The sequence below is a fragment of the Pseudomonas sp. GW821-FHT09C10 genome (assembly GCF_059418085.1).
Genome location: NZ_JBWKPE010000011.1, coordinates 57,672 through 114,637, shown reverse-complemented (window position 1 = coordinate 114,637; position 56,966 = coordinate 57,672). Strand labels below are relative to the sequence as shown.

General features: G+C 62.0%; 52 protein-coding genes, 1 pseudogene and 1 riboswitch (1 of these 54 only partly in view). Of the genes and pseudogenes, 13 read left to right on the top strand and 40 right to left on the bottom strand.

Annotated features, from left to right (window positions below):
* Window positions 1-164 precede the first annotated feature (164 nt).
* The 9 genes from hflC to AC07OT_RS20730 all read right to left on the bottom strand — a co-directional run bounded on the left by hflC (window position 165) and on the right by AC07OT_RS20730 (window position 9,611).
* On the bottom strand, window positions 165-1,031 hold the full coding sequence (gene hflC / locus AC07OT_RS20770) for a protease modulator HflC (RefSeq protein ID WP_010213607.1): 867 nt from the start codon (window positions 1,029-1,031) through the stop codon (window positions 165-167).
* Window positions 1,031-2,206, bottom strand: a complete 1,176-nt coding sequence (gene hflK, locus AC07OT_RS20765; RefSeq protein WP_495108937.1) for an FtsH protease activity modulator HflK — start codon at window positions 2,204-2,206, stop codon at window positions 1,031-1,033. The genes hflC and hflK overlap by 1 nt, the downstream gene beginning before the upstream one ends.
* 96 nt (window positions 2,207-2,302) lie before the next feature.
* Entirely contained in the window at window positions 2,303-3,604 is a 1,302-nt protein-coding gene (hflX, locus tag AC07OT_RS20760) for a ribosome rescue GTPase HflX (RefSeq protein ID WP_027604899.1), read from the bottom strand.
* A gap of 12 nt (window positions 3,605-3,616) precedes the next feature.
* A complete protein-coding gene (gene hfq, locus AC07OT_RS20755; protein WP_003171355.1) occupies window positions 3,617-3,877 on the bottom strand; it encodes an RNA chaperone Hfq in 261 nt (86 codons plus the stop codon).
* Between the two features lie 94 nt (window positions 3,878-3,971).
* Entirely contained in the window at window positions 3,972-4,943 is a 972-nt protein-coding gene (gene miaA / locus AC07OT_RS20750; protein ID WP_108573628.1) for a tRNA (adenosine(37)-N6)-dimethylallyltransferase MiaA, read from the bottom strand.
* On the bottom strand, window positions 4,943-6,856 hold the full coding sequence (gene mutL / locus AC07OT_RS20745; protein ID WP_495108936.1) for a DNA mismatch repair endonuclease MutL: 1,914 nt from the start codon (window positions 6,854-6,856) through the stop codon (window positions 4,943-4,945). Before mutL ends, miaA begins: the two co-directional genes overlap by 1 nt.
* On the bottom strand, window positions 6,856-8,277 hold the full coding sequence (locus AC07OT_RS20740) for an N-acetylmuramoyl-L-alanine amidase (RefSeq protein ID WP_092489328.1): 1,422 nt from the start codon (window positions 8,275-8,277) through the stop codon (window positions 6,856-6,858). Before AC07OT_RS20740 ends, mutL begins: the two co-directional genes overlap by 1 nt.
* Before the next feature lie 15 nt (window positions 8,278-8,292).
* Window positions 8,293-8,763, bottom strand: a complete 471-nt coding sequence (tsaE, locus tag AC07OT_RS20735; RefSeq protein WP_141156599.1) for a tRNA (adenosine(37)-N6)-threonylcarbamoyltransferase complex ATPase subunit type 1 TsaE — start codon at window positions 8,761-8,763, stop codon at window positions 8,293-8,295.
* Window positions 8,751-9,611, bottom strand: a complete 861-nt coding sequence (locus tag AC07OT_RS20730) for an NAD(P)H-hydrate dehydratase (RefSeq protein WP_495108935.1) — start codon at window positions 9,609-9,611, stop codon at window positions 8,751-8,753. The genes tsaE and AC07OT_RS20730 overlap by 13 nt, the downstream gene beginning before the upstream one ends.
* Window positions 9,612-9,674: 63 nt before the next feature.
* Between AC07OT_RS20730 and queG the strand changes: the two genes are divergently transcribed.
* A complete protein-coding gene (queG, locus tag AC07OT_RS20725) occupies window positions 9,675-10,739 on the top strand; it encodes a tRNA epoxyqueuosine(34) reductase QueG (protein ID WP_495108934.1) in 1,065 nt (354 codons plus the stop codon).
* On the opposite strand, the gene AC07OT_RS20720 is transcribed toward queG, so the two are convergent.
* Both AC07OT_RS20720 and orn read right to left on the bottom strand, forming a co-directional pair.
* On the bottom strand, window positions 10,736-11,350 hold the full coding sequence (locus tag AC07OT_RS20720) for a trimeric intracellular cation channel family protein (RefSeq protein ID WP_065940870.1): 615 nt from the start codon (window positions 11,348-11,350) through the stop codon (window positions 10,736-10,738). The two genes, queG and AC07OT_RS20720, sit on opposite strands and share 4 nt — an antisense overlap.
* Window positions 11,351-11,525: 175 nt before the next feature.
* The gene (gene orn / locus AC07OT_RS20715; RefSeq protein WP_010213620.1) at window positions 11,526-12,068 is read right to left on the bottom strand and encodes an oligoribonuclease; all 543 of its coding nucleotides are present in this window, start codon (window positions 12,066-12,068) and stop codon (window positions 11,526-11,528) included.
* A gap of 108 nt (window positions 12,069-12,176) precedes the next feature.
* Between orn and rsgA the strand changes: the two genes are divergently transcribed.
* Entirely contained in the window at window positions 12,177-13,208 is a 1,032-nt protein-coding gene (gene rsgA, locus AC07OT_RS20710) for a small ribosomal subunit biogenesis GTPase RsgA (protein ID WP_017734951.1), read from the top strand.
* 49 nt (window positions 13,209-13,257) lie between these two features.
* On the opposite strand, the gene motB is transcribed toward rsgA, so the two are convergent.
* Together motB and motA are read right to left on the bottom strand one after the other, a co-directional pair.
* On the bottom strand, window positions 13,258-14,280 hold the full coding sequence (gene motB, locus AC07OT_RS20705) for a flagellar motor protein MotB (RefSeq protein WP_115486403.1): 1,023 nt from the start codon (window positions 14,278-14,280) through the stop codon (window positions 13,258-13,260).
* 3 nt (window positions 14,281-14,283) lie between these two features.
* The gene (gene motA / locus AC07OT_RS20700; protein ID WP_003171338.1) at window positions 14,284-15,135 is read right to left on the bottom strand and encodes a flagellar motor stator protein MotA; all 852 of its coding nucleotides are present in this window, start codon (window positions 15,133-15,135) and stop codon (window positions 14,284-14,286) included.
* A gap of 167 nt (window positions 15,136-15,302) precedes the next feature.
* Here motA and AC07OT_RS20695 point away from each other — a divergent pair, with 167 nt between their 5' ends.
* The 3 genes from AC07OT_RS20695 to asd are packed head-to-tail and all read left to right on the top strand — an operon-like array spanning window position 15,303 to window position 18,589.
* Window positions 15,303-16,838: an HDOD domain-containing protein gene (locus tag AC07OT_RS20695; RefSeq protein ID WP_141156597.1), complete on the top strand. Its 1,536-nt coding sequence runs from the start codon at window positions 15,303-15,305 to the stop codon at window positions 16,836-16,838.
* Window positions 16,839-16,896: 58 nt separating this feature from the next.
* Window positions 16,897-17,712 carry a rhodanese-like domain-containing protein gene (locus AC07OT_RS20690; protein WP_495108933.1) on the top strand — a complete coding sequence of 272 codons (816 nt, stop codon included), beginning with the start codon at window positions 16,897-16,899 and terminating at the stop codon, window positions 17,710-17,712.
* Window positions 17,713-17,728: 16 nt separating this feature from the next.
* On the top strand, window positions 17,729-18,589 hold the full coding sequence (gene asd, locus AC07OT_RS20685) for an archaetidylserine decarboxylase (RefSeq protein WP_003171334.1): 861 nt from the start codon (window positions 17,729-17,731) through the stop codon (window positions 18,587-18,589).
* A 49-nt stretch (window positions 18,590-18,638) separates the two neighbouring features.
* Here the strand turns inward: asd and serB are convergent, their stop codons facing one another.
* Complete coding sequence (gene serB / locus AC07OT_RS20680) at window positions 18,639-19,853, bottom strand: phosphoserine phosphatase SerB (RefSeq protein WP_027604912.1); 1,215 nt, start codon at window positions 19,851-19,853, stop codon at window positions 18,639-18,641.
* 133 nt (window positions 19,854-19,986) lie between these two features.
* Here serB and AC07OT_RS20675 point away from each other — a divergent pair, with 133 nt between their 5' ends.
* Window positions 19,987-21,519, top strand: coding sequence for an AhpA/YtjB family protein (locus tag AC07OT_RS20675; protein WP_115486407.1), 1,533 nt, complete (start codon window positions 19,987-19,989; stop codon window positions 21,517-21,519).
* 169 nt (window positions 21,520-21,688) lie between these two features.
* Here the strand turns inward: AC07OT_RS20675 and AC07OT_RS20670 are convergent, their stop codons facing one another.
* The 8 genes from AC07OT_RS20670 to AC07OT_RS20635 all read right to left on the bottom strand — a co-directional run bounded on the left by AC07OT_RS20670 (window position 21,689) and on the right by AC07OT_RS20635 (window position 30,483).
* Window positions 21,689-22,399, bottom strand: coding sequence for a PqiC family protein (locus tag AC07OT_RS20670; protein ID WP_027604914.1), 711 nt, complete (start codon window positions 22,397-22,399; stop codon window positions 21,689-21,691).
* Window positions 22,400-22,572: 173 nt separating this feature from the next.
* Window positions 22,573-24,837, bottom strand: a complete 2,265-nt coding sequence (gene parC, locus AC07OT_RS20665; protein WP_495108932.1) for a DNA topoisomerase IV subunit A — start codon at window positions 24,835-24,837, stop codon at window positions 22,573-22,575.
* Between the two features lie 73 nt (window positions 24,838-24,910).
* Window positions 24,911-25,906 carry an esterase-like activity of phytase family protein gene (locus tag AC07OT_RS20660; protein ID WP_495108931.1) on the bottom strand — a complete coding sequence of 332 codons (996 nt, stop codon included), beginning with the start codon at window positions 25,904-25,906 and terminating at the stop codon, window positions 24,911-24,913.
* Entirely contained in the window at window positions 25,906-27,810 is a 1,905-nt protein-coding gene (gene parE / locus AC07OT_RS20655) for a DNA topoisomerase IV subunit B (protein WP_027604917.1), read from the bottom strand. Before parE ends, AC07OT_RS20660 begins: the two co-directional genes overlap by 1 nt.
* Before the next feature lie 44 nt (window positions 27,811-27,854).
* The gene (locus AC07OT_RS20650) at window positions 27,855-28,463 is read right to left on the bottom strand and encodes a YqiA/YcfP family alpha/beta fold hydrolase (RefSeq protein WP_092359380.1); all 609 of its coding nucleotides are present in this window, start codon (window positions 28,461-28,463) and stop codon (window positions 27,855-27,857) included.
* Between the two features lie 49 nt (window positions 28,464-28,512).
* A complete protein-coding gene (cpdA, locus tag AC07OT_RS20645; protein WP_495108930.1) occupies window positions 28,513-29,328 on the bottom strand; it encodes a 3',5'-cyclic-AMP phosphodiesterase in 816 nt (271 codons plus the stop codon).
* A gap of 97 nt (window positions 29,329-29,425) precedes the next feature.
* Window positions 29,426-29,875, bottom strand: a complete 450-nt coding sequence (locus tag AC07OT_RS20640; protein WP_017526444.1) for a DUF1249 domain-containing protein — start codon at window positions 29,873-29,875, stop codon at window positions 29,426-29,428.
* Entirely contained in the window at window positions 29,866-30,483 is a 618-nt protein-coding gene (locus tag AC07OT_RS20635; protein ID WP_495101335.1) for an NUDIX domain-containing protein, read from the bottom strand. The genes AC07OT_RS20640 and AC07OT_RS20635 overlap by 10 nt, the downstream gene beginning before the upstream one ends.
* A gap of 193 nt (window positions 30,484-30,676) precedes the next feature.
* Here AC07OT_RS20635 and AC07OT_RS20630 point away from each other — a divergent pair, with 193 nt between their 5' ends.
* Window positions 30,677-31,423: an RsiV family protein gene (locus tag AC07OT_RS20630; protein WP_027604921.1), complete on the top strand. Its 747-nt coding sequence runs from the start codon at window positions 30,677-30,679 to the stop codon at window positions 31,421-31,423.
* Here the strand turns inward: AC07OT_RS20630 and cytX are convergent.
* Complete coding sequence (gene cytX, locus AC07OT_RS20625) at window positions 31,392-32,681, bottom strand: putative hydroxymethylpyrimidine transporter CytX (protein ID WP_495108929.1); 1,290 nt, start codon at window positions 32,679-32,681, stop codon at window positions 31,392-31,394. The two genes, AC07OT_RS20630 and cytX, sit on opposite strands and share 32 nt — an antisense overlap.
* Window positions 32,682-32,838: 157 nt before the next feature.
* Window positions 32,839-34,743 (bottom strand): phosphomethylpyrimidine synthase ThiC, encoded by a 1,905-nt coding sequence (gene thiC / locus AC07OT_RS20620; protein ID WP_065925644.1) that lies wholly within the window; start codon window positions 34,741-34,743, stop codon window positions 32,839-32,841.
* Window positions 34,744-34,892: 149 nt separating this feature from the next.
* A riboswitch (TPP riboswitch) is annotated at window positions 34,893-34,998 on the bottom strand.
* 196 nt (window positions 34,999-35,194) lie between these two features.
* Here thiC and AC07OT_RS20615 point away from each other — a divergent pair.
* Window positions 35,195-36,634 (top strand): TolC family outer membrane protein, encoded by a 1,440-nt coding sequence (locus AC07OT_RS20615; protein WP_495101336.1) that lies wholly within the window; start codon window positions 35,195-35,197, stop codon window positions 36,632-36,634.
* A gap of 27 nt (window positions 36,635-36,661) precedes the next feature.
* Here the strand turns inward: AC07OT_RS20615 and waaA are convergent, their stop codons facing one another.
* The gene (gene waaA / locus AC07OT_RS20610; RefSeq protein ID WP_495108928.1) at window positions 36,662-37,939 is read right to left on the bottom strand and encodes a lipid IV(A) 3-deoxy-D-manno-octulosonic acid transferase; all 1,278 of its coding nucleotides are present in this window, start codon (window positions 37,937-37,939) and stop codon (window positions 36,662-36,664) included.
* Between the two features lie 23 nt (window positions 37,940-37,962).
* Complete coding sequence (locus tag AC07OT_RS20605) at window positions 37,963-38,853, bottom strand: LysR family transcriptional regulator (protein WP_495108927.1); 891 nt, start codon at window positions 38,851-38,853, stop codon at window positions 37,963-37,965.
* A 102-nt stretch (window positions 38,854-38,955) separates the two neighbouring features.
* On the opposite strand from AC07OT_RS20605, the gene AC07OT_RS20600 reads away from it, so the two are divergent.
* The 4 genes from AC07OT_RS20600 to AC07OT_RS20585 all read left to right on the top strand — a co-directional run bounded on the left by AC07OT_RS20600 (window position 38,956) and on the right by AC07OT_RS20585 (window position 42,405).
* A complete protein-coding gene (locus tag AC07OT_RS20600; protein WP_027604927.1) occupies window positions 38,956-39,291 on the top strand; it encodes a DMT family transporter in 336 nt (111 codons plus the stop codon).
* Window positions 39,292-39,410: 119 nt separating this feature from the next.
* The gene (locus tag AC07OT_RS20595) at window positions 39,411-40,586 is read left to right on the top strand and encodes an NAD(P)/FAD-dependent oxidoreductase (protein ID WP_495108926.1); all 1,176 of its coding nucleotides are present in this window, start codon (window positions 39,411-39,413) and stop codon (window positions 40,584-40,586) included.
* Window positions 40,583-41,395 (top strand): aldo/keto reductase, encoded by an 813-nt coding sequence (locus AC07OT_RS20590; RefSeq protein WP_495108925.1) that lies wholly within the window; start codon window positions 40,583-40,585, stop codon window positions 41,393-41,395. The genes AC07OT_RS20595 and AC07OT_RS20590 overlap by 4 nt, the downstream gene beginning before the upstream one ends.
* 41 nt (window positions 41,396-41,436) lie before the next feature.
* Entirely contained in the window at window positions 41,437-42,405 is a 969-nt protein-coding gene (locus AC07OT_RS20585; protein ID WP_065940854.1) for a metal ABC transporter ATPase, read from the top strand.
* 14 nt (window positions 42,406-42,419) lie between these two features.
* Here AC07OT_RS20585 and AC07OT_RS20580 read toward each other — a convergent pair.
* From AC07OT_RS20580 to AC07OT_RS20550, 7 genes and pseudogenes are all read right to left on the bottom strand, one after another.
* Window positions 42,420-42,509 (bottom strand): annotated as a pseudogene (locus tag AC07OT_RS20580) (outer membrane lipoprotein carrier protein LolA); the annotation flags it as partial.
* A 22-nt stretch (window positions 42,510-42,531) separates the two neighbouring features.
* Window positions 42,532-43,467 carry an NAD-dependent epimerase/dehydratase family protein gene (locus AC07OT_RS20575; protein ID WP_495108924.1) on the bottom strand — a complete coding sequence of 312 codons (936 nt, stop codon included), beginning with the start codon at window positions 43,465-43,467 and terminating at the stop codon, window positions 42,532-42,534.
* The gene (hldE, locus tag AC07OT_RS20570) at window positions 43,460-44,884 is read right to left on the bottom strand and encodes a bifunctional D-glycero-beta-D-manno-heptose-7-phosphate kinase/D-glycero-beta-D-manno-heptose 1-phosphate adenylyltransferase HldE (protein WP_065925651.1); all 1,425 of its coding nucleotides are present in this window, start codon (window positions 44,882-44,884) and stop codon (window positions 43,460-43,462) included. Before hldE ends, AC07OT_RS20575 begins: the two co-directional genes overlap by 8 nt.
* A gap of 103 nt (window positions 44,885-44,987) precedes the next feature.
* On the bottom strand, window positions 44,988-45,596 hold the full coding sequence (gene cysC, locus AC07OT_RS20565) for an adenylyl-sulfate kinase (RefSeq protein WP_141156587.1): 609 nt from the start codon (window positions 45,594-45,596) through the stop codon (window positions 44,988-44,990).
* Window positions 45,589-46,293 carry a sulfotransferase family 2 domain-containing protein gene (locus AC07OT_RS20560; protein ID WP_495108923.1) on the bottom strand — a complete coding sequence of 235 codons (705 nt, stop codon included), beginning with the start codon at window positions 46,291-46,293 and terminating at the stop codon, window positions 45,589-45,591. Before AC07OT_RS20560 ends, cysC begins: the two co-directional genes overlap by 8 nt.
* A 153-nt stretch (window positions 46,294-46,446) precedes the next feature.
* Window positions 46,447-48,255 (bottom strand): lipid A export permease/ATP-binding protein MsbA, encoded by a 1,809-nt coding sequence (msbA, locus tag AC07OT_RS20555; protein WP_065940849.1) that lies wholly within the window; start codon window positions 48,253-48,255, stop codon window positions 46,447-46,449.
* Between the two features lie 9 nt (window positions 48,256-48,264).
* Complete coding sequence (locus AC07OT_RS20550; RefSeq protein ID WP_495108922.1) at window positions 48,265-49,443, bottom strand: O-antigen ligase family protein; 1,179 nt, start codon at window positions 49,441-49,443, stop codon at window positions 48,265-48,267.
* A 148-nt stretch (window positions 49,444-49,591) separates the two neighbouring features.
* On the opposite strand from AC07OT_RS20550, the gene AC07OT_RS20545 reads away from it, so the two are divergent.
* Window positions 49,592-50,158 (top strand): BUD32 family EKC/KEOPS complex subunit, encoded by a 567-nt coding sequence (locus tag AC07OT_RS20545; protein ID WP_495108921.1) that lies wholly within the window; start codon window positions 49,592-49,594, stop codon window positions 50,156-50,158.
* Here the strand turns inward: AC07OT_RS20545 and AC07OT_RS20540 are convergent.
* The 7 genes in view from AC07OT_RS20540 to AC07OT_RS20510 are tightly spaced (at most 50 nt apart) and all read right to left on the bottom strand, a layout consistent with a single transcriptional unit that may run on beyond the window.
* Window positions 50,147-51,244, bottom strand: coding sequence for a glycosyltransferase (locus AC07OT_RS20540; protein ID WP_495108920.1), 1,098 nt, complete (start codon window positions 51,242-51,244; stop codon window positions 50,147-50,149). The two genes, AC07OT_RS20545 and AC07OT_RS20540, sit on opposite strands and share 12 nt — an antisense overlap.
* Before the next feature lie 42 nt (window positions 51,245-51,286).
* Window positions 51,287-52,048, bottom strand: coding sequence for a glycosyltransferase family 2 protein (locus AC07OT_RS20535; RefSeq protein ID WP_141156582.1), 762 nt, complete (start codon window positions 52,046-52,048; stop codon window positions 51,287-51,289).
* Between the two features lie 50 nt (window positions 52,049-52,098).
* Window positions 52,099-53,055 carry a glycosyltransferase family protein gene (locus AC07OT_RS20530; RefSeq protein ID WP_495108919.1) on the bottom strand — a complete coding sequence of 319 codons (957 nt, stop codon included), beginning with the start codon at window positions 53,053-53,055 and terminating at the stop codon, window positions 52,099-52,101.
* A gap of 23 nt (window positions 53,056-53,078) precedes the next feature.
* Window positions 53,079-54,476: a PIG-L deacetylase family protein gene (locus tag AC07OT_RS20525; protein WP_495108918.1), complete on the bottom strand. Its 1,398-nt coding sequence runs from the start codon at window positions 54,474-54,476 to the stop codon at window positions 53,079-53,081.
* The gene (locus AC07OT_RS20520) at window positions 54,473-55,369 is read right to left on the bottom strand and encodes a GNAT family N-acetyltransferase (RefSeq protein WP_027604942.1); all 897 of its coding nucleotides are present in this window, start codon (window positions 55,367-55,369) and stop codon (window positions 54,473-54,475) included. Before AC07OT_RS20520 ends, AC07OT_RS20525 begins: the two co-directional genes overlap by 4 nt.
* A complete protein-coding gene (locus AC07OT_RS20515) occupies window positions 55,369-56,499 on the bottom strand; it encodes a glycosyltransferase (RefSeq protein WP_141156579.1) in 1,131 nt (376 codons plus the stop codon). Before AC07OT_RS20515 ends, AC07OT_RS20520 begins: the two co-directional genes overlap by 1 nt.
* Window positions 56,483-56,966: the 3' end of a carbamoyltransferase family protein gene (locus AC07OT_RS20510; RefSeq protein ID WP_027604944.1), read on the bottom strand. Its footprint extends 1,274 nt past the window's final position; only the last 484 of its 1,758 coding nucleotides appear in the window; the start codon falls outside the window, past its right edge — the gene reads right to left on this strand; it ends in the stop codon at window positions 56,483-56,485. The genes AC07OT_RS20515 and AC07OT_RS20510 overlap by 17 nt, the downstream gene beginning before the upstream one ends.

The window sequence follows — 56,966 nt, the reverse complement described above, 5'->3', positions numbered from 1 at the left end:
GCACTTTCCTCGAAAAACCTGTCACGCCTGCCGAATCAAACATGCAGACGCAAAAAAGCCGGGAATTTCCCGGCTGCCGCATCATACACCCGTTTTCTGAAAGGATCACCCCGCCAGGCATTTTAGCCGCCCGACGGAGTGCGCCCTACAAAATCACGGGCTGGTTACTTGGACTTTTCCAGGTAGCGGAAGAAGTCGCTGCTTGGGTCCAGCACCATGACGTCGGTTTTGTTCGCGAAGCTTTCACGGTAGGCACGCAGGCTACGGTAGAACGCGTAGAACTCCTGGTCCTGGCCATAAGCCTTGGCGTAGATCGCCGCAGCTTGAGCATCACCGTCACCACGGGCCTCTTCAGACTCGCGATAGGCTTCTGCCAGCAATACACGACGCTGACGGTCGGCATCCGCACGGATACCTTCAGCCAGCTCGTTACCCTTGGCACGGTGCTCACGGGCCTCACGCTCACGCTCGGTGCTCATGCGCTCGAACACGCTGCGGTTCACTTCCTTCGGCAAATCGATGGCCTTGACCCGAACATCGACAACTTCGATGCCCAGCTCTTTTTCCGCCATCGTGTTCAACGAACGGGTGATATCCGCCATCAGCGCATCACGTTCACCAGACACCACCTCGTGCAGGGTGCGCTTACCAAACTGGTCACGCAGGCCCGATTCCAGACGGCGCGACAAACGCTCGTCGGCAATCTGCTTGAGGCCGGAGGTCGCAGTGTAGAAACGCTCGGCGTCCTTGACGCGCCACTTGGCGTAGGCGTCAACCATCACGGCTTTCTTTTCCAGGGTCAGGAAGCGCTGTGTCGGTGCATCCAGGGTCATCAGGCGGGCGTCGAACTTGCGCACCTGGTTGACGTAGGGGACTTTCACATGCAGGCCCGGCTGGACATCCGCCTGGACCACGCGACCGAATTGCAGCAGCACCGCACGCTCGGTCTGAGCCACGATGTAGAAGCAGTTCCAGGCAGCGATGACCACGACGACGCCCACAATCAGGGCGGTCAGCGATTTATTGCTCATCAACGACTCTCCCTGGTACGTGTTTGCTGTTGCAGCAAGTCAGCGGCCGCACGGGCGCTCGCTTCATTGGCAGCGGCATTGGAACCGGTGGACGGTGCACTGGAGCTGCTGCGACCACCTTCGATCATCTTGTCCAGCGGCAGGTACAGCAGGTTGTTCTGCCCACCCTTGCTGCCGGTCACGAGAACCTTGCTGGTATTGCTGAAGACTTCCTGCATGGTGTCCAGGTACAGACGCTCACGCGTCACCTCAGGCGCCTTGCGATACTCGGCGACCAGCTTGGTAAAGCGATCCGCTTCACCCTTGGCACGGGAGACCACTTCGTCACGGTAACCGTTGGCATCCTCAAGGATACGCTGGGCCTGGCCACGGGCTTCCGGCACGACGCCGTTGGCGTAGGTTTCAGCCTGGTTGCGCGAACGCTGTTCGTCTTCACGGGCGCGGATCACGTCGTCGAAGGCTTCCTGCACTTCACGCGGTGCCGCTGCGCTCTGTACGTTCACCTGGGTGACGGTGATACCGGTGCGATAGGTATCGAGGAACCGCTGCAGGCGCTCCTTGATTTCGCTGGCCATCAGCTCACGGCCTTCGGTCAGCACCTGGTCCATGGCGGTGGAACCCACCACGTGGCGCAGGGCGCTTTCGGTTGCGTGCTGCAAGCTGATTTCCGGCTGATCGACGTTCAGCACGAAGTCCTGCAGGTTGCTGATCTTGTACTGCACGGTCAGCGGCACTTCGACGATGTTCTCGTCTTCGGTCAGCATCTGGCCCTGCTTGGTGTAGGCACGCTCACGCGTGACGTTTTCCATGTACTTCTTGTCGATCGGCGGGAAATAGATATTCAGGCCAGGACCGACAGTTTCGTAGTACTTGCCGAAGCGCAGCACCACGGCTTGCTCCTGCTCGTCCACGACGTATACGGCGCTGTACAGCCATACGGCCGCCAGCACGACAAGACCCAGGCCCAGCAGGCCGTAGCCGCCGCCCTTGCCGGCGCGACCACCTTCGTCACCACCCCGTTTTTTTCCACCACCGAACAACCCATTCAGGCTTTCCTGCAGCTTTCGGAAGGCCTCGTCGAGATCTGGTGGCCCCTTGCGGTCGCCATTATTGCGGCGCTTACCACCCCAAGGATCCTGATTATTCGAGTTGCCACCCGGCTCATTCCAAGCCATAGCGCTCTCCATCTGATAAAGCAAAGACGCACCCACGGCGCGCCGACCAATGCTACAGAATGCCTGCTACTGCGGCACAACCGCTTTCGGAGGCTTTTATTGCAAAGTGTGTTGTTCGATGAACTCTGTCGGTACTACGCCTTCACGGCTGACCAGCCGATTGAGCTCCGAGCGCGGCAATCGAACGGCCAGCAAGCTGACACCTTCTTCGTCGTGTTCTTCTTTCTGTACCGCGCCCAGCTCGAAAAACTGTGCACGCAGTCGAGCAAAACGCTGAGGCAAGCGCAAGGTGCCGACGAACAAATCACTGCCGAGCAATTCGGCAATGGCTTGTTCAAGCAGCTCCAAACCACTGCCATCGCGCGCCGACAGCCAGACCCGCTGGGGCTTGCCGTTCTCGTCGCGCTGGATTTGTGGCTCAACGCCTTCAAGCAAATCGAGTTTGTTATAGACCTCGAGGATCGGCAAGTCCTGGGCACCAATCTCACCCAGCACGACCATCACCTGTTCAATCTGCAACATGCGATCCGGTTCGGCCGCATCGATCACGTGCAACAACAGGTCGGAATTGCTCGACTCTTCGAGCGTAGACCGAAATGCCTCGACCAGCTTGTGGGGCAGGTGCCGAATGAAACCCACGGTATCGGCCAGGACAATCGGCCCCAGGTCGTCAATATCCAGACGGCGCAAGGTCGGGTCGAGGGTAGCGAACAGTTGGTCAGCCGCGTACACGTCCGATTTGGTCACGTTGTTGAACAGCGTGGACTTGCCGGCGTTGGTATAGCCCACCAGGGACACGGTAGGAATATCGGCACGCGAACGGCCACGTCGCGATTGCTCGCGCTGGCTGCGCACCTTCTCCAGTCGGCCCTTGATCTGACGCAGGCGAACCCGCAGCAGGCGTCGGTCGGTTTCCAGCTGGGTTTCACCCGGGCCCCGCATGCCGATACCGCCACCCTGACGCTCAAGGTGAGTCCAACCGCGAACCAGCCGGGTGCTCATATGGTCAAGCTGGGCCAGTTCTACCTGGAGCTTGCCCTCATGGGTACGGGCGCGTTGGGCGAAAATATCGAGAATCAGACCGGTGCGGTCGATCACGCGACACTCGAATACACGTTCGAGGTTACGTTCCTGACTGGGCGTGAGGGTGTGATTGAAGATCACCAGATCGGCTTCTTCGGCATGGACCAGGTCGCGCAGTTCCTCGACCTTGCCGCTGCCGATCAGGAATTTGGCGGTTGGCCGATGACGCGGCACGTTAAAAAACGCAACGGTCTCGGCGCCGGCCGAATTTGCCAACTCCTGAAACTCCTGCGGATCTTCGCGCGCCTCAGGGTCCTGTCCATCCAAGTGAACGAGGATGACTCGCTCACCACCACCGTGGCGCTCAAAGAACAAAGGAGACTCCTATCAGGCGTTACCTGGCTCAGCGTCAGCTGCATCATCACCGGCGGCGCTAGGCAGACGGATTGGACGAACTGGAACCACTGTCGAGATAGCGTGCTTGTAGACCATCTGGCTGACGGTGTTTTTCAGCAGGATCACGAACTGGTCGAACGACTCGATCGTGCCTTGCAGCTTGATACCGTTGACCAGGTAGATGGAAACCCCCACTTTCTCTTTACGTAAAGTATTCAAGTAAGGGTCTTGTAGCGAATGCCCTTTTGACATGTGCCGCACTCCTTTAAGGATCAATAATAAAAAATCGGAAAATAGATAGCTTATGGCCGTCACACCCCCAAGGATAGACGGCAATTGCAAGGACTCAGCTCAATATGGAGACCGTTCCCAAGTATTTCAAGGCGCGTGACAGATTGTCGCTGTCCAGGCTGTCCAACCAGTGCAAATCGCTCCAGCTGCGCAGCCAGGTGAACTGGCGCTTCGCTAATTGGCGCGTGGCAATGATGCCGCGCTCCTGCATTTCGGCTGACGTCAGCTTGCCATCCAGATGATCCCAGACTTGGCGGTAGCCTACAGCACGGATCGAAGGTAACCCTGGATGCAGGTCACCTCTTGACCGCAGTGCTACGACCTCGTCCACAAACCCCTGTTCCAACATAATTGTGAATCTTTGTGCAATTCGTTCATGCAGCACCTGGCGATTTGCCGGAGCGATGGCCAGATTCGCCACAGTATAGGGCAATTGTGACTGTCCAGATGCGCCTGCATCAGCACTTTGCGCAGTTTGTTTCAGCCGCAGTTCAGTCATGGTCTGCCCGCTGACCCGCCAGACTTCCAGGGCGCGGCTGAGGCGCTGGGGATCATTGGGGTGAATGCGCGCGGCGGATACCGGGTCAACCGCTGCCAACTGGTCGTGCAGGGCTTGCCAGCCAAGGCGTGCAGCCTCTTCTTCGAGTTCGGCGCGCACCTGGGCATCGGCGGGTGGCATGTCGGCCAGCCCTTCCTGCAAAGCCTTGTAGTAGAGCATCGTGCCGCCCACCAGCAAGGGGATGTTGCCCCGCGCGGTGATTTGCGCCATGGCGGCCAGGGCGTCGGTGCGGAAATCCGCTGCGGAATAGCTCTCGGCCGGGTCGATGATGTCGATCAACCGATGCGGATACTGCGCCAGCAGCGCTTTGGAAGGCTTGGCGGTGCCGATGTCCATGTCCCGGTAAACCAGGGCAGAGTCGACACTGATCAGCTCGCACGGCAGCACTTTGGTGAGCTCGATGGCCAGGTCGGTCTTGCCGGCGGCCGTGGGGCCCATCAGGAAGATCGCGGGGGGCAAGGCACTCATCAACGGCCGCGCAAGAACAGTTTGTCCAGATCATCCAGGCCCATCTGGGTCCAGGTCGGACGGCCATGGTTGCACTGGCCACTGCGTTCGGTGTTTTCCATGTCGCGCAGCAGGCCGTTCATTTCCGGCAAGGCCAGGCGGCGATTGGCGCGGATAGCGCCGTGGCAGGCCATGGTGCCGAGCAGTTCGTTGATGTGTGCCTGGATACGGTCACTGGTGCCGTACTCCATCAGGTCAGCCAATACATCGGCCACCAGCCGGTTGGCCTCGGCCTGCTTGAGCAGCGCGGGAATCTGGCGAATCGCCAGGGTCTCCGGGCCCAGGCGCTGCAACTCGAAGCCCAGTTTCTGGAACACACTGTGATGCTCTTCGGCGCAATCGGCCTCACGCTGGCTGACGGCCAGGGATTCCGGCACCAGCAACGGCTGGCCACTCAGGCCTTCGCTGGCCATGGCGATCTTCAGGCGCTCGTACATGATCCGCTCGTGGGCGGCGTGCATGTCCACCAGCACCAGGCCATGGGCATTTTCCGCGAGGATGTAGATGCCCTTGAGCTGCGCCAACGCGTAGCCCAGGGGTGGGATATCACCGCCACCTTCCGGCAAGGCCGCTGCGCCCGGCTCGGCACCCGGCAACGGCGCAAAGAACTCACGATAGGCAGCCTGCGCTTCGGCGACCGGCACGGCCGATTGCGGACGCGGTGTGTATTGGTACTGATAACCCGCTCCCGAGCCAGAGCCCGGCGCCGTATAGCTCGGCTGGGGTGGCGGCGATTGCAGCAGGTTTGCCGCCAGGCTCATTTCGCCCTGAGGGCCAAACTCGCCCGCTTCGGGGCCGCTCGGCCGCACCACCGCCGTCACGATGGGCGCAGACAACTGGTCATCCGGGCGCACATCGCCCAGGGCACGGTGCAAGGTGCCATAGAGGAAGTCATGCACCATGCGCCCGTCACGGAAGCGTACTTCGTGCTTGGTCGGGTGCACGTTGACGTCCACTACCGAAGGGTCGACCTCGAAAAACAGCACAAAGGTCGGATGCCGGCCGTTGAACAGCACATCGCGATAAGCCTGGCGCACCGCGTGGGCCACCAGTTTGTCGCGTACCGCGCGGCCATTCACAAAGAAATACTGCAAGTCCGCCTGGCTGCGGGAGAAGGTCGGCAAGCCCACCCAACCCCACAGGCGCAGGCCATTGCGTTCGATCTCAATCGGCAGCGCCTGCTCCAGGAACCCCGCACCGCACACTGCCGCGACACGGCGAGCACGCGCGGCGTCGTCGTTGGCTTCGTGCAGGCTGAGGATGGTCTTGCCGTTGTGGCGCAGGTGAAACGCCACATCGAAACGCGCCAGGGCCAGGCGCTTGATGACTTCTTGCAGGTGATCGAATTCGGTTTTTTCGGCCTTGAGGAATTTGCGCCGCGCCGGGGTGTTGAAGAACAGGTCGCGCACTTCCACCGAGGTGCCCACCGGGTGGGCAGCCGGCTGGACCCGAGGCGCCATGTCGCGGCCTTCGGTTTCCACCTGCCAGGCCTGCTCGGCATCACGGGTGCGCGACGTCAGGGTCAGGCGCGCCACGGAGCTGATGGAAGCCAATGCCTCACCGCGAAAGCCCAGGCTCATCACCCGCTCCAGGTCTTCCAGGTCGCGGATCTTGCTGGTGGCGTGACGGGCCAGGGCCAGCGGCAGGTCATCGGAGGAGATCCCACTGCCATCGTCGCGGACGCGCAGCAGCTTGACGCCGCCCTGCTCCACATCGACATCGATACGCTTGGCGCCGGAGTCGATGCTGTTCTCCAGCAACTCCTTGATCACCGAGGCCGGCCGTTCAACGACCTCGCCCGCCGCAATCTGGTTGGCGAGGCGCGGGCTGAGCAATTCAATGCGCGACCCGCTGTTCAAGACTGATTCGCTCATTACTGTGCCGCCAATTCAGTGCCGGGGATGGTCAATACCTGGCCGATTTTCAACTCATCGCTCTTCAGGTTGTTGGCGCTGCGCAGGGACGCGGCCGAGACCTGGAAACGCACGGCCAGCATGGCCACGGTGTCGCCGGGCTGCACGCGATGGTCGCGCGGGCCCTGGGCGATTTTGCCGGAGTCACGCAGCCAGGCAATGTAGGTGCCCGGCGGCGGGTTCTGCTGGAAGAACTGGCGCACGCCAGCACTGATGGAGCGCGCCAAGGCCTGCTGGTGGCTGGCACTGGCCAGCTTCGAGGCTTCGTTGGCGTTGGAGATAAACCCGGTTTCCACCAGGATCGATGGGATGTCCGGCGATTTCAACACCATGAACCCGGCCTGCTCCACGCGCTGCTTATGCAACGAGGTCACCCGGCCGATGTTGCTCAACACCTTCTGGCCGACGTTCAAGCTGGAGGTCAGCGAGGCCGTCATCGACAGGTCAAGCAGTACACCGGCGAGCATCTTGTCCTTGTCATCGAGGGACACGTTGCCGGCCCCGCCGATCAAGTCGGAACGGTTTTCGCTGTCGGCCAGCCAGCGGGCGGTCTCGGACGTGGCGCCGCGATCCGACAGAGCAAACACCGAGGCACCGAAGGCGGCAGCCGAAGGTGCGGCGTCGGCATGGATCGAGACGAACAGATCGGCGCCCTTCTTACGGGCGATTTCGGTACGGCCGCGCAACGGAATGAAGTAGTCGCCGGTACGGGTCAGTTCGGCGCGGTAGCCTTTCATGCCGTTGACCTGGCGCTGCAGCTCACGGGCGATGGCCAGCACCACATCTTTCTCATGCTGGCCGCGCGAGCCGGAGGCGCCCGGGTCTTCACCGCCGTGGCCGGCATCGATCACCACGATAATGTCGCGCTTGCCGGCCGGTGCTGGCGGCGGCGGTGGCAGCTTGACCTGGGGTTGGGACGGGTTGACCGGTACGGCCGGCACTGTCGCCACGGCCGGGGTTGGCGCCGGCGGCGGCGCGGCATCGGCGGCGTTGTCGAACAGATCGACCACCAGCCGGTTGCCGTATTGGGCGTTTGGCGCCAGGGAGAAACTTTTCGGGGTCACGACCTTTTTCAGGTCGATCACCACCCGCAGGTCGGTCGGCGTGCGCTGCGCCGAGCGCATGGCGGTAATCGGCGTGTTGGCGGTGGACACGTTCAACGGCGCGGCCAAGGTCGCACCATTGATATCGATCACCAAGCGATCGGGCGCCGTGAGGGTAAAGACACTGTGCTGGACCGGGCCAGACAGGTCGAACACCAGTCGCGTGTTATCCGGCGCTCGCCACAGGCGAACACTCTTCACCTGTGAAGCAGCCAGAGCATTGACAGTCATTGCCGCAAGCAACACCCCTACGACAGCAACCAACGCGCGAAAGCGCATACCTAACCCCACCAATTATTTGAATTCCAAAGCCAGAGCGACGCACCACGACTCACCGCGCGCACCCTGGGGCAACAACTTCAGCTGACGTCCGTGACCATGCGGCGTAATGGTAATGGTCAGGTCCGGCTTTGGCAAAAAGCCTGTGCCTTTATCTGGCCACTCGATCAGGCACAGCGCGTCTTCATCGAAGTAATCACGGATGCCCATGAATTCGAGTTCTTCGGGATCCACCAGGCGGTAGAGGTCGAAGTGGAAAGCCCGCACTGCGCCGATCTCGTAGGGTTCAACCAGGGTGAACGTGGGACTCTTGACCGCCCCCGTGTGGCCCAGACCGCGAATGATCCCCCGGGACAACGTGGTCTTGCCCGCCCCCAGGTCGCCTTCAAGAAAGATCAGGCCTGACCCGGCCGTAACCTGGGCAATACGCTGACCTAACGCCACCATGGCGTCTTCATCGGCCAGGAAAAGAATTACTTCAGACACGGCGACTGTTCCTCCAGCAATTGACGAATGGCGGGTATCAGGTCACTGGCGGCCAGCCCGCGACCAAAGCTGCCCTGACGATCCCCCGCCGTGGCGTGCAACCAGACAGCCAGGCAGCTGGCTTCATAGGCCGGCATGCCCTGGGCCAGCAGCGCACCTACCAGGCCGGCCAAAACGTCACCGAGGCCCGCCGTCGCCATCGCCGGATGGCCTTGGTCACAGCGTGAAACGCACCCGTCCGGGCTGGCGATCAAACTGCCAGCACCCTTGAGGATAGCCACTGCCTTGAATTTCTGACTCAACGCGCGCGCCACCTTAAGACGGTCGGCCTGAACCTCGGCTGTCGAAATTCCCAACAAGCGCGCCGCCTCCCCCGGATGCGGAGTGATCACGCAATGGGCCGGCAGGCTCACGCTGCCAGTCGCCAGTTGATTGAGCGCATCGGCATCCCAGACCTGCGGCAGCCGAGCATTGGCTGCGACGGACAACAGGCTTTTGCCCCAGGCGGCTTCGCCCAGGCCGGGGCCAATGACGATTACCGAGATTTTTTCCAGCAAGCCCATCAACTGGTTGGCCGAACTCACGCCGACGCTCATGACTTCCGGCAAACGGGCCAGCGCGGCCGGCACGTGCTCAAGGCGAGTGGCCAGGGACACCATGCCCGCGCCACTGCGCAGGGCGCTTTCGGCACTCAACAGCGCGGCACCGCCAAAGCCACGGTCGCCGCCAATCATCAGCAGGTGGCCGAACTGGCCTTTATGGGCGTCTGGGGAACGCGCAGCCAGTTGCGGCAAATGGCCGTGCAACAAAGGCTGAACGTCGGTTATTTCGTGTTTTGTCTGCGGCATGCGTCTTCAAGCTCCGATGTCTGGCAGAATTATACGCATCTAACCTGTGGTTTCCCGTGTCTCATGCCCGCTATTACCTCCGATCTGCCCGCCCTCGCCCAATCGATCAAAGACTGGGGCCGCGAGCTGGGCTTTCAACAAGTCGGCATCAGCGGCCTGGACCTGGCCGAGCATGAACACCATCTGCAACGCTGGCTCGACGCGGGCTACCACGGCGAGATGGACTACATGGGCGCCCATGGCAGCAAACGCTCGCACCCGGACGAACTGGTGCCGGGTACCCTGCGCGTGGTGTCGCTGCGCATGGATTACCTGCCCGGCGACACGCAGATGGCGCAACTGCTGGCAAAACCGGAAAAAGCCTACATCTCCCGTTATGCCCTGGGCCGCGACTACCACAAGCTGATCCGCAAGCGCGTGCAGCAGTTGGCCGACCGCATCCAGGCGCAGATCGGCCCTTTCGGCTTTCGCGCCTTTGTCGACAGCGCGCCCGTGCTGGAAAAGGCCATTGCCGAACAAGCCGGCCTTGGCTGGATGGGTAAAAACACCCTGGTGCTCAATCGCAAGGCCGGCAGTTATTTCTTCCTCAGCGAACTGTTTGTCGACTTGCCGCTGCCCGTGGATCCCCCCCACGCCACCGAGCACTGCGGCCGCTGCACCGCTTGCCTGGACATCTGCCCGACCAATGCGTTCGTCGGTCCCTATGTACTGGACGCACGACGCTGTATTTCCTACCTGACCATCGAACTCAAGAGCGCAATCCCGGAAGACCTGCGCCCGCTGATCGGCAATCGGGTATTCGGCTGCGATGACTGTCAGATCGTTTGTCCGTGGAATCGTTTCGCACGCCCCACTGCCGAAAGCGATTTCAAGCCACGGCACAACCTGGATAACGCGGAACTGGCGGAGCTGTTCATGTGGGATGAGGATAAATTCCTCAGCAGTACCGAAGGCTCACCGTTGCGCCGTGCCGGTTACGAGCGCTGGCTGCGCAACCTGGCGGTGGGCCTGGGCAATGCGCCGTCTAGCATTCCGGTGCTGGAAGCCTTGAAGGCACGTCGGGATTACCCGTCGGAGCTGGTGCGCGAACATGTGGAATGGGCGCTGAACCAGCACGCATCGCGCTAGTGCACGTCGTCGTTGTAGATGAACTTGGGCATTTCCCAGTGAAAACGGATCGCCAGCAGGCGCAATAGAAAGCCGCTGAACAGGGTCAGTAGAATCGCCTGCTCGCTGGGCAGTTCCAGGTAGAGGCACAGCAGGTAGAACCAGGCGGCGAGGAATGACACGCTGGCATACAGTTCACGGCGGAAGATCAGCGGAATGTCGTTGCAGAAGATATCCCGCAGAATGCCGCCGAAGACGCCGGTGATCACCCCGCTGACCGAGGCCACCAGCATGCCGTGGCCCATTTCCAGGGCGGTCATGCAGCCGATCAAGGTGAACGCGACCAGGCCCACGGCATCCAGCGCGAGGAACAGCGAGCGCAGGCGACGCATCAAGGGTGCGATAAAGATCGTCACCAGCGCCGCGATGGAGGTCAGCACCAGGTATTCCGGGTGCTTGACCCACGTCAGCGGGTAGTGGCCGAGCAATACGTCGCGTACCGAGCCGCCGCCCAATGCCGTCACGCAGGCGATCAGCACCACACCAAACCAGTCCATGCCGCGCCGGCCGGCGGACAACGCGCCGGTCATGGCTTCGGCGGTGATGGCGATGAGGTAGAGCATCAGCAGCATGAAGGCGATCCTTGTAGTGAGCGGGCTTGCCCCGCGCTGGGCTGCGCAGCAGCCCCAAATACTTGGCGATGATATCTATAGGGAAAAATGCGGCAACAGCAGTGGGGCCGCTACGCAGCCCAACGCGGGGCAAGCCCGCTCACCACAGAAAGCCCGGACACAGCAAGAAACCGTTTCAAGCCTTGATGAAATGCTTGCGGTAATGCTGCAGCTCGGCGATCGACTCGCGAATATCATCCAGCGCCAGGTGGGTGCTGCCTTTATGGAAGCTGTCCTTGACCTCCGGCGCCCAGCGCGCAGCCAGTTCCTTGAGCGTGGACACATCCAGGTTGCGGTAGTGGAAGTAGCTTTCCAGCGCTTTCATATGGGTATAAAGGAAGCGACGATCCTGGCAGATGCTATTGCCGCAGATCGGCGATTTACCCTTGGGCACCCACTTCTCCAGGAAGGCAATGGTTTCGGCTTCGGCTTCGGCCATGCTGATGCGGCTGTCACGCACACGCTGGGTCAGGCCGGAGTTGCCGTGGGTGCGGGTGTTCCACTCGTCCATGGTGGCGAGCACGGCGTCGCTGTGGTGGATGGCGATCACCGGACCTTCGGCCAAGGTGTTGAGGTTGCTGTCGGTGACAATGGTCGCCATCTCGATGATGACGTCGGTGTCAGGGTTCAGACCGGTCATTTCCAGATCGATCCAAATCAGGTTCTGTGGGTTTTGCATGGCTTGATTCTCTTGGCACCTTGGCGTAGCTGCGCAGTTTAGCAGGCGGGGCCGTGCTAGACTCGCGACCGTTTTACCCAACCTTTGCATTATCGACACGGAACACCAATGGCCAAACGCCAGCTCAATCGTCGCCAAAACTGGCGCATCGAAAAGATTCAAGGTGAACGCGCCGCCCGCGCCGCCAAACGTGAATCCTCCGCCGTGGAAGCGCTCGAGGGCGGCGACCTGGGCCCCGAACAGACGGGCCTGGTAATCGCGCACTTCGGTGTGCAGGTCGAAGTCGAGGCGCTGGAAGGCGAACTCGCGGGCCAGGTGTTCCGCTGCCACTTGCGTGCCAACCTGCCTGCGCTGGTCACCGGCGACAAGGTGGTCTGGCGCGCCGGCAACCAGGGCATCGGCGTGATCGTCGCCCAACTGCCGCGCACCACCGAACTGCGCCGCCCCGACAGCCGTGGCCAGCTCAAGCCGGTAGCGGCCAACGTCGACATGATCGTGATCGTGTTTGCACCGCTGCCCGAGCCCCATGCCAACCTGATCGACCGCTACCTGGTGGCGGCCGAGCATGCCGGCATTCGCCCGTTGTTGCTGCTGAACAAATTCGACCTGATCGACGAGCAGAATGCCCCCGCGCTCAACGCGCTGCTGGCGGTCTACCGCACCCTGGGCTACCCGGTGCTGGAAGTCTCGGCCCATCACGGCAATGGCATGGAACAGCTGCAACAGCAGTTGGACGGACGTATCAGCGTCTTTGTCGGCCAGTCGGGCGTAGGCAAATCCTCGCTGGTCAACAGCCTGCTGCCGGAAGTCGATACCCGCGTGGGCCCGCTGTCGGAGCTGTCCGGCCAGGGCACCCACACCACCACCACGGCGCGGCTGTTCCACTTCCCGGGCGGCGGTGAGTTGATCGACTCCCCGGGCATCCGTGAATTCGGCCTCGGCCACGTCAGCCGCAGCGACGTGGAAGCGGGCTTTATCGAATTCAACGACCTGATCGGCACCTGCCGCTTCCGCGATTGCAAACACGATCGCGAGCCGGGCTGCGCCCTGCTCAAGGCCTTGGAAGACGGCCGCGTGCAGCAGCAGCGGATGAACAGCTATCGGTCGATTATTGCGAGCTTGCCGGAAAGCAGTTACTAAACTGGCGAAACAACAAGGCCGCGATCATCGCGGCCTTGTTGTATATGGCTTAGGAACCCGTCCCCGGCACCGTAGGATCTTTCACCCCACCATCATCAAACAGGTTCAGCTTCTGCCGCAGTTCATGGGCCGGCAATGGCTCCTGCCCTGGCGGGATGGCGTTAGGGTCGGCCGGCACTTCACCTGGCCCGCCCGCTCCCTGGGTTGGCACCGGCGGCGCGACATGTTGGTCACCTTCAATCGCACGCTGGGCCTTTTTGGTCAGCACGACGATATCGATGCGGCGGTTGATCGGGTTGAACGGATCCTTGGGGTCAAACAGCTGCGAGGACGCAAAGCCCACCACGCGCGCGACTTGCGGGTCGGGGTAGCTGCCGGCCACCAGTGCCCGACGCGCGGCGTTGGCACGGTTGGCGGAAAGCTCCCAGTTGCCGAAGTCACCCTGGCCCGCGTAAGGCTTGGCATCGGTGTGGCCGCTGATGCTGATCTTGTTCGGCACCGCCTTGATGGTGTCGGCCATGGCCAGCAGGATGTCTTCAAAGTACGGTTTCAAACGCGCGCTGCCAGAGTCGAACATCGGCCGGTTGGCGGCGTCGGTGATCTGGATACGCAAGCCATCCGGGGTGATCTCGAACGAAATCTGATCCTTGAACTTCAGCAGTTGCGGGTTTTCCTCAACCTTGGTCTGCAACTCTTGCAGCAACAGTTCAAGACGCTCCTGCTCGACCTGCTCGGCCATGGCTTCGACGGTATCGCGCTCGATCGGGATTTTTTCCTGCGGTGCTTCGGTTTTGACTTCCGGGTTGATGGTGCGCTCAGGCGCCAACTGCGGCGAACCGCCCAGGTCGATCACGAAGGGCGTGCCGCTTTCCGAGAAGCCAATCGGGTCTTTGAAGTAGCCGGCAATGGCAATCTTCTGTTCGGGCGTGGCGGTGGACATCAGCCACAGCACCAGGAAGAACGCCATCATCGCCGTGGCAAAGTCGGCGAAGGCGATTTTCCAGGCGCCGCCATGGTGCCCCGCAGCGAAGCGCTTGACGCGCTTGATGATTATCGGCTGGTTGTTTTCCATGGCTTAGCGACCGCGAACCGCTTGTTCCAGCTCGGCGAAACTTGGGCGATGCTTCGGGTACAGCACCTTGCGACCGAACTCCACCGCCAACGAAGGCGGCATGCCGGAAGCGGACGCCACCAGGCTGGCCTTGATCGATTCGTACAGGTTGATTTCTTCCTTGGCGTCGTGGGCCAGGGAGGTCGCCAGCGGGCCGAAGAAGCCGTAGGCCGCGAGAATACCGAAGAAGGTACCCACCAGCGCCGCACCTACGTGCATGCCGATAGCCGCCTGGTCACCTTCGCCCAGGGAGGCCATGGTTACCACGATACCCAGTACCGCCGCGACGATACCGAAGCCGGGCATGCCGTCGGCTACACCGGTCACGGCATGGGAAGGATGCTCCAATTCTTCCTTGAGGCTGAACAATTCCATGTCGAACAGGCCTTCAAGCTCATGGGGAGCCATGTTGCCGGAGGACATGATGCGCAGGTAGTCGCAGATGTAGGCGGTCATGCGCTCATCTTTGAGCACGGCCGGGTACTTGGCGAAAATCGGGCTGGCCGCGGCGTCTTCGATGTCGGCCTCGATGGCCATCATGCCTTCGCGGCGGCTCTTGTTGAGGATCTCGTAAACCAGGCCCAGCACTTCCAGGTAGAACGTGTGTGTGAAGCGCGAACCGAACATGCTCAGCGACTTCTTGATCACGTGCATGGTCATGTAGCCGGGGTTCGCCTGCAGGAAGGCACCCAATGCCGCACCACCGATAATCATCACCTCGAAAGGCTGGATCAGTGCCGCAATTTTACCGTGGGACAGGACGTAGCCGCCGAGCACGCTCGCGAAGACGACGATAATGCCGATAATTTTAGCCATAGGAGATGAGTACTTGCGCCGTCGGGTTCATGGACATATTTGGGGGAACTGAAAAACTCTTGTTCTACTTATCGGCAAAACTGCGCCAGACTATAGCCCGTTAAGGCGAAAAGCCAGTTCGGCCCGCTCCGGGTGTGTTGACCGCAAGTGATGATCGCGCCCCAATCATGGCTAATGAAACGACAGTCCCAACTGCAAAACCTGCTTCTCTAGCCGCTTGGATCAAGCGCCTGGACGAAGTGCTGCTGCCTGTTCCACAGGCCAGCCATGACCGCGTGTGCAAAGCCATCCGCGATAGCCGCAGTTCGTTGCGAGATATTGCCGAGCTGATGCAAAACAGCCCGGCCCTCGTACTCAGCGTCATGCGCGAGGCCAACAGCCACACCCATGGCAGCCTGACGGCGCCGGCGGAAAACCTCGAAGTGGCGCTTAACCGCCTGGGCCTCAAACGCGCCGAGGAACTGCTGGCACGCCTGCCGTCGGTGCCGGCCCATGAAATTCCCGTAGCGCTGCGCCAGCTGTTGCTGGTCAGCCAGCACGCCTCGCAACAAGCCAATGGATTGTTCGGCAGTCGCCTGGCGCGGCTGTGGCAGGACATTCACTGGGGCAGCCTGCTGTTTCTTTCACCGCTGTGGCCGATGGCCGTTGCCTACCCCAAGCTCCTGGAAGAATGGGAACTGCGGGTCATCCACAAAGGCGAGTCGGCACGCAAGGTCGAACAGGCATTGTTCGGCGTGCGCCTGCTGGACCTGTGCCTCGGCCTGACCGAGACCTGGCACCTGCCGATCTGGGTATCCCAGGGGTATACCTTGCTGCGGACCGAGCAGCGCTTGCTGGTCAAGGCCCTGCACATCGCCCGCGAAGACGACCCTCTTCGTCACCAGCAATTGCTCGACGCCGATCCCAACCTGCGCCGCTGGTTGAATCAGCCGGCCAATACGGTGCTGCTGGCCAACGGCCTGGCGATGTCGGCCCAGGAGTCCTGGACCTGCCCGCACACCCAGCGCTGGCAGTACCTCACCGCGTTGTACCTGCAACAGCCCCTGGGCGAGGTGCAGCAACAGGTGCACCAGCAAGCCGTCACCAGCGCTCGCAGCACCTTGATGCCCGACCTCTGGCACCCGGCGCTGTCGCTGATCTGGCCGTGGCATGTGCACAAGATTCATCGCGGCCTGCTGCCTGCACCACCGCCCACCGCCGAAGCCCTGGCTGTCTGGCGCAAGCGTTGTACCGAACTGCTGGTAGAGCCGAGCCGCTTTGCCAACGCCATGCATTTGACCACGTGCGCCAAGGAGGCCCTGGTGGCCAGCGGCATGCAGCGCGTCATGCTGTTCATGGCCGATCGTGCCCTGAGCACCTTGCGCGTACATCAGGCCGACGGCCTGCCGAAGGACGCCGCCAACCTGAGCCTGGATGTGGTCAACAGCACGCTGCTGCAGCGCCTGCTGGAAAAGTCCGCCCAGGTGCGCCTCACACCGGAAAACCACGCCCAGTTCTCGGCACTGCTGCCGCCGATCCTGCGCCGCCTGTTCACCGGCGAGCACCTGTTGTTGCGGTCCATGAGCTGCAACGGTCGCGTGGTGATGGTGATGGTCGCCGACCAGGGCGGCGGGCCGTTCTCGGAAACCACCGTGCAGGCCTTCGGTAAAACCGCCCAATGCATCGAGAAAGCCCTGCACAGCTTTACCAACCGCAGCGCTTGATGCTTGCGCTACAATCGCCGTCCTTTAATCGCCAACATTTGTGCCCAGGAGACCTCACATGCCTGACTTCTCTGGCTTGCCGCTGGTGATCGAGTCCAGTGACCTGCTCGCTCAACTGGATGCCGAACACCTGATTCTGGTGGACCTCACCAGTGCCGCCCGCTACGCCGAAGGGCACATCCCCGGCGCGCATTTCGTTGACCCCAAGCGCACCCAGCTGGGCCAGGCGCCGGCACCCGGCCTGCTGCCCGGCAAGGCCGAGCTTGAGAAACTGTTCGGCGAACTGAGCCACACGCCCGACGCTACCTACGTGGTCTATGACGACGAAGGCGGGGGCTGGGCCGGGCGTTTCATCTGGATGCTCGATGTGATCGGCCACCAGAAATACCACTACCTGGATGGCGGCCTGCTGGCGTGGCTGGAGGGCAAGCACCCGCTCTCCACCGACGTGCCCGCCCCGGCCGGCGGCCCGGTCAGCCTTACGCTGCACGATGGCCCCACCGCCACCCGCGAATACCTGCAAAGCCGTCTTGGGGCTGCCGACCTGGGCATCTGGGATGCCCGTGGCCCGCTGGAATACTCCGGCGAGAAAGTCCTCGCGGCCAAAGGCGGCCACATCCCCGGCGCGGTGAATTTCGAGTGGACTGCCGGCATGGACAAGGCACGCAACCTGCGCATTCGCCGCGACATGCCGCAGATCCTCGAAGACCTCGGGCTGACCAAAGACAAAGAAATCATCACCCACTGCCAGACTCATCATCGCTCTGGCTTCACCTACCTGGTGGCCAAGGCGCTCGGTTATCCGCGAGTCAAAGGTTATGCCGGTTCCTGGGGCGAATGGGGCAACCACCCCGACACCCCCGTCGAGATTTAAGGTTTAAGGACAGTTAATGAAAAAGCAGTTGTTTATCCTCAGCCAGTACCTGCTGCCGCACCACCTGCTGTCGCGGTTGGCCGGCTGCATCGCCGAGTGCCGCGTGCGCTGGTTCAAGAATGCCTTCACCACGTGGTTCGCCAAGCGCTATCAAGTGGACATGTCCCAGGCCCTGGTGGAAGACGTGACCGCTTACGAGCACTTCAACGCCTTCTTCACCCGCGCCCTGAAAGACGGTGCCCGCCCACTGGACCAGACCCCTGGCGCCGTATTGAGCCCAGCCGATGGCGCAGTCAGCCAGCTTGGCCCCATCGAACACGGTCGTGTGTTCCAGGCCAAAGGCCACAGCTTCAGCGTGCTGGAACTGTTGGGCGGCGATGCAGCGGTCGCCGCGCCGTTCATGGGCGGTGATTTCGCCACCATCTACCTGTCGCCGAAGGACTACCACCGTGTGCATATGCCTCTGGCCGGTACCCTGCGTGAAATGGTCTACGTACCTGGGCGGATTTTCTCGGTGAACCAGACTACCGCCGAAAACGTGCCGGAGTTATTTGCGCGTAACGAGCGCGTTGTCTGCCTGTTCGACACCGAACGCGGCCCGATGGCCGTGGTATTGGTCGGTGCGATGATTGTCGCGTCGATTGAAACCGTATGGGCCGGCCTGGTGACTCCGCCGAAGCGCGAGCTGAAAACCTTCCGCTATGACGAAGCTGCGCGCGCGCCGATTCACCTGGAGAAGGGTGCGGAACTGGGTCGCTTCAAGTTGGGCTCCACTGCGATCGTGCTGTTCGGGCCGGATCAGGTGAAGTGGGCTGAAGAACTGGTGGCGGGTTCGCCGGTGCAGATGGGCCAAGGCATCGCTTTACCTAAAGCCTGACGCCGAACCCAATGTGGGAGGGGGGTTGCTCCCTCCCACATTTAGTCAGTTACAACTGACCGTCGCGGTCGCGAAAACCCAGCAGATACAGCACGCCATCCAACCCCAGGGTAGAAATCGCCTGCTTGGCCGATTGCTTGACCAATGGCTTGGCACGGAATGCCACACCCAAACCGGCAATGGCCAGCATCGGCAGGTCGTTGGCGCCGTCACCGACCGCAATGGTCTGCTCCAGACGCAAACCTTCCTTGTGGGCCAGTTCCTTCAGCAGATCCGCCTTGCGCTGCGCATCGACAATCGGCTCGACCGCGACGCCGGTCACCTTGCCATCCACCACTTCCAATTCGTTGGCGAACACATAGTCGATGCCCAGCTTGGCCTGCAATTGCTTGGCGAAGTAGGTGAAGCCACCCGACAGGATTGCCGTCTTGTAGCCCAGGCGCTTGAGTTCGGCAAACAGGGTTTCGGCGCCTTCGGTCAGGCGCAGCGACGCGCCGATGGAGTCCAGCACGCTCACGTCCAGGCCCTTGAGCAAGGCCAGGCGCTCCTTGAAGCTGGCGCGGAAATCCAATTCCCCGGCCATGGCGCGCTCGGTGATTTCGGACACCTGCTCACCCACGCCGGCCGCCTTGGCCAGTTCGTCGATGACTTCGGCTTCGATCAGCGTGGAGTCCATGTCGAACACCGCCAGACGGCGGTTGCGGCGGAACAGCGAATCTTCCTGGAAGGCGATATCGACATTCAGTTCCTGGGCCACGCTGAGGAATTCGGCGCGCAGGGCTTGCGGGTCGGCCGGCTCACCGCGCACGGAGAACTCGATGCAGCCCTTGCCCTTGTCGGCCGGGGTGTCCAATGGCATGCGCCCCGACAGACGGTCGATATGGTCGATGTTCAAACCATACTGCGCGGTAATGGAGCTGACGCGCTGCAGCTGTTCGGCGGTGACCTTGCGGGTCAGCAGCGTCACGATATGGCGCTTCTTGCCCTGGCCGGCCACCCACTGCTGGTAATCCGCTTCGGACACCGGGGTGAAACGCACCTGCTGATCGAGCTTATACGCCGTAAACAGGATGTCCTTGAGCACCGATGAGGCCTGCTCGGTGCTGGGGATTTCCACCAGGATGCCGAACGACAGCGTGTCGTGGATCACCGCCTGGCCGATGTCGAGAATGTTCACACCACCCTGGGCCAGAACGCCGGTAATGGCTGCGGTAAGACCTGGGCGGTCTTCACCAGTGATGTTAATCAGGACAATTTCGCGCAAGGCGCACCCCCAGGCTGGAAAAAAACCGCATTCTACCCACTTTCAGTGACCATCGGGCACAGCCAGCGCTTTGCCGGTCTTGGGCCTGTCGCTATACTGCGCGTCAACTTCACGGACCAAGAGCCGAGCTCAAGTGAACCGGCCCACGCCAGTAAAAACCGACAACTTCTTCCTGCTGATCTTCCGGGCACTGCGCCACCGCCGTGTACCGATCGCATTACGCATCGCCAGCCATAACGTGATCCTGGTCGCATTGGCCCTGGTGATCTACGCCTGCGTGATGGGTTTGCAATTCAAGCAGGCCATGCACGAGCAAGCCGACGCCCTGGGCGAGAGCCTGACCACGCAGACCGCCACTTCGGCGACTGAGCTGCTGGTGTCCAATGACATCCTCAGCCTCAACGTGCTGCTCAACAACCTGACCAAGAACCCGTTGGTGGCCCATGCCGCCATCTACAGCGTGGACAACCGCATCATGGCCGAAGCCGGGCAGCGCCCGAAAAACGGCCTGTTGGGCGAAGCCGAAGGCCTGTACCAGAGCAATATCACGTTTCAGGATGTGAAGGCCGGCCAACTGCGTATCAGCCTCGACATGCAGCAGTTCCAGCAGCCGATGACCATCAGCCTGCAAAGCATGGGCATCCTCAGCGCCATCCTGCTGGCATTGGCCCTGGCCCTGAGCCTGCGCCTGGGGCGGCATATCTCCACGCCGCTCATGCAACTGCGCATCTGGCTGCGGGACATCGACGAGCACACCCCGGCAACCGACCGCCAGGATGAAATCGGCGACCTTGCCCGCCAGCTGCACGCCAGCTTCGCCCCGGAACCGGTGGTGCCCGAGGTCGAGCCAGAGCCTGAATACGACGACACCGATTACGACGAAGAGCCCGAGTTCGAAGTGCGCAACCTGCGTGACCCGGGTTTCGACGAGCGTCCGCCGGTGGCGGGCCTCAAGCCTGCACCGCGCCATGCCTTCAAGGCCGAAGAAGACGAGCTGGACGATGAAGACCCCTTCGCCGACCTGCGCGATACGTCAGCCGACAGCCCCGCAATAGCCCCCAAGGCGGCGCCGGTACGCAGCAGCGAGCCGCAGTACAGCGCTGTGCTCGCCGTGCAATTGGGTGCCCAGGACCAATTGCGTCGCCTGCCCCGCGCACGCCTGACCGAACTGCTGGAGCGCTACCGCGACTGCCTCGACCAGGCCGCCTCGCTGTACCAGAGCGAACTGCACACCCTCAACGACGGCAGCACGCTGATGCTGTTCCACAGCGAAGACAGCGGCGAAGACTACCTGACCAATGCGATTTGCTGTGGTGAGTTGCTACGCGCCCTGGGCCATGAACTGCAGATCGAAGTCGCCGACAGCGGCATCACCCTGCAACTGCAACTGGGCCTCACCGTGGGCGACGACCTGTTCGGCATGAGCCAGATCGACCTGCTGCTGACTGAAAACGCCCAGGATGCACTGGCCTTGTCCCAGCACAGCCGCAACCTGCTGCTGGTGGAGCGCAAGATCAGTGAAGACACGCTGATCCGCCAGCGCGCGCGTATCCGCCCGATTGCCAGCCCCGAGGGGGCAAGCTGCGTGGAGCGGTTGATGGAGCCGTATCCATCGATGCTGGAACGGCAGTTGGCGCGGATGCATGAGACCCGCACAAAGCCCTGAAGCACACCGCCGGACTAATGTCTCCTGTAGGAGCGAGCTTGCTCGCTCCTACAGGAGACATTAGGGCTTGCCCCCTCCTACATTTGGATCTCAACAAGCCTCAAGTCAATCGCAGATAAGCAAAAAGGCCCGCTGAATCAGCGGGCCTTTTGTTTATCTTCGATTCAGATCAGAACCTGAACACTTCCATATCCGTACGGATCGGCGTAGCCATCGGCATCTTCGGCTTTTGCGGCTCTGCCGGCTTGGCCTGCACCGGGGCCGATTTACGGGGCGCCTCGGCGATGGGTGGCTGGTTGGCCAGTGGCTTGAGGGCCACCGACAACTGCTGCGCCAATTGCTGCAGCAGCACGCCCTGGGCCTGAACCTGGGACGCGGTGGTGCCGGCATGTTCTTCCTGCAGGTGCACGATGCGGTTATCACGCACCTGGCCGCGACGGTCGATCAAGCGCCATTGCGCATCGAGGATCGCCGGTTGCGATTTACCGGAGTCGAGCCGGGTAATGGTCAGCAAGACCTGCACATCCGGGCTGAAGCCGGTGGGCGCAGGTGCCAGGACCACACGCTGGCTGTCCAACTGACCGGCCACCTGACGTAACATCAACTGGTTGATGTCAGACGATAAACTGCCTGCCCAACGACCATCGGTGGAACCTTGCAGGCTTCCATCGTTCTGACGTTGCAGCAGGGTTTCGCGTTGCAGGTAGTCGGCGACGACCACCGGCCCGAGCAAAACGGCCATGCCAGCGGTCTGGGCTGGCTGAGCTGGACTTCCGCTGTCCAGCTGGTACAGCGACACAGGCTGGTGTGTGCTGCAACCCGCCAACCCCAAAAGGCCAGCGAGCATCAAAAATAGAGGAACGCGTGGAGCAGTCATCATCCCATCCAGGTGGCTGCCACAAGGCGAACCACAATGTAATACTAAAAATAACCTAAACACGCTCGGCCACGCCGGCGCTGGAAAGGCCATATCATCCGTGAATATGCGCCATGACTCCAGCGCCAAAGCGTCGATCTACGCTTTAAATCGTAGATCGAGGGCTCTAATACGCCTTAAACCGGCGTCTCCACCAGCAAAGCATCCACACGCTGGAAGCCGCGGGGCAGTTTATTACCGCGACGACCACGCTCGCCCTTGTAGTGCTCGAGGTCGTCAGGACGCAAGGACAACGTGCGTTTGCCGGCCTGGAGCACCAGGGTGGCACCTTCCGGGATCACCGCGATGTCGGTCACGTACTCTTCGCGACTGGCCACCCGCTCGCCGGGAATACCAATAATCTTGTTGCCCTTGCCTTTGCCCAACTGCGGCAGATCGCTGATCTTGAACACCAGCAAGCGCCCTTCGGTGGTCACCGACGCCAGCCAGTTGCCTTCGCGGTCTTCCACCGGACGCGGCAGGATGACCTTGGCGTTGTTCGGCAGGCTCAACAATGCCTTGCCCGCCTTGTTCTTGGCCTGCAGGTCTTCACCCTTGACCACGAACCCGTAGCCCGCGTCGGAAGCGATCACGTACAGCGACTCGTCATCCGGCAGCAGCACACATTCAAAATTCGCCCCAGGTGGCGGCGTCAGGCGACCGGTCAACGGCTCGCCCTGCCCCCGCGCCGATGGCAAGGTATGGGCCGGCACCGAATAACTGCGCCCGGTGGAGTCAATAAACACCGCAAACTGGTTGGAACGCCCGGCTGCAGCAGTTTTGAAGCCATCACCGGCCTTGTACGACAGACCAGTGGCGTCAATATCATGCCCTTTGGCTGAACGAACCCAACCCTTTTCCGACAGAACGACGGTAATTTTCTCGTTCGGCAGCAGTTCGGTCTCTGTCAGCGCCTTGGCTTCGGCACGCTGCACGATTGGCGAACGGCGGTCGTCGCCGTAGGTTTCGGCGTCCTTGATCAACTCGCTGCGCACCAGCTTCTTCAGCTTGGCTTCGCTGCCCAGCAGGGCTTGCAGCTTGGCTTGCTCCTTGAGCAGCGCGTCCTGTTCGTCGCGCAGCTTCATCTCTTCCAGGCGTGCCAACTGACGCAAGCGGGTGTCGAGGATGTAGTCGGCCTGGATCTCGCTCAGCTCGAAACGCGCTATCAGCTCGTCTTTCGGGTGCTCGGCGGTACGGATGATGTGGATCACTTCATCCAGGTTGAGGTAGGCAATCAGCAAGCCGTCCAACAGGTGCAGGCGGCGTTCGACCTTGTCGAGGCGGAACTGCAGGCGGCGGCGTACGGTTTGTATCCGGAACTCCAGCCACTCGACCAGCAGGTTGCGCAGGTTCTTCAACTGCGGCTTGCCGTCCAGGCCGATGATGTTGACGTTGACCCGGTAGCTGGACTCCAGGTCCGTGCTGGCAAACAGATGCTGCATCAGCACTTCGTGGTCGACCCGGCTGTTGGTCGGGATGATCACGATGCGGCAGGGGTTTTCGTGATCGGACTCGTCACGCAAGTCAGCGACCTGGGGCAATTTCGATGGCTTGGCCTGCATCAGCGCGGCAATCTGTTCCAGCACCTTGGCACCGGACACCTGGTGCGGCAGGGCGGTGACGATAATGTCGCCGTCTTCGATGTGATACACGGCACGCATGCGCACCGAGCCCTTGCCGGTTTCGTACATCTTCAGCAGGTCGGCGCGCGGCGTGATGATTTCGGCTTCGGTCGGGTAATCCGGGCCCTGGATATGCTCGCACAGCTGCTCGACCGTGGCCTTGGGCTCATCCAGCAAGCGTACGCAGGCGGTGGCGACTTCGCGCAGGTTGTGCGGCGGTACGTCGGTGGCCATGCCGACCGCGATGCCGGTGGTGCCATTGAGCAGGATATTCGGCAAACGTGCAGGCAACACCAGGGGCTCGTCGAGAGTGCCGTCAAAGTTCGGCCCCCAGTTCGCGGTACCCTGGCCCAGTTCGCTGAGCAGCACTTCCGAATAGCGCGACAGGCGCGCCTCGGTGTAACGCATGGCTGCGAAGGACTTGGGATCATCCGGCGCACCCCAGTTGCCCTGGCCGTCGACGAGGGTGTAGCGGTAGCTGAACGGCTGGGCCATCAGCACCATGGCTTCGTAGCACGCCGAATCGCCGTGGGGGTGGAACTTACCGAGCACGTCACCGACGGTACGCGCCGACTTCTTGTGCTTGGAATCGGCGTCCAGGCCCAACTCACTCATGGCGTAGATGATGCGCCGCTGTACGGGCTTGAGGCCGTCGCCGATATGCGGCAAGGCACGGTCCATGATCACGTACATGGAGTAGTTGAGGTAGGCATTTTCGGTGAAGTCAGCCAGCGACCGGCGTTCTACGCCATCTAAGCTGTCTGCGAGGATGTCACTCATGCGGGCCTCATCATTGTTTGGTAAGGCGCAGCGGAAATGCCGCCGCGCCGGATCGATTCAAAAAAGTAGCGGCTCATGGCTGGGCGCTCCAGCCGCCGGCGGGGGCGGCGAAACGATAGACCATGGGGCGTTTTTCACCATCGGCGCGGGGGCCGAAATTATTGTCGATGCCCAGCCAGGCACCGTCTGCGTCCACCACCAGGGCTTCGGCCAGGCCATAGGGCTGGGCGTAACGCCGCTCGGGCGTCAGGGTTTCGTCGGCGAACGACCAGCACAGCTCGACCTTGGCCGTAACCGTATCGCGCCGGCAGATCTGGAACGCATTGCGCTCCAGGGTAAACAGCTTGCCGTTGAACAGTGACAGATCGGCGAAATCCTTGGACACCGCCTTGGCTCCGACGAACTTGGCCGGCTGCATCTCCTGGCCGGCCTCGCTCAGCAACACGCAAGGGCCGTCGCAATCCCACAGGCTTTGCGGGCGCTTGATGGAGATGAGGCCGCGCCGCTCACGCTCCGCAGCCAGCCAGAGCTGATTGCCCTCGGGGTTGATTGCCAGGCCTTCGAACAACGCATTGAAGTGCAGCAACATGCCACTGGCCCGGGCTTCACGCACCATGCCCGGGGCGATCTTCAACCATTCAGGCGCACCGCTCACCGGCACTTGCAGCACCGCCGCATGGGCTTCGCTGACAATGTAGCGATTGCCGACGGCATCGCAGGTGATGCCTTCGAAATCCAGGTCGCCGCCGCGAATGAACGACGCAGCCTTGGTGCGCGAACGCAGCCCCCAGGGCAACCCGGATTCCGGCACCGGCGGCACATCGATGCTTACCGCTTCGGCTTGCCAGGTCGGCGCACGGGTATCGAGACGGTAGATCTGGTCGTCATCGCGGTCGGAAACCGTCCACAGCTCCTTGCCACACAGCGCCAGGCCCGAGAGGTTCCCGCCGCGCATGCCGTCCACCGGGTGTTCGGACACCAGCTTGAGCTCAGCCACGGGCGCGGCAACTACCGAAGTGGCCGCCAGCCCGCTCAACATCAGGATCGCCAGGGCGAAACCTGTGCGCATCAGCCCAGGACCTCAGCGAGGTTGCCCTTGGATTCCAGCCAGGACTTGCGGTCCGGCGCGCGTTTTTTCGCCAGCAGCATGTCCATCATTTCCGAGGTGGCGGCGAAGTCTTCCAGGGTCAACTGCACCAGGCGCCGGGTGTTGGGGTCCATGGTGGTCTCACGCAGTTGCGGCGGGTTCATTTCACCCAGGCCCTTGAATCGGGTGACCTGAGGCTTGCCACGCTTCTTCTCGGCCACCAGGCGGTCGAGAATGCCATCGCGCTCGGCTTCGTCCAGGGCGTAGAAAATCTCCTTGCCCAGGTCGATCCGGTACAGCGGCGGCATGGCGACGTAGACGTGACCGGCATCCACCAACGGACGGAAGTGCTGCACGAACAACGCGCACAGCAGGGTCGCGATGTGCAGGCCGTCGGAGTCGGCGTCGGCGAGGATGCAGATCTTGCCGTAGCGCAGCTGGCTCATGTCGGCGGCGCCTGGGTCGACGCCGATGGCCACGGCAATATTGTGCACTTCCTGGCTGGCAAGGACTTCGCTGCCATCGACTTCCCAGGTATTGAGGATCTTGCCGCGCAACGGCAGGATCGCCTGGAATTCCTTGTCCCGCGCTTGCTTGGCGGAACCACCGGCGGAGTCACCTTCGACCAGGAACAGCTCGGAGCGCATCGGGTCCTGCCCGGCGCAATCGGCCAGCTTGCCCGGCAATGCCGGGCCCTGGGTAATGCGCTTGCGCTCAACCTTCTTGCTGGCCTTGAGGCGACGGCCGGCGTTGTTGATCGCCAGCTCCGCCAGGGCCAGGCCCAGTTCCGGGTGCTCGTTGAGCCACAGGCTGAAGGCATCCTTGACCACACCGGAGACAAACGCCGCCGCTTCGCGGGACGACAGGCGCTCCTTGGTCTGGCCGGAGAACTGCGGCTCCTGCATTTTCATCGACAGCACGAACGCAATGCGCTCCCACACGTCTTCCGGCGCCAGCTTCACGCCACGGGGCAGCAGGCTGCGGTATTCACAGAATTCGCGCATGGCATCCAGCAGGCCCTGGCGCAAACCGTTGACGTGGGTGCCGCCCTGGGCGGTGGGGATCAGGTTGACGTAGCTTTCCTGCACGCTGTCGCCGCCTTCGGGCAACCACAGCAGCGCCCAGTCGACGGCTTCCTTGTTGCCGGCCAGGCTGCCGCAGAACGGCTCATTGGGCAGGCGCTCGAAATCGCTGACGGAATCTTCCAGGTAGGAGCGCAGGCCGTCTTCGTAATGCCACTCGACTTTCTCGCCAGTGCCTTTGTCTTCAAAGGTCACCAACAGGCCCGGGCACAATACGGCCTTGGCCTTGAGCACGTGCTTGAGGCGGCTGATGGAGAATTTCGGCGAATCGAAGTACTTAGGGTCCGGCGCGAAGTACACGCTGGTGCCGGTATTGCGCTTGCCGACGGTACCGATGACCTGCAGGTCGGTGGCTTTGTAGCCATCGGCGAAGGTCATCTCGTACTCGTTGCCGTCACGCTTGACCTTGACCCGCACCAGCGTGGACAGGGCGTTGACCACGGAAATACCCACACCGTGCAAGCCACCGGAGAACTGGTAATTCTTATTGGAGAACTTGCCGCCGGCGTGCAGCTTGGTGAGGATCAGCTCGACGCCCGACACACCCTCTTCCGGGTGAATGTCCACCGGCATGCCGCGACCATCGTCGGACACTTCCAGGGAGTGGTCGGCGTGAAGAATGACGTGCACCGATTTGGCGTGCCCGGCCAAGGCTTCGTCGACGCTGTTGTCGATGACTTCCTGGGCAAGGTGGTTCGGCCGACTGGTGTCGGTGTACATGCCGGGGCGTTTGCGCACCGGGTCGAGGCCCGAGAGGACTTCGATGGCGTCGGCGTTATAAGAGCTAGCGCTGGGAGTGGCCATGGGGTCTCGTCGTGAGTCGTTCGATTAAAAAGTGACCTGCGGCTTTACAGTGCTGCAAAGTCGAAGGATTGATACTGATCTGCGCCAATGCCGGCAAAACTCAACAGCGCCGGCAATTGCCGGGCGAACCCCTGGTAACCATGGTCGCCACCGGCCTGGATGCGCAAGGCACAGGCACGGTAATACCCTTGGGCGAGGCGATAATCCAGTGTTTCATCACCGGTCTGCAACCACACCTGGTAACGCGCGGCGTCCTGGGGCGCCGGTACTTCCAGCTCGGCCAGCGCCGTGACATGGTCGTGGGTCAGTTCCCAGGTTTCATCGGTGTAGAGGTTCTTCTGGGTGCCCAGGTAACCGTCGAACATCCGATGGGGGCTGACCGCCGGGTTGACCAGCAGTGCCTTGAGGCCATGGCGCTCGGCAAGATGGGTTGCATAGTAGCCGCCGAGCGAGCTGCCGACCAGCAGCGGCCGCCCCAGCTGGGCAATGGCTTCCTCCAATTGAGGAATTGCCTGACGTGGATGGTGATGCAGGGCCGGCACCCGCAGTTGATCGGCCAGGCCGAGGGCATCCATCACGGTCACCAGTTGGCAGGCCTTGTTGGACGCGGGCGCGCTGTTGAAACCGTGGATATACAGGATCGAAGCGGACATGCCGGGCTCTCCGTGCTTCAGCCAAAGAGGCGCAGTTTACAGGTAAATCTCAGTAGCCGTTGCTACCGTAATCCACCGTAAACGCGAAGCCGACCAGGCGTTCCACCCCGGTTTCCAGCCGTCCGTCGGCATGCAGGCGCAGCCAGCGATAACCCGGCGCTTGCTCGCTGACGCTGAAATCCTCGCTGCCCGGCGCGAACTGGATGCAGGTGGACGGCGAAGCCAGCAGGCGCACGCCGTTGCGCTCGCGGTCGATCTCCTGGTGCACATGGCCCCAGAGCACGGCCTTGACCTGGGGGAAGCGGTCGAGCACGGCAAACAGGGCTTCGGGGTTGCGCAGGCCGATCGGTTCCATCCAGGCACAGCCGATGGGCACAGGGTGATGATGGAAGCACACCAGATGGTGCCGGCTCGGCGCCTCGCTGAGCGCTTGGGCCAACAGTTGCAGTTGCTGGTCCTGCAGGTAGCCGGGCACGGAACCGGGAACGGCGGAGTCCAGCAGGGTAACGCGCCAGTTGCCGACATCCACCACCGGCTCGAGCAAGTCACTGTGTACCGCGGCGTGGGCCATGATCTGCGGCTCGTCGTGGTTGCCGGGAATCCAGCGCATGGGAGCGCCGATAGCCGCGGTCAGAGCGCGAAACTGCTGGTATGAGTCCAGCGTGCCGTCCTGGGACAGATCCCCAGTGGCCAGCATCAGGTCGATGTGCGGCTGCTGCCGGCGCACCAACTCAACCACCCGCTGCAGGCTCTCGCGGGTGTTCATGCCCAGCAGCGTGCCGTCGGCCTCGGCAAACAGGTGGCTGTCGGACAATTGCACCAGCAACGCCGGCGCATCGGGGTTCACGGTGGATACGCTCGGCAAGGCGCTCTCCCAGGGCAATCACAGGAAAATGGAGGTAGGGCGATTATGCTGGGGCAGGATACAAAGAGGAAACCCAGGAAGCAGACGCAGTTCACATCTACCGCACGACTTCGAACTCATGGCCCAGGGCCAGGCAATGGCTCAACCATTCACCGAGGAACACATTGAGCTGTGCTTTCTCATCGGGCTGGTGCATGAACACGTTCGGGTAAGGATAGATGCTGCGAAAGCGCCGCGCATGTTCGGCGCTGATCACTTCGGCCATCCGTGCATCGTGGTACACCTGCACTTCCAACTGCGGCACCGGCAGCCACGGCAGGCTGTGTTCCTGGCGCACCCGCAGGGTGGTGGTGTACGGGCAATTGACGATGACTTCCAGGGCCAGCACGCCCAGCATCTGGTCGCCGTGGGTCACGCCGATGCGGCGCGCCTCCGGGGTGTGGCGCATGTCGGGCAGCAGACGCATCAGCCGCGCATAGTTGGCCTCGCAGGCGGCTTGCAGCCCGATCAGGTCGACTCGATAACGTTCCCGTGCCTTTACTGCCATAACCCCCTCACTTCCGCGCGATTAAGCGCAAGCCATTGCAGGGCGATAATGCTGGCTGCGTTGGAAATCCTACCGTCGCGCACGGCTTGCAGGGCGTCTTCAAAAGCCCAGACCGTGACGCGGATGTCTTCTGCCTCTTCTTCCAGTCCATGGACACCACCGGCCCCCGAGCTGTCGCAGCGACCCAGGTACAAGTGGACAAATTCGGTACTGCCACCGGGCGACGGGAAATATTTGGTGATCGGCCACAGTGCGGAGAACGTCAGCCCAGCTTCCTCCTCGGCCTCGCGGTGTGCAACCTCCTCCGGTTCTTCGTCCTTGTCGATCAGCCCCGCGACCATTTCCACCAGCCAAGGATTATTGCTGCGGCCCATGGCGCCCACGCGAAACTGCTCGATCAGCACCACTTCATCGCGCTGCGGGTCGTAGGGCAACACGCATACCGCATCATGGCGCACGAACACTTCGCGATTGATCACTCGGCTCATGCCGCCATCGAACTTTTCGTGGCGCAGTTGCACGCGATCGAGCTGGTAGAAGCCCTTGTAGGCATTGTCGCGCTGAACAATCTCGATCGTACTCGGCGTCGATTTCGCAATGTCCGTCATACCCTTCCTCATCATGTCCGGTGCAATTCGCGCCATCCTAACGCGCTCGTGCCCCTTGGTGCAGCCCCTTTGCGGTTGCCGGGCCAGACGGAGGAGGTCAAACTCACGCTCAATCAGCTTAGTGGCGAACTGACTGCCTTGCTGGTAGTCGAAGCTGCACAATTTCGCTCTTATCGATAGACGAAGGACATCCATGTCGCTTTTAAAAATCGCCTCCGTGGCCTGCATCGCCCTGACCCTCGGCGCCTGCCAAAGCCTGTTCCAACCCAGCTACCGCACGCCGCTGGAAGCCACCCGCGACGCCAGCGAGCAGAGCAAGCCGGGCTGCGCCGCCAGCGATTGCCCGCTGGTGAATATCGACACCGTGCACTTTGCCAAGGAACCCAAGCTGGATGCCTTGATCGAGCAACGCCTGCTGGAAATGACCCGTACCAACGCAGGCGACCCGCTGCCGTCGAGCCTGGAGTCCTATCGCGAGCAATTCCTCGGCACCGCCGCCCCACGCAACAGCATGTACTTGCAGGCCAAGGTACGGGAGCAGCATGACGGTTTGGTAATCATCGAGCTGTCCAGCTACCTGGACCAGGGCGCCACCCACGGCGAGCCTGGCCGCGCGTTCATCAACTATTCGCGCCAGCAGCAAAAGGCCCTGTGGCTGAGCGATATGCTGCTGCCAGGCAAGGAAGACGCGTTCTGGAAAGCCGCCCAGGTGGCCCACAACAGCTGGCTGATCAGCACCCGCCTGAGTCTGGAACCGGAGTTCGTGAAAACCTACCCGTTCCAGAAAACCCCGAACGTGGCGCTGACCTACGGGGGCGTGATCCTCAAGTACCCCACCAGCACCATCGCGCCGTACGCCTTGGGCCATGTCGAGTTGCAGATCCCCTATTCGCGCCTGGAAGGCATCCTCAAGCCTGAGCTGGTGCCCGCGCGCCGCTGAAGGCCCGTCCGAGGATGAACTGCAACAACCCTGCCAGCACCAGCGCCGGCAGGGTTGCGCCGATGTCCGGGTACAGGTTGGCCAACAGGTGATACGTGCCGATGCCACCCAGCCAGGCCAATAGAGCCGGCCAACGCAGGCTGGCGAGCGTGCCATGAGCACGACGGCGCAGGATGAAATGATCCACCAGCACCACGCCGAACAACGGCGCAAACACTGAGCCGATCAGCAACAGGAAGTTCTGGTATTGCGCCAACGGGGCAAAACAGGCGATCAGGGTGCAGATCACACCAATGGCCAGGGCCAGGTGCTCGACCTTCAAGCGCAACAGCATCCCACTGGACACCGCCGCCGAGTGAATATCGGCAAAGGCGTTTTCCGACTCGTCCAACAGGATCAGCAGCAGCGGAATCCCCAGGCCGGCCCCGGCCAGCGCCAGCAGCAGCGCATTCACTTCACCGCTGGGCGCAAACGCCAGGGTGTAGGCCACACCCAGGCTCATCAGCCAGAAATTGCCGATAAAGAAGCCCAGCGCCGTGCCGCCAAACACGTTTTTGGCGCGCTTACCGAAGCGGGAGTAATCAGCAATCAGCGGCAACCACGACAGCGGCATGGCGATGGCGATATCAAAGCCCACCGCAAAGGGCATCGAACCGTCACCGGCCCGAGCCCGGAGTGCGCCGAGGTCAGCCTTGGCGAACAGGTTCCAGGTCAGCCACAGGCAGGCCGCCAGCAGCAGCCAGATCCCCCATTTGCGCAGGATCTGCCGTACGAACGTCAATGGCCCGCTGACCGCCAGCAAGGTCGCCAAACCACCGAAGAACAGTGTCCACAGCAACGGGCTGGCCAACAGGCTGCCGTCGCTGAACGCGCGCACGCCCAACAGACTGGCGGCATCGCGCATCACAATGATCTCGAACGAGCCCCAGCCGATCAGTTGCAACAGGTTCAGCAACGCCGGCAGGCTCGCGCCCTTGGTACCGAGGCTGAGCTTGAGTGCGGCCATGGCGGACAGGCCGGTGTCGCTGCCGATCACGCCGACGGCAGCCAGCAACAGCACGCCGACCAGGGTGCCGAGGAAAATCGCCAGCAAGGAACCGGACAAGCCCAGGCCCGGCGCGAGCAAGGCGCCGGTTTGCAGGACCATCAGGCCGATCCCGAGGGAGAACCACAGGGAGAACAGGTCGCGGGCGCCGAAGACGCGTTTGTCTTGGGGAACTGCGATGTCCGGGGAGTAGGTACTCGGTTGAATGCTCAAGGGTGTTATCTCTGAGGGGCATGTGTTGTTAGGGAGGTTGCAATCGGGGCGGTGCGACGACTCGACAAGCCCCCCCACACTTGAATGTGTTCGCCATTCAAAATGTGGGAGGGGGCTTGCCCCCGATAACGGCGGTACAGGCACCGCCGTCTCTGGATCAGACCTTCTTGTACAACTGACTGCCTTCCTGCTTGAACCGCTCCGCCTGCTCCGCCAAGCCCTTGGCGACGTCCACATCCACCGCGTCAATGCGCTGGTTGGCCGCGTACTCGCGCACTTCCTGGGTGATTTTCATCGAGCAGAACTTCGGCCCGCACATGGAGCAGAAGTGCGCGACCTTGGCCGAGTCCTTCGGCAGGGTTTCGTCGTGGTACGAGCGCGCGGTGTCCGGGTCCAGGCCGAGGTTGAACTGGTCTTCCCAGCGGAACTCGAAGCGCGCCTTGCTCAAGGCGTTATCGCGGATCTGCGCGCCCGGATGCCCCTTGGCCAAGTCCGCCGCATGGGCCGCGATCTTGTAGGTGATGATCCCGGTCTTCACGTCATCCTTGTTCGGCAGGCCCAGGTGTTCCTTGGGCGTGACGTAGCAGAGCATGGCGCAACCGAACCAGCCGATCATCGCCGCACCGATGCCGGAGGTGATGTGGTCATAGCCCGGCGCGATGTCGGTGGTCAAAGGGCCGAGGGTGTAGAACGGCGCTTCGTCGCAGCATTCGAGTTGCTTGTCCATGTTCTCCTTGATCAACTGCATCGGCACGTGGCCGGGGCCTTCGATCATGGTTTGCACGTCGTGCTTCCAGGCGATCTTGGTCAGCTCGCCAAGGGTTTCCAGTTCGCCGAACTGCGCGGCGTCGTTGGCGTCGGCAATCGAGCCCGGGCGCAGGCCGTCGCCGAGGGAGAAGCTGACGTCATAGGCCTTCATGATTTCGCAGATTTCGTCGAAATGCGTGTAGGTGAAGTTCTCTTTGTGGTGCGCCAGGCACCACTTGGCCATGATCGAACCGCCACGGGACACGATGCCGGTGACGCGCTTGGCGGTCAGCGGCACGTAGCGCAGCAGCACGCCCGCATGGATGGTGAAGTAATCGACGCCCTGCTCGGCCTGTTCGATCAGGGTGTCGCGGAACAGCTCCCAGGTCAGGTCTTCGGCCGCGCCGCCGACTTTTTCCAGGGCCTGGTAGATCGGCACGGTACCGATCGGCACCGGCGAGTTGCGGATGATCCACTCACGGGTTTCGTGGATGTGCTTGCCGGTGGACAGGTCCATCACCGTGTCCGAGCCCCAGCGAATGCCCCAGGTGAGTTTCGCCACTTCTTCTTCGATGGACGAACCCAGGGCGCTGTTGCCGATATTGCCGTTGATCTTCACCAGGAAGTTACGGCCGATGATCATCGGTTCCAGTTCGGTGTGGTTGATGTTGGCCGGGATGATCGCGCGGCCACGGGCGATTTCTTCACGCACGAATTCGGGAGTGATGATTTTCGGCACGCTGGCGCCGAAGCTGTGGCCGGCGTGTTGCTGGTCGAGCAGGCCACTGGCACGGGCCTCTTCCAGCTTCATGTTTTCGCGGATGGCGACGTATTCCATCTCGGCGGTGATGATGCCTTTGCGCGCGTAGTGCATCTGGGTGACGTTGGCCCCGGCCTTGGCACGGCGTGGGTTCTTCACATGGGCGAAGCGCAGGGCGGTCAGCTCGGCATCGCTCAGGCGCTGTTGGCCAAAGTGCGAACTCAAGCCCGACAGGCGCTCGGTGTCGCCACGCGCTTCGATCCACGGCGAGCGCACATCGCCCAGGCCTTTGCGCACGTCGATGATCACATTCGGGTCGGTGTACGGGCCGGAGGTGTCATAGACCACCACGGGCGCATTGATTTCGCCGCCGAAGTCGGTGGGGGTCACGTCCAGGCTGACTTCGCGCATGGGTACGCGAATGTCCGGGCGAGTGCCCTGCACGTAGATTTTTTGCGAGCGGGTAAACGGCTGCACGGAGCCGGAGTCGACCTTGGCCGATTCACTCAAGTGCACGGTGTTTTTCAGTTTTGTACTTTTTATTTCTGTGCTCATCACGGGCTCTCCAACTATCCAGGCGGTGGATTTTTTGTCGGAGCGAACCTGTGACGGACGGATGCACTGAAACCAGTGCTGTGCTTGGTGCACGAGGGTTGTTCGAAGGTCGAACAACATCCCGGACGAAGCACAAGAGGACTCGCCGGGGGACGAGAAATCTTGTTCCCTACGCAGGCGTTAACCTGATCAGGTTCAACGGGATCCGGTATTTACCGATCTCAGCCTTCCAACAAGGCACCCCGACAAGAACTCGGCCAGTCTAGACCATGCCGTGGGCAAATTGCCAATAACGGTGCATTCAGCGTGATGAATGGCGTGATTGCGGGATTGTTGCGCCGGGTCAGCGCCACTACACTCGATTGCCGCCACAATGCTTGACGCCAGGAATGGCCCGTCTTAGCCTTGGGCGCTAAATTATCGCCGTAATATTCACTCTAGGGATCGCCTCATGCTGCGCAAACTCTCACTGGCTCTCGCCGTGTCTTGTGCGACCAACGGAATGGTCTGGGCAGCTGAAGCGCCCTTGTCCGCCAAAACTGACCTGGTCAGCGTCTATCAGGAAGCGGTGGATAACAACGCCGACCTGGCCGCCGCCCGCGCCCAATACGGCGCGCAGAAAGAAGTCGTGCCCCAGGCCCGCGCGGGGTTGCTGCCGAACCTGTCGGGCGGTGCCGACATCAATAACGTGCGCACCCAGATCGACACGCCCGCCGCCACCGCCAACCGCGATGCCCACTCCTGGCGCGCGACCCTGAGCCAGCCGCTGTTCCGCGCCGATCGCTGGTTCCAGCTGCAAGCCGCCGAAGCCACCAACGAACAGGCGGCGCTGCAACTCTCGGCCACCGAACAGAACCTGATCCTGCAAAGCGCCGAGAACTACTTCGCGGTGCTGCGCGCCCAGGACAACCTGGCCTCGACCAAGGCCGAGGAAAATGCCTTCAAGCGCCAGCTGGATCAATCCAACGAACGCTTCGACGTGGGCCTGTCGGACAAGACCGATGTGCTGCAATCCCAGGCCAGCTATGACACTGCACGGGCCAACCGGATCCTGGCCCAGCGCCAGGTGGACGATGCCTTTGAAGCGCTGATTACCCTGACCAACCGCCAGTACAACTCGATCCAGGGCATTGTCCACACGCTGCCGGTGTTGCCGCCGCTGCCCAACGACGCCAAGGCCTGGGTCGAGACCGCCGGCCGCCAGAACCTGAACCTACTGGCCAGCAACTACGCCGTCACGGCCGCCGAGGAAACCCTCAAGCAGCGCAAGGCCGGCCACGCGCCGACCCTGGACGCCGTCGCACAGTATGAAAAAGGTGACAACGACGCCCTCGGCTTCAGCAACCCGAATGCCTTTGGCACGCCCTACCGTGGCGATGTGGAGCAGCGCACCATCGGCCTGCGCCTGAACATCCCGATCTACAGCGGCGGCCTGACCAGCTCGCAGGTGCGGGAGTCGTATTCGCGCCTGGGCCAGACCGAGCAGCAACGCGAAGGCCTGCGTCGCCAGGTGGTGGAAAACACACGCAACCTGCACCGCGCGGTAAACACCGACGTGGAACAGGTCCAGGCGCGCCGCCAGTCGATCATCTCCAACCAGAGCGCCGTGGAAGCCACGGAAATCGGTTACCAGGTGGGTACGCGCAATATCGTCGACGTGCTGGACTCACAGCGCCAGCTCTACGCGTCGGTGCGCAACTACAACAACAGCCGCTATGACTACATCCTCGACAACCTGCGCTTGAAACAGGCGGCGGGCACCTTGAACCCAGGGGACCTGCAGGACCTCACGCGCTACCTCAAGGCCGACTACAACCCGGATCGCGACTTCCTGCCACCGGACCTGGCCAAGGCCGCCGCCGAGCAGCTCAAGGCTCGCCCGGGCTATTGAACACACCACATTTGGATCGGTGTTGGGTCAGTGAGAGATCAATCGACCCAAACCATCCAGCAGACGCTTAAGCGCGCCCTGATTAGCCTGCATCACCTTGAGCCCCGCCTGCGCCATCCGGCGTGCATCCTGCGGCAGTTCGAACAGCTGGCGTACGGCCTCGGCCAGCCCTTCTGCGTCCTCCACCCCTCGCAACGCCCCCGCTTCGCGCATCATCGCGGTGATTTCAAGGAAGTTGAACACATGGGGCCCCATGATCACCGGCTTGGCCAGCGCCGCCGGTTCCAGCGGGTTGTGCCCGCCGGTCGCGACCAGGCTGCCGCCGACAAAGGCGCTGTCGGCCAGGGCATAGAGAAACAACAGCTCGCCCATGGTATCGCCGAGCAATACCGAGGTTTGCGCGGTCACCGGCTCGCCGCTGGAGCGACGCACCGTGGCAAACCCTTGTTGCGCGCACAACTCGAACATCGGGCTGAAGCGCTCCTGATGACGCGGCACCAGGATCAGCAGCGCGTTGGGATAGCTCTCGAGCAGTTGCCGGTGGGCCGCCAGCACCACGTCATCTTCGCCTTCGTGGGTGCTGGCAGCGATCCACACCGGGCGCTCAGCGGCGCCCCATTGCTCGCGCAGGGCGGCGGCGCGCAGCGGCAGCTCGGGGTCGATGGTCAGGTCGAACTTGATCGAGCCGGTGACTTCGACGGTTTCCGGGCGTGCGCCCAGGCTCAGGAAACGCTGGGCCTCAGTCTCGGTCTGTACCGCGAACAGGCTCATTTCCGATAGCATCGGCGCCGTCAGCCTGGCGAAACGCGCATAGCCCTTGGCCGAACGCGCCGACAGCCGCGCATTGGCCAAGGCCACCGGAATACCGCGCCGGGCGCAGGCGTGGATATGGTTGGGCCACAACTCGGTTTCCATGATCACCGCCAGCCGTGGCTGTACACGATCGAGAAAACGCTTGGCTGCACAGGGCAAATCGTAAGGCAGGTAGCAATGCTGGATGCGCGGCTCGTTGGCGAACAACGCCTGGATGCGCTCGGAACCGGTGGGCGTCATGCAGGTGACGGTGACCGGCAGCTGTGGATAACGCGCCAACAAACCGCGGATCATCGGCGCCGCGGCAATGCTCTCGCCCACCGACACCGCGTGCACCCAGATCCCGCCCGGTTGCATCACCGGCAAGCCATAGGAAAACCGCTCGCCGACGCGCCGGGCATAGGCCGGTGCCTTGCGTGCACGCAAGCAGAGACGTAAGGCCACCAACGGCAGCGCCAGGTAAAACAGACAGCTGTAGAGAGTTCTATTCATGGCGGCGGAGTTTATCGGCTTTTTCAATCGATCGCCTGCAAGCACTCAGCAAAACGTTTGGCGAGAAAGCGCGCGGCGGGGCCCAGGTGCTCGTCGCGCCGCCATACCAGCTCCACCACCAGGGCCGGTGGCGTCCATTCGCAGTCCAACTCCACCATCTGCTGCTGATAGGTCGGGTACTGCACGATATGCCGTGGCAGCCACGCCCAGCCCAGGCCGCTCATCAGCCACTCGGCCAGTACGTAGAAACTGTCGGCACGCCACACCAGCGGGCTGGCCGCTTCGCTGCCGGGGTAGACGCTGGTCTGGGTCGACATCAACAACTGGCGAAACTGGGCCAGGTGCTGGCACGTCACGTAGGGCTCCTTGGCCAACGGGTGGTTCACGCCGCACACCGTGACCATCTCCACACTGCCCACTACCCGCCGCTCCAGGGCTTCGGGGATCTGATCGTGATAGAACAACAGGCCCAGGTCGGCCTTGCGCTCCACCAACTTGCGCGCCACATCGCCCTGGGCGGCGCTGGACAGTTGCACTTCCAGCAACGGGTAGTGCCCCGCCAGCGCCTCAAGGCTGTCGAGTACCGGCTGGAACAACATGGCTTCATCCTGGGCCAGGCGCAGGCAGGCTTCTTCACCGCGGGTCAGTGACAGTGCCCGGCCATTGAGGCGCTCACATTGGCGCAGCACTTCGCGGGCCTCCTCCAGCAACACACTGCCGGCTTCGGTAAGGCTGGGCTGGCGGCCGCTGCTACGCTCGAACAGACTCACGCCAAGGTCCGTCTCCAGCATCGCAATTGCGTTGCTGACTGCCGATTGCGCCTTGCGCTGCCCGCGCGCCACCGCTGAAAACGAACGCTGCTCGGCGACGCTGACAAACAAACGCATCTGCTCCAAGTTCCATTGCATGCTCACCCCACAACCCATCTTAATTTCGGATAGGTAATGACTTTACCCCATCTGATAAAACTCTAGAATGCCGGCCTTATCAGATTGCTTTACACCGAGGACTCACCCATGAACGCCGCCTACTGCTACCTGGCTATTGCCATCTGCTCGGAAGTGATCGCCACCGTTTCCATGAAAGCCATCAAGGGCTGGAGTACTCCCATCCCACTGTTGCTGGTGATCGTCGGCTATGGCGTGGCGTTCTGGATGCTGACCCTGGTGGTGCGTACCGTGCCGGTCGGCGTCGCCTACGCGGTATGGGCCGGGATGGGCATCGTGATGGTGAGCATTGCCGCGCTGTTTATCTATGGGCAGAAGCTCGATGTGCCGGCGATGCTGGGGATGGGCCTGATTGTGCTGGGCGTGGTGGTCATCCAGCTGTTTTCGAAAACCGCCGGGCATTGAGTGTTCACTTGAGCCTCCATTGCATCCAGGACTCGCCGCCTCGCTAAAGCGCGACAGCGCCTACGGTGTGCAGGGTGCGGGATGTATACTTGCGGCCTTGTTTTGAAATGAGGTCGCCCATGCCATCCGTTATTTCCACCGACGTCCTGATTGTCGGCGCCGGAGTTGCCGGCCTCTGGCTGAATGCGCGCCTACGCCGCCAGGGGTTTTCCACGGTGCTGGTGGAAAACGCCACATTAGGTGGCGGGCAAAGCGTGAAATCCCAGGGGATTATCCACGGCGGTGCCAAATACGCCCTGCACGGCGCCCTCACCGGCGCCTCCGAAGCGATTGCCGATATGCCGCGCCGCTGGCGTGAAGCCCTGGCCGGTGACGGCGAGCTGGACCTGTCCGGCGTGCGCGTGCTCTCGCAAGCCCATTACCTGTGGTCCCCAGGCACGATCGCCGGCAACCTCACCAGCTTTTTTGCCAGCAAGGCCGTGCGCGGCCGTGTCGATCAGGTCAAGGGCGACGACCTGCCGCCGGCCCTGCAAGACCATGGCTTCAAGGGCAAGGTCTATCGCCTGGCCGAACTGGTTGTGGACGTACCCAGCGTGATCGAACGCCTGGCGCAATTGGCCGGTGACGGCTTGCTCGCCGGGCAGCATATCGACCCCCTGTACGAAGGCGACACCTTGGTGGGCTTGAAAGTCGATGGCCGTGAAATCCGCGCCCAGCGCATCGTCCTGAGCGCCGGCGGCGGTACCGCCGAACTGCTCGCCGCCCTGGGCCTGAGCCAGCCGGCCATGCAGAAACGCCCGCTGCATATGATCATCGCCAAGGGCCCAGGCCTGAAGCCGCTGTACGCCCACTGCCTGGGCGGCGGTACCAAGCCGCGCATCACTGTCACCACGCACCCGGCTGCCGATGGCAATTGGGTGTGGTACCTGGGTGGCGACATTGCCGAGGCCGACGGCGTGGCACGCGCGCCCGAGGAGCAGATCGCCACCGCCCAGAAAGAGCTGGCGCACCTGCTGCCCTGGATCGATATGAGCCAGACCCGCTGGGCGACGCTGCGGGTCGACCGCGCAGAGCCCCTGCAATCGGGCCTGAGCCGGCCTGACAACGCCTTCGTCGCCGAAGAGGGCCGCCTGCTGGTGGGCTGGCCGACCAAGCTGGCGCTGGCGCCGGATTTCGCCGATCGCGTGCTCAACAGCCTCGAACGCGACGGCATCCGCCCAAGCGCATCGGAGCCTTTGCCCGACCTGCCAAAACCCGCCATCGGCGTACCGGCCTGGGAGCAACTGTTGCCATGAGCCTGCCGACCCTGCACGACCTGCACCGCCCCTTGGGCAGCACCGGCCTGCTGGTGTCGCCGCTCGGCCTCGGCACCGTCAAGCTGGGCCGCGACCAGGGCGTGAAATACCCCAGCGGCTTCACCATTCCCGATGACGACGAAGCACGGATGTTGTTGCGCCAGGCCCGCCAGCTGGGCATCAACCTGATCGATACCGCACCCGCCTACGGGCGCAGCGAAGAACGCCTGGGGCCACTGCTGCGCGGCCAGCGCCAGGACTGGGTGATTGTCAGCAAGGTCGGCGAGGAGTTCGAAGCAGGCCTGTCCCGCCATGATTTCAGCGCTGCCCATACACGGATGTCGATCGAGCGCAGCTTGAAACGACTTGAAACGGATTTTATCGATCTGGTGCTGGTGCACTCCGATGGCAACGACCTGCACATCCTCAACGACTGTGAGGTGTACCAGACTCTCGCGCAGCTGAAACAAGAGGGCAAGATTCGCGGTTTCGGCTTCTCCGGCAAAACCGTCGAAGGTGGCGTGAAGGCTCTGGAACAAGGTGATTGCGCGATGGTCACCTACAATCTGAACGAACAGGCGGAAAAAGCCGTCATTGAGTATGCGGCGGCCCATGGCAAGGGCATCCTGGTCAAAAAGGCGCTGGCCAGCGGCCACGTCTGCCTGGAACCGGGAATGGATCCAATACACGCCAGTTTCATGCTGTTGTTTGCGCAAACGGGCGTCGCCAGTGCTATTGTCGGGACCATCAATCCGCTGCACCTGGCCCATAACGTGGCGACCGCTGCCAAGGTCATTCGTCAACTCTGATGCCGCCGACGCGGCCGACCCCGTCGCAAGAAGGAGCCGACATGCCGCGAACGCTCATAAGAAAAAACCCCAGCAACTTCAAGACACTGCCGCTGCACGTCGAAGCCACCCCCGAAGGCCTGAGCTACCAGAGCGTGGGCATGCCCCTCAACTTCGCCCAGACCCTGCAACGGCGAAAGCCGGTTGACGTGCCGGATGCCGAACGCTTCGCCCTGGAACTGGCCAACCTCGGCGTATCGGTGCGCCTGACCCTGCACTGGCAAAACAAGGATTACTGGGTGTTGGTGCGCCAGCGTCGCCAGGACCGTGGCGATGTGGTGCTCAAGCTGATCTCCGGCTACGTGCCCGCCCATGAACTGAACCTGCCGCTGCACACCGCCATCCAGGAGATTGCCGAGGAGTGCCTGTTGGAGACCCCGGAAGGCTGGCTCGGCGGGCGCTTCAACGACACCTGGTTGCCGGCCCCCTACTCGGCCGCGCTGCATTACCGCGAAGCCTTGCCGTTTCGCTTGAGCCCTTTGTCAGGCGCTGCACGCCCGGTGCGCTGCGCAACCACCCAACTGATCGAGCGCCCGCGGGCCTATGTGCATGTGCCGACCGCGTCGCTGCAACTGATTTATGACTTGCGCCTGGAAGTGCCGAAGGAAGCCAAATCCCTGAGCCTGTTCCATGTGGATGAGCGGCTTGAAGGCGACCAGTTGGTGGCACGCCTGGACCGCCAGCGCCCGGACCTGTACCTGATGCCATTGAAAGACGGCCAACCGCTCGCCGAGCTCTACACCGTCAAGAAAGACCAGCTCTACCCCGCCAGCACCCGCGGTCTGTACCTGGCGGAAAGCTTCGCCCAGCAGGAAGGTTGGCTGGTGCGCGACGAGCGCATTCGCTGGAAGGATTGGCTTCGCCAGCAAGGCCTGGCAGAGCCTGAGAAAGAATCGAAATTGAAGCGCTTGACCGGCAAGGCGCGCCAGATGCTGCGCAAGATCGTGCCAAAGAAAAAAACCAGCCGCTGAGGGCTGGCTTCGATAACTGTAGGAGCGAGCTTGCTCGCGAAAAACGCAAGGGCACCGCTTTTAATCAGGATACCTGCGTTATCGTTGACGAGCTTCGCGAGCAAGCTCGCTCCTACAGGTGAACAGTCAGCTTCGGAGCAACCGCGCCAGGCCAACCGTCAACGGGGTCGGCTCAGGCAGCTTGAAGCTGGCCAGCAAACGCTGGTTATTTGCCCGCGAATGGCGAATGTCTCCCGAGCGTGCCGGGCCGTAAGTCACGGCAGGCAACGTACCAATGGCCTCTTCCAGCGCCTGCAGCACCTGCTTTAGGGTAGTCGTGCGGTTCCAGCCGACGTTGATCGCCCCCAACGGCGCGTCCGGGGCTTCGATGGCCTGCACCAGCACGTCCACGAGGTCTTCCACGTACATGAAGTCGCGGGTCTGCTCGCCATCGCCGAACACGGCAATCGGCAGGCCTTGCTGAGCCCGTTCACTGAAGATGCTGATCACGCCGGAGTACGGCGATGACGGATCCTGGCGCGGGCCGAAGATATTGAAGAAGCGGAAAATCACCGGTTCCAGGCCATGCTGCCGCCGGTAGAAGTCGAAGTAATGCTCGCCGGCCAACTTGTCCGAGGCATAGGGCGTCAACGGCGCCTTGGTGGTCTCTTCGTCAATGGAAGCGCCTTCGCCGTTGTTGCCATACACTGCCGCGCTGGAAGCGAATACCACCCGCTTCACACCGGCTTTGCGCATGGCTTCGCAGACATTCAGGGTACCGACGAAATTGCTCTGGTGCGTGCTGACCGGGTCATCCACCGAGGCCTGCACCGAAGCGACCGCCGCCAGGTGCACCACCGCCGTCGCACCGACAGCGGCACGCGCCACCATCCCGGCGTCGGCGACATCCCCCTCGAGCAGCTCGACGCGCGGGTTGTCCAGCGGCAGGTTGCTGCGCTTGCCCGTGGACAGGTTATCCAGCACACGTACCGCATAGCCCTTGGCAAGCAGCGCATCGACCAGGTGCGAGCCAATGAAGCCCGCGCCACCGGTGATCAGTACCAACGGATCAGCCTTACTCATTGTTGCGGATCTTCTCGACAATGGCGGTGGTCGAGCTGTTCTCAACCAGGCCCAGCACTTTGACCTTGCCGCCGTAGGCGCTGACGATGTCGGCCCCGACCACCTGGTCGACGGAGTAGTCGCCGCCCTTGACCAGCACGTCCGGCTTGACCTGGGCCAGCAGGTTTTCCGGGGTGGCTTCAGGGAAGCTGATCACCCAGTCCACCGCGCCCAACCCGGCCAATACCGCCATGCGTCGGTCGACGCTGTTGATCGGACGGCCAGGGCCCTTCAGGCGGCTGACCGACGCATCATCGTTGACCGCGACGATCAGGCGATCACCTTGGGCGCGAGCCTGCTCCAGGTAGGTCACATGGCCGGCGTGGAGGATGTCGAAACAGCCATTGGTGAACACAATGCTTTCGTTGTGGGCACGGGCATCGTCAATCGCCAGCAGCAATTGCTCGATGCTCAGCACACCACGTTCCGAACCTTCGGAGCGCTGGATCGCCCGGCGCAGTTCAGGCGCGCTGATCGCGGCCGTCCCCAGCTTGCCGACCACAATGCCCGCCGCCAGGTTGGCCAGGGCCACGGCGTGGGGCAGCTCTTCGCCGGCCGCAATGGAGGCCGCCAGGGTGGAAATCACGGTGTCACCGGCACCGGTGACGTCAAACACTTCACGGGCACGCGCCGGCAGGTGCATCGCCGGGTGACCGGGACGCAGCAGGGTCATGCCGTGCTCGCCACGGGTCACCAGCAAAGCGCCGAGGTCAAGGTCGGCCATGAGTGCCGCGCCTTTGCTCACCAGGTCGTGCTCATCGGCGCAACCGCCGACGATGGCTTCGAACTCGCTGAGGTTCGGCGTGATCAGGCTGGCACCTCGATAAATCGAGAAGTCCTTGCCCTTGGGATCGGCCAGTACCGGAATGTTCCGCGCCTTGGCGGCCTGGATCAGTTCCTGGTGGTTCTTCAGGGCGCCTTTGCCGTAGTCGGACAACACCAGCACCTTGATACCTTCGAGCAACGCGTCGACCTGGCCACTGAGGGCCAGGGCGTCGGTGGCGAAGGGTTCTTCGAAATCGATACGCAGCAATTGCTGGTGACGGCTCATCACCCGCAACTTGACGATGGTCGGCTGATGGGCAATACGCTGGAACAGCGCGCGCACGCCGGCGCCGCGCAGGCTGTTGGCCAGGCTGTCGGCGGCTTCGTCGTCGCCGGTCACACCGACCAGGGAGGCCGGGGCGCCGAGGGCGGCAATATTGAGGGCAACGTTGGCAGCGCCGCCTGGACGGTCTTCGATTTGCTCGACCTTGACTACCGGTACCGGCGCCTCAGGGGAAATCCGTGAGGTACCACCATGCCAGTAACGGTCGAGCATGACATCGCCGACCACCAAGACTGGGGCTTGATCGAATCGCGGCATGGACAACTTCATGGAGCAACCCACATACAAAATGAACAGGGGCGCGATATTAGCACAGGGTGAGCGCCGCCTAGTTCGAGAGCTTTATCCGCGATGCATCAGGCACTGAAACTGATCACTTTTTAAACAGTGCCGCCAGGATCTGCTCCACGGCTTCGGCCAACTCGACCTCATCGGTATTGATTTCGCAGTCGGCCGCAAGCGGCGCCTCATAGGGGCTGTCCAACCCGGTGAAGGCCTTGATGCGCCCGTCCAGTGCCGCACGGTACAAGCCCTTGGGGTCGCGCCGGGCGCATACGTCAAAGGGCGTGCTGACATAAATCTCAAAGAACTGCTCCGGCCCGAACAGCGCCCTGGCGCTCGCCCGATCGACGCTGAACGGCGAGATCGCCGACACAATGACAATCAAGCCGGCGTCCACCATCAGGCGCGCCACTTCGCCGATACGCCGGATATTTTCCTTGCGCGCCGCATCGCTCATGCCCAGGTCATTGCACAGCCCCGCGCGCAAATTATCGCCATCAAGCACGAAGGTGTGCCGCCCCTGCTCGTTGAGTTGCACCTCCAGGGCATTGGCCAGGGTCGACTTGCCGGACCCGGACAGCCCCGTCAGCCATACGCAGCAGGGCTGCTGATGCTTGAGCGCCGCCCGTGCGGCCACCGACAGCGATAGGGCAAAGGGACGGATGGCAGCGCAACCGCCGGCCAGCAACTGGCTATTCATAACCCAACACCTCGTAGTCACGTTGATAGGCACGCCTGACCAATCGGCGCGTGCGCGAGGAGCAAAAGTCCCTGACCGGCCCGTGGCGACGCTCCAGTGAAACATTCAGATGCGGCAGGGATGAGTCCACCCCGAGGCGTTCGCACAGGTGCTGGAAGTCTTGCTGCAAAGACTCCTGGCGCCCGAGAAAGTCCATGGCCATCTGGCCCATGTGGTCGACCAGGAAGTCGGTCTGGGGAGCGAAGTGCAATTGGCGTCGCAGATTGTCCGGGTGCAGCCAGCCGGCAACGAAATGGTCGAAGTCACGGTAGCTGGAAACCAGCGCCTGGGCTTGCAGGTCGCGAGGGCCCATGGCGTTGCCGCGCAAATAGGTGTAGGCCGAGTAGGCCCGCTCGAGCGGGTCACGCACGAACGCAAATTTGAAGCTGCGCTCGCAGTGCTGGGGAAATTGCTGCTCATACCAGTAATACGGCAAATGCCCCGGCCAGCGCCCCTCGAGAAGTGCCGAGCACACACTGCTGCCGGCGCACTTGGGCACATGGATAAACACGCACCGGTGGCGCTCGAAAGCCGGGTTGAGCGTTACGACCCCAGACAGGGATTTGTTCACCGCCTGACGATCCACCACCGACAAACGCCCCAACAGAAACACCCTCTGGTGTTTGGGTAGCAGTTTCCACAGTAGATGTTGCAGCATTCCAATACCCACGCAAGAAGGTTAGCCCTCTCGTTCGTCATTCGAATCGAGAAGGCCAACATAACAAACGACAGGCAGTGGATTATTTGGCTTTGGTCAAGCCCTGTAACGGGCCGGATACAAACACCGGGGCGCATTGCACGCCCCGGCGGGTCAGGTGATGTTTGCCGTGGCCGGCTCGTCCAGCCCCATGGCGTGCAGGCGCGAGTAATAACCGCCCATGGCCAGCAGTTCGAGATGTGTCCCGCGCTCGACAATTTCACCGTGGTCCATCACCAGAATCAGGTCGGCTTTCTCGATGGTGGACAAACGATGTGCAATCACCAGGGTGGTGCGACCTTTCATGACCTTGTCCAGTGCAGCCTGGATATGCCGCTCGGACTCGGTATCCAGGGCCGAAGTGGCCTCATCGAGGATCAGCAGCGGGGCATTTTTCAGCAGGGCCCGGGCGATCGCCAGGCGCTGACGTTGACCACCGGAAAGCAGCACGCCGTTTTCACCGACTTCGGTGTCCAGGCCTTTTGGCAGCTCGGAAATGAAATCCATGGCGTAGGCGTCGGCGGCGGCTTTCTCGATATCGGCACGGGGTGCATCCGCGAGGTCGCCGTAGGCGATGTTGTTGGCCACGGTGTCGTTGAACAAGGTCACATGCTGGGTCACCTGGGCCACGTGACGACGCAGGTTACGCAGGCGGTAGTCTTCGATCTCGACCTCGTCCAGCAGGATTTCCCCGGTTTCGTGATGGTAGAAACGCGGGATCAGGCCGGCCAGGGTCGACTTGCCGCTGCCCGAGCGGCCGACCAGGGCGATCATCTGCCCAGGGGCTGCGCTGAAGCTGATGTTCTTGAGCACCTCACGCTCCGTACCCGGGTAGGTGAAGCTCAGGTTGCGCACGTCCAGGCGACCGCTGACGCGATCACGCTCCACGGTGCCGCTGTCGACTTCGGGCTCTTCATCCAGTTGTTCGAAGATGCTCTCGGCGCCGGCCACGCCTTTCTGGATCGTCGAGCTGACTTCCGACAGCTGGCGAATCGGCTTGGGCAGCAGGCCCGCCGCAGTAATGTAGGCCACCAGGTCACCCGCCGTGGCTTCACCGCGCAACAGCAGCACCAGGAACATCAACGCGGCCATGGCCGTGTAGATCACCAGTTGCAGCATCGGCGTATAGACCGCACCGGTCTTGTTCATGCGCAGCTGCTTGTCGGTATTGCCCTGGCTGGCAGCGGCAAAGCGGCGCTCCTCGTAGCTTTCGCCACCGAAGCTGCGCACCACGCGGTACCCCTGGATGGTTTCCGAAGCGACGTGCGTCACATCGCCCATTGCCACCTGGATCTTCTTGCTCTGCTTGCGGAATTTCTTGCTGGTGCTGCCGACCATGATCGCGATCAGCGGCAGGATCGCCAGCATCACGAGGGTCAGCTTCCAGTTCATCCACAGCAGGTAGCCGAACAGGAACACCACCGTCAGGCCTTCGCGGATCACCACCTTGATTGCATCGGTGGCCGCACCGGTGACCATGGTCACGTTGAAGGTGATACGGGAAATCAGGTGCCCGGAGTTGTGGGTATCGAAATAGCGGTTCGGCAACACCAGCAGCTTGTTGAACAACTGGACCCGCAGGTCATGCACCAGCCCCAGGGAAACCTTGGCCAGGTAGTAGTTGCCCAGGAACGACCCCAGCCCCTGCCACGCGGCGATCAGGATGATCAGCAGCGGCACGGCCATCAGCAACTTCAGGTCCTTGAACAACGGGATCTTGGGCAGGAACACCACATCGGGGTTGCTCAAGCCATCGACGAAGTACTTGAGAATCCCGGCGAGCATTGGCTGGGTCGAAGCGAAGATCACGAAGCCCACGATACTCAGCAGGAACATGCCGAGGTACGGTTTCACATAGCCCAGCAGCCGGAAATAGATTTTCAGGCTGGATTCCTGGTCCGCTTTGGGCGGTGCGTCACTCATGTGTCGAGCTCACTGATTGGGTAGGACGCGAACTTTATCACACGCGTCGGGTTTGGCCCGAGCCCAGACCAAAACACTGGCCAGGCCAATCGGCAGCCAGGAGATAAACCACTCGGCCCGCGGTGTGCCGGTCAGGCTGGCGGCATCGAATTGCATGGCCAGGAACGAAAACACCCACATGCCGATGATGCCCTTGCCATAGAGCGTGTCGCGGGCCTTCCAGGCTTGCCACAGCACACCGAACCACAGGCCGCACCACAGCAGCAGGCCCGGCAGGCCCAACTCGATGCTCACGTGGGTGAACAGGTTGTGGGAGTGATCGAAAAAGAGGTTGTCGGCAAATACCTTGTAGTCCCCACCCAGCCCCAGGCCGGTCCACGGGCGCTCGCTGATCATCTGCACAGCGGCCATGAAGATCTGCGGGCGGTAAGACACGCCACGGGCCAGCATCAGGGATTGCATGGCGAAGAACACCGCCAGCGCCGCAATGACCGCGCCAATGGCAATCACCGTGCTACGGCGGTCTCGGCACCAGGCGGGCATCGCCACCACTGTCAGCAACAAGGCCAGTGCGGCACCACGACTTTGGCTCAACACCACGAAAAGTCCGAGAAAGCCGATAGACAGCACCCATGCCACTTGCATCCAACGACCACGGGGCAACCAGTGCAACAGCCAAACCGCAGCCAGGCCAATCACGTAGGCGCCCAGGATCGGGTGGGCCAACTGCCCTAAACCTTCGAGGCGGGCAGTCCAGGCATTCTGCTCAACACCATAGAACCTGATGATCGCCACCAGCGACGACAAGGCAAGCCCGAAACCGCCCCACTGCATCACACGAATGACGCGTTCGGTTCGACCACACGCAAACACAGGAAAAAACAGCAGGAACACACCGATATACAGCAGGCGCTTGGCCTCGCGCGACGGGTCTTCGACATTGGTCCACGACAGACTGACCAGCCCCCAGACGGCGAGCGCAGCGACCAGCAGGCACAGCCAGCGCTGTTCGCGCCAGACTTCCTTGAGACGCTCACGCGCCGACCAGGCAAACACCATTGCCGGCAACCACAGAAACAGCGTCAAGCCTTGTTGATAGATCTTATTGGTCGGCGCGAAGGCAATAGCCAACAAAAACCAAAGTAACCCGAAAACCATCCATACCTGCGCCCAACGACTTGCTTGCATCACCCGCTCCTGAATACGTTCAACCCACCAACCCGGCATGGTTAAAACCCAAAACTTTCGGCATTATTACCGATCACTGTGCCCGCGACCCCCACAAGGCTTTCCGACGATGCAATGTTCAAGGCTTTCCCAAGCCGATTTAACCGCGATGATTGAAGGTGCCAAAATCCTAGAACAGGACAGCTATGGCCCCAAAGTCTACCTGCTGACCGACGGGAATATCCTCAAACTGTTTCGCCGCAAGCGCCTGCTGTCGTCCGCGCTGTTTCGCCCGTACTCCAAGCGTTTCATCGACAATGTGGCGCAGTTGCAACAGCGCGGCATCCCGACCATGACCGTGCTCGCGTTCTTTCAACTGACGACCCCCGGCATGACCGCCGTACTCTATCGTCCTTTGCCGGGCGAAACGCTGCGCCAGATTTCCAGCCGTGAAGGCTTTGACTGGCGTACGAACCTCGACCCGCTCGTGGCCCTTATTCGCCGCTTGCATGGCGCGGGCATCTACTTCCGCTCGTTGCACCTGGGCAATATTGTCGTGACACCGGACAATGAAATGGGCCTGATCGACGTGGCCGACATGCGCTTCCTGCGCGCGCCCTTGAACCCTGAATTGGCAAGGCGCAACCTGCAACACTTCGCGCGCTATATTGCGCGCGAGAAGCTGAACGAACGCTTTCCAATGCAAGCACTGGAGCAAGCGCTGTCAGCGGCATGAGAACAGCCGCCGGGTGGTTTCGGTGAAATCATTCCAGGCTTGCTCCGGCGCCAACGCCCGCGACTGAGCCTCGACAACCTGTGCACTGGAACTCATGAACGCACGGTTCAGGAGGTCGGCCCAGGACGCGGTGCTGTCTACGGGCGCGTACCAGCCGGCATCACCCAGTTGTTCGCGGAACACCGCCAGCTCACTGGTCAATACCGGCACGCCGGCCATCACCGCCTCTTGCAGGATCAACCCCAGGCCCTCTTCCGTGGACGGAATGGCAACCCAGTCAAATGCCCGATAAAGGGTCGCCGCCTCAGGAAAATGCCCCGGCAGGGACACCTTGTCGCGCAAGCCAAGCGCCTCGATACGCGCCTCGAGCCTGGGCCTCGCCGGCCCCTCGCCGATGATCACCAGGCGCGCATCCGGCTGATCGGCCGTCGCAATGGCAAAGGCCTCCAGCAAACAGCCAAACCCCTTGCCGTCTACCAGTCGGCCTACCGCACCCACTGCCAGCGAGCCATCCAACGGCAGTCCCAGGTGGGAGCGCGCCTGCTCACGGGTAAGCACTGCGGCACGGAACACAGCAGGATCGAAGGCACTGCGCAGCACCGCCACAGGCCGTTGCAGGTAACGCTCAAGGGAGCTGGCGAGGGTTTGCGACACGGCCGCCAGGGTCAGTTGCGACGCTGGAAGCTGCTCGACGAGCTTGCGATCAGCTTTGCGCAAGCGCGTGACACCATGAAAAATCACCACGGCGCGCACCTGCGGCAAATGCTTTAGCACCGGTAAAAGCACGCGTGCGACACCGATGCCATCAAGCAACACAACCTGCACATCTTCAGGCAGGGCCTTTTGGAAACGCGCACGCATCCAGGGCATCAGCCACTTCCACAGGTGCCGCCCCTTGAGCCTGGCAGATGAGAGGTTCCACTCGACGGCCTCTTTGACCAAGCCATCGTTACCCTCGGCGCTGCCCTGAAGCAACCAGGTGTGCACCCGTACATCGCTGTCGGCCTGGGACAATATCTGCTGATGAACCTTCTGCACCGAAGCGAATGCAGAGCCACCAGCCCACATGATGTTGAGAATACTCATCGAAAAAACCTTATGCGGTGTGGGTGCGGCTCGTCGTACTTACTAATGGATCAACCAGCCGATACCGACCCCAAGGATCAGCATGACGGCCAGCTTGACCCGCTCTCGTCGCTTACGCCGCTCCTTGGTCAAGCGCTCTCCTGCCGTCGCCACATGCAAACCAAAACCGGTGTGCAAAACGGCATCACCTTCCAGGGTAACGGCGGCCAGGTTCAGCTGCGCGTAACGCCTGGAAAGCCCTTTCTCACCTTCAAACCCGGCATAGGGCGCGCACAACCAATATTCCTTGATACGCCGCAGGCCCGGGTTCAGCGAGAACCCCTGCCAGTCAGGCTTATCGGACAGCAAAGGATAACAAGGCACCCCACCAATCACCTCACGCGCCCCCAGATGAATATAGGGACTGTGCACCTGCAAATCGTAGACGTAATTACGCAACCAGACTTGCAGAATATCGGGACGCTGCTCCAGGACCGTCTTGGAATCCTCGACAAAACCGGGTCGATAAAACGCCCAATCATCTTCGCAATGGAATATGTACGGGGTCTTGACCGACCCGTAGGCCAAGTCGATGGATGCCAATTGCCCCAGCTTCGGGCGGTTGATCAGGAACGTGCAATGGCCGAGCCAATGCTCAGGAATCGCCAGGCGGACCGCGTCATCGCCAGAGTCTTCGGTAATGAAGACTTCGCGAATGGCCGCTGTATTGAACAGATCGAAGCTCGTGAGCGTGCGCTTCAACAAATCGAAGCGACCACAACTGGTCACGACGAGCGTTATATCGCTTTGAGCGGAGAATTGCATTCAAGCCTCAAAATATCATAAGGCCACTAAGTGCGGCCACTTGGCAGATATCAAACGCCCAGTTTCAAGCGCAACTTTTCCAGCAAACTCAATGGGGCTCGGGGACGCAGCGGCGGCTTCAGCGCTTCGACAATGCGCTGTCCGATGCGCGCAAAGCTGAACTGACTGACCGCGAGGTCTTGCCCGTTGCGCGCAATCTCGGCCGCCAGTTGAGGATTGGATCGCAATGCAGCGAGTTTTTCCTGCAACTGGGGAATGTCTTTGTAGAACACCACATTGACCATGTCCTTGAAGCCAAGGGCCTGGTTTTCCGCAGCCCCCTGGTCAAACGCCAGCAGCACACAACCACAGGCCATGGCTTCGAAGTTCTTGATCATATACTCGCCCATGCCCACGTCGGCACTGACGAAAAAACGAATCCGGTTGAGGGTTGCGCAGTATTCCTCACCGGATTTGGTGCGTGTGACCACCAAAGGTTCAACGCGGGCCAACTCATCGAGCAATGCCTTGCGACCACTGTAGGCCACGCTGTTGGTGCTGCCGACAAAGGCCAGCTCAATGTCGCGCTCCAGCCCCTGGGCCTGCAACAGCGCCTGATCGTAGCCCTTGGGCACGAACACCGCATCGAAGCCTTCGGCGCGCAGGCGTTCGGTCACCATATGCCCCGAACTGATGACCCGCGCCCACGGCAACCGACGGTAGTGGGCACTGAACTTGCCCGTGTACTTGCAGGGAATGTAGTTCTGGTAGGCATCGTGTTCGAGGATCACCAGGTTCGGGATCGTACGGATAAAGCCGGCCTGGCGAATCTCCTGCTTGAACCGCAGGAAGAACACGATGCGGTCATAACGGGTCACGTCGACTTCACGCTTGAAGTAACCGCGCAGGTTGCGCTGCTCAGCACTGTTCAGCCAGCGGGTATCGCACTCGCAGTGCTCGGCAATGCCTTCGTACAGGCGATCGAGAATCGCGCGCTGTTCTTTCTGTACCAGAAACAAAACTTTCATGACCTTCCCTTTCACAAATGCCGTCACAAACGCCAGAACAACTCATGCCGTCGTACGGCTTTGCGGAAAAACTCGTTCTCACCATAAGGCGACCGCGCCCGCCCCGCCAAGACCCGTTGCAGCCAGCGCCGCACACGACGCTTGAACGGTGGGGCGGGTTGCAGGTCATGCATCATGCCCAGCGCCATGGCCTTGTCGCGCTGCCGGCCCGGCGACAGCGACAGGCTGCACGGCCACAGTTCCAGCGTGTCATCGAACAGCGGCGGCAGGGCAATACCGGCGCCCGCGTCGCCCATGGGCCAGCGGTCGTTGTCATGCAGGTGGTTGGCGTAACCGAGCACGGTGGTCGGCTGCCATTCCAGACCTTGCAAGGCTTCGATCACCGCTTGCTGCGCACAGATGTGGTCCGGATGAGGGTCCAGGATCGGATGGGGCAAGACGATCACTTCAGGGCGTGCAGTCAGCAGCAACTGACGCAGATCGGCGAGCAGGTTCTGCCAGGTCGGCAGGCCATCGGCATCCGCCGGCAACGGGAAAGGGTTGAATTGGCGGAACAGGCGGGTATCCGACAGGTCGGCCTCGTGCGAAGCGATCGGCTGATCAGGCGCAGCGCGCATCGCCGGCAGTTGCAGGCAGAAGTAACCCAGCTGCACGCAGTGCGCCTGTGGTACGCCGGCCCAAAGCGGCACGGCAATGCTGTCCCAGGCACGCAGGCGCCCTTTGGTCCGCGCGGCCTCGACCGGATCCAGGCCCATGCGTTGATAGTGCTCGGCTTCGATTTCACCGGCGGTAAGGGTCACGATCCATGGCTTGTCGGCCTGGCTGTAAAGACCGAAGGCAGCCAATTCGGCATCGTCGGCATGAGGCGCGATAACCATGACCCGCTGCGCCGAATAATCCGGCGTGCCCCAGGCCCACAGCCGAGGAGCGCCCTGCACAGTACAAAAACGCCCGCGCAAGCGCAGCTCACCGGACATCAGGGCCGGCGCCCAGCCACTGAGGTTCAGGTAGCGAACGCCATTCACCCCGCGCTCGAAGGCCTGTCGGTCAGTGCTCTCGCCGCCCAGAATCTCAATGGCCGGATCCAGGAAACGTCCCAACCAACCACTCTTGACCTTGATAGCCAATACCAGGGTCGCCTCGGCCTGCAGCGGCGAATCCACCCTTAGCCGGTCACCGTCGAAGCGAACCCCGGCCACCTCGGCATCCGTCGAAAACCGGTATTGGTAGTCTTCGTTGGGCGCATAAAACAGATGGTCGGCAAACCATGCTTCGTGGGCGACCCAGGCCAGCACACCGAGCACCAGCGGCAGCCACCACGCCACCCAGATACCGATCACCACCAGCAACAGCAAGCCGATCAGCAAACCGACCCGTTTGTTGCGCCGATGGCGCTTGAGCAATTGCTGTTTGCGGCTCATACGGTCAGCACCGGCACAGGGTTGCACCATCGGTCCTTGTACTCACGGTCGGCACGCCCGAAGGAGAAACGCAGCGGCTTGCCCACCTCACGGGCCTGTTCCCAGGCGCCCTGGGTGTTGAGGAAGCTCAGAACACTGCCCGGGCTGAACGCACGGGTTTCAGGGTCGACGCCGCCATTGACGTACTCCACGCTGATCCACTCCGGCGACTCGACCCGGTACACCAACTGGACAGCGATGGGCGCATCATTGAGGAAGATCACCGAACCGATCAGCCATTCGCGCAGCAGCTCGATCACCTCGGCCATGCGCTCGGCGCCGGTGGCGACAAAGCCCCAGCGGCGCAGGAACAGATCGCAGTAGATCGCGGCCAATTCCCCACTGGAAAACTCGCTCACCGGTCGCACCACCCCACCGGCCTCTTCGAGCAAGCGCAGTTCGCGACGCTGGTTGTAGCGAAACTTCTTCGACAGTTCTTCCGGGGTGCGGGCCATGGCCAACTGTTCGGCCTGGGGCTTGAGGCCGCTGAAACGGCCTTCATTCAGGGCCGACAAATAGCGCGCACGGTGCCGCAAGGGCGCCTGGGCTGCAGGCGCAGCGGGCAGGATCAACTCGGCGTTGCCCAGGTCGAACAGGCCTTTTTTGCCGCGCTGCTTGAGCACATCCTTGGACAAGGCCAGGTCGCGCCCCCAGGTCGCGATGCAGGCCTGAAGCTCGCCGCCCTGCTCCCAGGCCAGGTAACGCACGGGGATGTCGGCCAGCCCGGCCAGACGTTCGATCACTTGTGGGTGAGTCGCGACACTGCCGCCAAAACGTTGCCAGGCATCGCTGTAGACCGGCGCGTCGACGACGGACCAGCCACGCTCGCGCCAGCCTTGGAATCGATTGAGCATCAAGCCCCCGCGGTCAGTTCAATAACGTGCGGCAATTGCCAGAAGGTATCGCGTACCGCCTGATCCGAGAAACGCTCGCGCAGGCGCTCCAGCATCATCTCGGCGCACTGCCGTTGCTGGTGTTGGTCCATCGCTGCCAGATGCCGCAGCCCCTGGGCAAGGTGTTCGGCATCGCCGAAGGGAAACAGGATACCCACGCCTTCGACCACTTCCTTCGCGCCGCCACAGGCCGTGGCCAGCAACGGGACGCCGGCCGCCATGGCTTCCAGCAGCACCATGCCAAAGGGTTCATGGTCGGAGCTCAGGGCAAACACATCGAATGCCCGAAAGTACCGACGCGCCTCCGGCACCTGGCCGAGGAACAGCACCTTGTCGGCAATGCCCAGCTCCCGTGCGAGGGCCTTGAGGTCCTGCTCCAGGCGACCGCTGCCGAGGATGGCCAGGCGGCTTTCGGCCGGCAAGTGCGCCAGCGCCTGGGCAAAGCCCTTGAGCAGCGTGGCCTGGTCCTTGTCCGGGTGCAGGCGACCGACATTGCCGACCACCCATTCATCCGGCGACAACCCCAACGCGTCGCGCGCCTCATGTGCAGGCACCTGGGTGGCCTGCAAGGCGTCGACGTCGATGCGGTTGTACAACGTCTGGATGCGCGCCGCCGGCCAGGTCGGCAGGCAGCGGCGCATATCGTCACGCACCGCGTCGGAAACCCCCAGCAGGCTCAGGCGCTTGCGGAAGATCCCGGCAAACAGCCTGCGACTGCGACGCTGGTAGTCACCAAAGGCGTGATGCACGCCAATCACCGGCAGCCGCGTGCCGAGCAAGGCGATGTAGATCGGCTTGAAACGGTGCGCGATACAAAAGCTGAAGTTGCGCGACGCGGCGATCTTGCGCAGTTCACGAATGGCACCCAGCTTCAGGCCACGAATGGCCTTGGAGCTGAATTCCATGAACAACACTTCATCGGACGCACAACCGGCGGCCACGTGCGGGTCGGCGACCCCGGTGAGAAACACCGTGGTCACCTTGTAGCCGGAGCCTGCGAACAAACTGGCGTACTGCCGCGCGCAGTCCAGGAACGGACCGTCATAGCCATGGCAGAACTGCAGGACGTGGCGTTCAGCCGAGCGCGTCATAAGGGTCCACGCCGTCTTTGACGACCAGGATGTCTTCCATGATCAGGTACTGCAGGTCGGAGCCGAAGAACATGTTCAGCGCGTCGGTCGGCGAGCAGATCATCGCTTCGCCACGACGGTTGAGCGAAGTGTTCAGGGACACGCCGTTGCCGGTCAGTACTTCCAGCTCTTTCATCATGTCGTAGTAGCGCGGGTTGTATTCGCGCTTGAGCACCTGGGCGCGGGAGGTGCCGTCTTCATGCACCACTTCCGGCACGCGGGTCTTCCACTCTTCCGACACTTCAAAGGTGAAGGTCATGAACGGCGCCGGGTGATCGACCTTGATCATCTGCGGGGCCACGGTGTCGAGCATCGACGGGCAGAAAGGCCTCCAGCGCTCGCGGAACTTGATCTGGTGGTTGATGCGGTCGGCCACGCCGGTCGCACTTGGGCAACCGATGATCGAACGACCGCCCAGGGCGCGCGGG

Bases quoted from the DNA above. Each gene is read 5' to 3' on its own strand.
- hflC (WP_010213607.1), bottom strand. From the start codon at position 1,031: ATGAGCAATAAATCGCTGACCGCCCTGATTGTGGGCGTCGTCGTGGTC.
- orn (WP_010213620.1), bottom strand. From the start codon at position 12,068: ATGCAAAACCCACAGAACCTGATTTGGATCGATCTGGAAATGACCGGT.
- parE (WP_027604917.1), bottom strand. From the start codon at position 27,810: ATGGCCACTCCCAGCGCTAGCTCTTATAACGCCGACGCCATCGAAGTC.
- AC07OT_RS20600 (WP_027604927.1), top strand. From the start codon at position 38,956: ATGAACGCCGCCTACTGCTACCTGGCTATTGCCATCTGCTCGGAAGTG.
- AC07OT_RS20720 (WP_065940870.1), bottom strand. From the start codon at position 11,350: ATGCTGCTGATGCTCTACCTCATCGCCATCACCGCCGAAGCCATGACC.
- asd (WP_003171334.1), top strand. From the start codon at position 17,729: ATGAAAAAGCAGTTGTTTATCCTCAGCCAGTACCTGCTGCCGCACCAC.
- msbA (WP_065940849.1), bottom strand. From the start codon at position 48,255: ATGAGTGACGCACCGCCCAAAGCGGACCAGGAATCCAGCCTGAAAATC.
- AC07OT_RS20575 (WP_495108924.1), bottom strand. From the start codon at position 43,467: ATGAGTAAGGCTGATCCGTTGGTACTGATCACCGGTGGCGCGGGCTTC.
- mutL (WP_495108936.1), bottom strand. From the start codon at position 6,856: ATGAGCGAATCAGTCTTGAACAGCGGGTCGCGCATTGAATTGCTCAGC.
- AC07OT_RS20525 (WP_495108918.1), bottom strand. From the start codon at position 54,476: ATGAGCCGCAAACAGCAATTGCTCAAGCGCCATCGGCGCAACAAACGG.
- AC07OT_RS20670 (WP_027604914.1), bottom strand. From the start codon at position 22,399: ATGATGACTGCTCCACGCGTTCCTCTATTTTTGATGCTCGCTGGCCTT.
- AC07OT_RS20660 (WP_495108931.1), bottom strand. From the start codon at position 25,906: ATGCGCACAGGTTTCGCCCTGGCGATCCTGATGTTGAGCGGGCTGGCG.
- AC07OT_RS20595 (WP_495108926.1), top strand. From the start codon at position 39,411: ATGCCATCCGTTATTTCCACCGACGTCCTGATTGTCGGCGCCGGAGTT.
- AC07OT_RS20515 (WP_141156579.1), bottom strand. From the start codon at position 56,499: ATGACGCGCTCGGCTGAACGCCACGTCCTGCAGTTCTGCCATGGCTAT.
- AC07OT_RS20520 (WP_027604942.1), bottom strand. From the start codon at position 55,369: ATGCTCAATCGATTCCAAGGCTGGCGCGAGCGTGGCTGGTCCGTCGTC.
- AC07OT_RS20690 (WP_495108933.1), top strand. From the start codon at position 16,897: ATGCCTGACTTCTCTGGCTTGCCGCTGGTGATCGAGTCCAGTGACCTG.
- cysC (WP_141156587.1), bottom strand. From the start codon at position 45,596: ATGAATAGCCAGTTGCTGGCCGGCGGTTGCGCTGCCATCCGTCCCTTT.
- rsgA (WP_017734951.1), top strand. From the start codon at position 12,177: ATGGCCAAACGCCAGCTCAATCGTCGCCAAAACTGGCGCATCGAAAAG.
- AC07OT_RS20640 (WP_017526444.1), bottom strand. From the start codon at position 29,875: ATGGCAGTAAAGGCACGGGAACGTTATCGAGTCGACCTGATCGGGCTG.
- AC07OT_RS20560 (WP_495108923.1), bottom strand. From the start codon at position 46,293: ATGCTGCAACATCTACTGTGGAAACTGCTACCCAAACACCAGAGGGTG.
- motB (WP_115486403.1), bottom strand. From the start codon at position 14,280: ATGGAAAACAACCAGCCGATAATCATCAAGCGCGTCAAGCGCTTCGCT.
- waaA (WP_495108928.1), bottom strand. From the start codon at position 37,939: ATGAATAGAACTCTCTACAGCTGTCTGTTTTACCTGGCGCTGCCGTTG.
- motA (WP_003171338.1), bottom strand. From the start codon at position 15,135: ATGGCTAAAATTATCGGCATTATCGTCGTCTTCGCGAGCGTGCTCGGC.
- AC07OT_RS20730 (WP_495108935.1), bottom strand. From the start codon at position 9,611: ATGCCGCAGACAAAACACGAAATAACCGACGTTCAGCCTTTGTTGCAC.
- AC07OT_RS20585 (WP_065940854.1), top strand. From the start codon at position 41,437: ATGCCGCGAACGCTCATAAGAAAAAACCCCAGCAACTTCAAGACACTG.
- AC07OT_RS20550 (WP_495108922.1), bottom strand. From the start codon at position 49,443: ATGCAAGCAAGTCGTTGGGCGCAGGTATGGATGGTTTTCGGGTTACTT.
- AC07OT_RS20590 (WP_495108925.1), top strand. From the start codon at position 40,583: ATGAGCCTGCCGACCCTGCACGACCTGCACCGCCCCTTGGGCAGCACC.
- AC07OT_RS20635 (WP_495101335.1), bottom strand. From the start codon at position 30,483: ATGACGGACATTGCGAAATCGACGCCGAGTACGATCGAGATTGTTCAG.
- miaA (WP_108573628.1), bottom strand. From the start codon at position 4,943: ATGAGTGCCTTGCCCCCCGCGATCTTCCTGATGGGCCCCACGGCCGCC.
- parC (WP_495108932.1), bottom strand. From the start codon at position 24,837: ATGAGTGACATCCTCGCAGACAGCTTAGATGGCGTAGAACGCCGGTCG.
- AC07OT_RS20615 (WP_495101336.1), top strand. From the start codon at position 35,195: ATGCTGCGCAAACTCTCACTGGCTCTCGCCGTGTCTTGTGCGACCAAC.
- hflK (WP_495108937.1), bottom strand. From the start codon at position 2,206: ATGGCTTGGAATGAGCCGGGTGGCAACTCGAATAATCAGGATCCTTGG.
- hldE (WP_065925651.1), bottom strand. From the start codon at position 44,884: ATGAAGTTGTCCATGCCGCGATTCGATCAAGCCCCAGTCTTGGTGGTC.
- AC07OT_RS20630 (WP_027604921.1), top strand. From the start codon at position 30,677: ATGTCGCTTTTAAAAATCGCCTCCGTGGCCTGCATCGCCCTGACCCTC.
- AC07OT_RS20545 (WP_495108921.1), top strand. From the start codon at position 49,592: ATGATTGAAGGTGCCAAAATCCTAGAACAGGACAGCTATGGCCCCAAA.
- AC07OT_RS20695 (WP_141156597.1), top strand. From the start codon at position 15,303: ATGGCTAATGAAACGACAGTCCCAACTGCAAAACCTGCTTCTCTAGCC.
- hfq (WP_003171355.1), bottom strand. From the start codon at position 3,877: ATGTCAAAAGGGCATTCGCTACAAGACCCTTACTTGAATACTTTACGT.
- AC07OT_RS20540 (WP_495108920.1), bottom strand. From the start codon at position 51,244: ATGAGTATTCTCAACATCATGTGGGCTGGTGGCTCTGCATTCGCTTCG.
- AC07OT_RS20650 (WP_092359380.1), bottom strand. From the start codon at position 28,463: ATGTCCGCTTCGATCCTGTATATCCACGGTTTCAACAGCGCGCCCGCG.
- thiC (WP_065925644.1), bottom strand. From the start codon at position 34,743: ATGAGCACAGAAATAAAAAGTACAAAACTGAAAAACACCGTGCACTTG.
- AC07OT_RS20535 (WP_141156582.1), bottom strand. From the start codon at position 52,048: ATGCAATTCTCCGCTCAAAGCGATATAACGCTCGTCGTGACCAGTTGT.
- AC07OT_RS20740 (WP_092489328.1), bottom strand. From the start codon at position 8,277: ATGCGCTTTCGCGCGTTGGTTGCTGTCGTAGGGGTGTTGCTTGCGGCA.
- queG (WP_495108934.1), top strand. From the start codon at position 9,675: ATGCCCGCTATTACCTCCGATCTGCCCGCCCTCGCCCAATCGATCAAA.
- AC07OT_RS20530 (WP_495108919.1), bottom strand. From the start codon at position 53,055: ATGAAAGTTTTGTTTCTGGTACAGAAAGAACAGCGCGCGATTCTCGAT.